The 57330-nt window shown below is 67.2% G+C and carries 52 protein-coding genes, 3 tRNA genes and 1 pseudogene; 18 read left to right on the forward strand and 38 right to left on the reverse strand.

What is annotated here, in order from left to right; all coding sequences use genetic code 11:
• Both H261_RS23860 and bioB read right to left on the reverse strand, forming a co-directional pair.
• Window positions 1-347 (reverse strand): annotated as a pseudogene (locus tag H261_RS23860) (endonuclease domain-containing protein); the annotation flags it as partial.
• Window positions 348-414: 67 nt separating this feature from the next.
• Window positions 415-1371, reverse strand: a complete 957-nt coding sequence (gene bioB, locus H261_RS11005; RefSeq protein ID WP_008617434.1) for a biotin synthase BioB — start codon at window positions 1369-1371, stop codon at window positions 415-417.
• Between the two features lie 121 nt (window positions 1372-1492).
• Between bioB and H261_RS11010 the strand changes: the two genes are divergently transcribed.
• From H261_RS11010 to H261_RS11045, 8 genes are read left to right on the forward strand one after another with little or no spacing between them, the layout of a single operon-like run.
• On the forward strand, window positions 1493-2671 hold the full coding sequence (locus H261_RS11010) for an aminotransferase class I/II-fold pyridoxal phosphate-dependent enzyme (protein ID WP_008617435.1): 1179 nt from the start codon (window positions 1493-1495) through the stop codon (window positions 2669-2671).
• Complete coding sequence (locus H261_RS11015) at window positions 2668-3306, forward strand: alpha/beta fold hydrolase (protein WP_008617436.1); 639 nt, start codon at window positions 2668-2670, stop codon at window positions 3304-3306. The genes H261_RS11010 and H261_RS11015 overlap by 4 nt, the downstream gene beginning before the upstream one ends.
• Window positions 3303-4049 (forward strand): methyltransferase domain-containing protein, encoded by a 747-nt coding sequence (locus H261_RS11020; RefSeq protein WP_008617437.1) that lies wholly within the window; start codon window positions 3303-3305, stop codon window positions 4047-4049. The genes H261_RS11015 and H261_RS11020 overlap by 4 nt, the downstream gene beginning before the upstream one ends.
• Complete coding sequence (gene bioD, locus H261_RS11025; RefSeq protein WP_008617438.1) at window positions 4046-4666, forward strand: dethiobiotin synthase; 621 nt, start codon at window positions 4046-4048, stop codon at window positions 4664-4666. The genes H261_RS11020 and bioD overlap by 4 nt, the downstream gene beginning before the upstream one ends.
• Entirely contained in the window at window positions 4663-5982 is a 1320-nt protein-coding gene (gene bioA / locus H261_RS11030; RefSeq protein ID WP_008617447.1) for an adenosylmethionine--8-amino-7-oxononanoate transaminase, read from the forward strand. Before bioD ends, bioA begins: the two co-directional genes overlap by 4 nt.
• A 26-nt stretch (window positions 5983-6008) precedes the next feature.
• Window positions 6009-7016 (forward strand): efflux RND transporter periplasmic adaptor subunit, encoded by a 1008-nt coding sequence (locus tag H261_RS11035; RefSeq protein WP_008617449.1) that lies wholly within the window; start codon window positions 6009-6011, stop codon window positions 7014-7016.
• Between the two features lie 13 nt (window positions 7017-7029).
• Window positions 7030-8277: an ABC transporter permease gene (locus H261_RS11040; protein WP_008617451.1), complete on the forward strand. Its 1248-nt coding sequence runs from the start codon at window positions 7030-7032 to the stop codon at window positions 8275-8277.
• Complete coding sequence (locus H261_RS11045; protein ID WP_008617453.1) at window positions 8274-8951, forward strand: ABC transporter ATP-binding protein; 678 nt, start codon at window positions 8274-8276, stop codon at window positions 8949-8951. The genes H261_RS11040 and H261_RS11045 overlap by 4 nt, the downstream gene beginning before the upstream one ends.
• Window positions 8952-9142: 191 nt before the next feature.
• Here the strand turns inward: H261_RS11045 and H261_RS11050 are convergent, their stop codons facing one another.
• From H261_RS11050 to H261_RS11195, 30 genes are all read right to left on the reverse strand, one after another.
• On the reverse strand, window positions 9143-9778 hold the full coding sequence (locus tag H261_RS11050; RefSeq protein WP_008617456.1) for a response regulator: 636 nt from the start codon (window positions 9776-9778) through the stop codon (window positions 9143-9145).
• 419 nt (window positions 9779-10197) lie between these two features.
• Complete coding sequence (gene mobB / locus H261_RS11055) at window positions 10198-10689, reverse strand: molybdopterin-guanine dinucleotide biosynthesis protein B (protein ID WP_008617457.1); 492 nt, start codon at window positions 10687-10689, stop codon at window positions 10198-10200.
• A 39-nt stretch (window positions 10690-10728) separates the two neighbouring features.
• Complete coding sequence (locus tag H261_RS11060; RefSeq protein ID WP_008617458.1) at window positions 10729-12786, reverse strand: methyl-accepting chemotaxis protein; 2058 nt, start codon at window positions 12784-12786, stop codon at window positions 10729-10731.
• 90 nt (window positions 12787-12876) lie between these two features.
• Window positions 12877-13245 carry a DUF2023 family protein gene (locus tag H261_RS11065; protein WP_052004229.1) on the reverse strand — a complete coding sequence of 123 codons (369 nt, stop codon included), beginning with the start codon at window positions 13243-13245 and terminating at the stop codon, window positions 12877-12879.
• Entirely contained in the window at window positions 13242-13724 is a 483-nt protein-coding gene (gene fldA, locus H261_RS11070) for a flavodoxin FldA (RefSeq protein ID WP_008617460.1), read from the reverse strand. The genes H261_RS11065 and fldA overlap by 4 nt, the downstream gene beginning before the upstream one ends.
• Window positions 13725-13837: 113 nt before the next feature.
• A complete protein-coding gene (locus H261_RS11075) occupies window positions 13838-15487 on the reverse strand; it encodes a ribonuclease J (RefSeq protein ID WP_008617461.1) in 1650 nt (549 codons plus the stop codon).
• Window positions 15484-16266: a type III pantothenate kinase gene (locus tag H261_RS11080; protein ID WP_008617462.1), complete on the reverse strand. Its 783-nt coding sequence runs from the start codon at window positions 16264-16266 to the stop codon at window positions 15484-15486. The genes H261_RS11075 and H261_RS11080 overlap by 4 nt, the downstream gene beginning before the upstream one ends.
• A gap of 12 nt (window positions 16267-16278) precedes the next feature.
• Window positions 16279-17025: a biotin--[acetyl-CoA-carboxylase] ligase gene (locus H261_RS11085; protein WP_008617463.1), complete on the reverse strand. Its 747-nt coding sequence runs from the start codon at window positions 17023-17025 to the stop codon at window positions 16279-16281.
• Window positions 17022-18485: an NADH-quinone oxidoreductase subunit NuoN gene (gene nuoN / locus H261_RS11090; RefSeq protein ID WP_008617464.1), complete on the reverse strand. Its 1464-nt coding sequence runs from the start codon at window positions 18483-18485 to the stop codon at window positions 17022-17024. Before nuoN ends, H261_RS11085 begins: the two co-directional genes overlap by 4 nt.
• A gap of 13 nt (window positions 18486-18498) precedes the next feature.
• On the reverse strand, window positions 18499-20013 hold the full coding sequence (locus H261_RS11095; RefSeq protein WP_008617474.1) for an NADH-quinone oxidoreductase subunit M: 1515 nt from the start codon (window positions 20011-20013) through the stop codon (window positions 18499-18501).
• Window positions 20014-20031: 18 nt separating this feature from the next.
• Complete coding sequence (gene nuoL / locus H261_RS11100) at window positions 20032-21960, reverse strand: NADH-quinone oxidoreductase subunit L (RefSeq protein WP_008617483.1); 1929 nt, start codon at window positions 21958-21960, stop codon at window positions 20032-20034.
• Between the two features lie 5 nt (window positions 21961-21965).
• A complete protein-coding gene (nuoK, locus tag H261_RS11105; RefSeq protein WP_008617493.1) occupies window positions 21966-22277 on the reverse strand; it encodes an NADH-quinone oxidoreductase subunit NuoK in 312 nt (103 codons plus the stop codon).
• Window positions 22277-22885: an NADH-quinone oxidoreductase subunit J gene (locus H261_RS11110; protein ID WP_008617494.1), complete on the reverse strand. Its 609-nt coding sequence runs from the start codon at window positions 22883-22885 to the stop codon at window positions 22277-22279. The genes nuoK and H261_RS11110 overlap by 1 nt, the downstream gene beginning before the upstream one ends.
• A 13-nt stretch (window positions 22886-22898) precedes the next feature.
• Window positions 22899-23387 (reverse strand): NADH-quinone oxidoreductase subunit NuoI, encoded by a 489-nt coding sequence (gene nuoI, locus H261_RS11115; protein ID WP_008617495.1) that lies wholly within the window; start codon window positions 23385-23387, stop codon window positions 22899-22901.
• A gap of 13 nt (window positions 23388-23400) precedes the next feature.
• Complete coding sequence (gene nuoH / locus H261_RS11120; RefSeq protein ID WP_008617496.1) at window positions 23401-24426, reverse strand: NADH-quinone oxidoreductase subunit NuoH; 1026 nt, start codon at window positions 24424-24426, stop codon at window positions 23401-23403.
• On the reverse strand, window positions 24419-26491 hold the full coding sequence (gene nuoG, locus H261_RS11125; RefSeq protein ID WP_008617497.1) for an NADH-quinone oxidoreductase subunit NuoG: 2073 nt from the start codon (window positions 26489-26491) through the stop codon (window positions 24419-24421). Before nuoG ends, nuoH begins: the two co-directional genes overlap by 8 nt.
• A gap of 16 nt (window positions 26492-26507) precedes the next feature.
• Window positions 26508-27791 carry an NADH-quinone oxidoreductase subunit NuoF gene (nuoF, locus tag H261_RS11130; protein WP_008617498.1) on the reverse strand — a complete coding sequence of 428 codons (1284 nt, stop codon included), beginning with the start codon at window positions 27789-27791 and terminating at the stop codon, window positions 26508-26510.
• Entirely contained in the window at window positions 27791-28399 is a 609-nt protein-coding gene (gene nuoE, locus H261_RS11135; protein WP_008617499.1) for an NADH-quinone oxidoreductase subunit NuoE, read from the reverse strand. The genes nuoF and nuoE overlap by 1 nt, the downstream gene beginning before the upstream one ends.
• Window positions 28396-29574, reverse strand: coding sequence for an NADH-quinone oxidoreductase subunit D (locus H261_RS11140; RefSeq protein ID WP_008617501.1), 1179 nt, complete (start codon window positions 29572-29574; stop codon window positions 28396-28398). The genes nuoE and H261_RS11140 overlap by 4 nt, the downstream gene beginning before the upstream one ends.
• A 1-nt stretch (window position 29575) precedes the next feature.
• The gene (locus tag H261_RS11145) at window positions 29576-30175 is read right to left on the reverse strand and encodes an NADH-quinone oxidoreductase subunit C (protein WP_008617502.1); all 600 of its coding nucleotides are present in this window, start codon (window positions 30173-30175) and stop codon (window positions 29576-29578) included.
• Window positions 30176-30196: 21 nt separating this feature from the next.
• Window positions 30197-30763: a NuoB/complex I 20 kDa subunit family protein gene (locus tag H261_RS11150; RefSeq protein WP_008617503.1), complete on the reverse strand. Its 567-nt coding sequence runs from the start codon at window positions 30761-30763 to the stop codon at window positions 30197-30199.
• Window positions 30754-31119 (reverse strand): NADH-quinone oxidoreductase subunit A, encoded by a 366-nt coding sequence (locus tag H261_RS11155; RefSeq protein WP_008617504.1) that lies wholly within the window; start codon window positions 31117-31119, stop codon window positions 30754-30756. The genes H261_RS11150 and H261_RS11155 overlap by 10 nt, the downstream gene beginning before the upstream one ends.
• Before the next feature lie 244 nt (window positions 31120-31363).
• Window positions 31364-31440, reverse strand: a tRNA-Asp gene (locus H261_RS11160).
• Between the two features lie 278 nt (window positions 31441-31718).
• Window positions 31719-31794: transfer RNA gene (locus tag H261_RS11165), tRNA-Val, on the reverse strand.
• A gap of 102 nt (window positions 31795-31896) precedes the next feature.
• Window positions 31897-32169 (reverse strand): HU family DNA-binding protein, encoded by a 273-nt coding sequence (locus H261_RS11170; RefSeq protein ID WP_008617506.1) that lies wholly within the window; start codon window positions 32167-32169, stop codon window positions 31897-31899.
• 227 nt (window positions 32170-32396) lie between these two features.
• Complete coding sequence (gene lon / locus H261_RS11175) at window positions 32397-34808, reverse strand: endopeptidase La (RefSeq protein WP_008617507.1); 2412 nt, start codon at window positions 34806-34808, stop codon at window positions 32397-32399.
• Window positions 34809-35044: 236 nt separating this feature from the next.
• The gene (clpX, locus tag H261_RS11180; RefSeq protein WP_008617508.1) at window positions 35045-36310 is read right to left on the reverse strand and encodes an ATP-dependent Clp protease ATP-binding subunit ClpX; all 1266 of its coding nucleotides are present in this window, start codon (window positions 36308-36310) and stop codon (window positions 35045-35047) included.
• 161 nt (window positions 36311-36471) lie between these two features.
• Complete coding sequence (clpP, locus tag H261_RS11185) at window positions 36472-37113, reverse strand: ATP-dependent Clp endopeptidase proteolytic subunit ClpP (protein ID WP_008617509.1); 642 nt, start codon at window positions 37111-37113, stop codon at window positions 36472-36474.
• A 105-nt stretch (window positions 37114-37218) separates the two neighbouring features.
• Window positions 37219-38604, reverse strand: coding sequence for a trigger factor (tig, locus tag H261_RS11190; RefSeq protein ID WP_008617510.1), 1386 nt, complete (start codon window positions 38602-38604; stop codon window positions 37219-37221).
• A gap of 87 nt (window positions 38605-38691) precedes the next feature.
• Window positions 38692-38776 (reverse strand) — tRNA-Leu (locus H261_RS11195).
• A gap of 252 nt (window positions 38777-39028) precedes the next feature.
• On the opposite strand from H261_RS11195, the gene H261_RS11200 reads away from it, so the two are divergent.
• On the forward strand, window positions 39029-40360 hold the full coding sequence (locus H261_RS11200) for a globin-coupled sensor protein (RefSeq protein ID WP_008617511.1): 1332 nt from the start codon (window positions 39029-39031) through the stop codon (window positions 40358-40360).
• A gap of 36 nt (window positions 40361-40396) precedes the next feature.
• On the opposite strand, the gene H261_RS11205 is transcribed toward H261_RS11200, so the two are convergent.
• Together H261_RS11205 and H261_RS11210 are read right to left on the reverse strand one after the other, a co-directional pair.
• A complete protein-coding gene (locus tag H261_RS11205; protein ID WP_008617512.1) occupies window positions 40397-41812 on the reverse strand; it encodes a malonyl-CoA decarboxylase in 1416 nt (471 codons plus the stop codon).
• Complete coding sequence (locus tag H261_RS11210; protein ID WP_008617514.1) at window positions 41809-43257, reverse strand: bifunctional ADP-dependent NAD(P)H-hydrate dehydratase/NAD(P)H-hydrate epimerase; 1449 nt, start codon at window positions 43255-43257, stop codon at window positions 41809-41811. The genes H261_RS11205 and H261_RS11210 overlap by 4 nt, the downstream gene beginning before the upstream one ends.
• A gap of 49 nt (window positions 43258-43306) precedes the next feature.
• Here H261_RS11210 and H261_RS11215 point away from each other — a divergent pair, with 49 nt between their 5' ends.
• The 3 genes from H261_RS11215 (at window position 43307) to H261_RS11225 (ending at window position 46883) form a co-directional block, all read left to right on the forward strand.
• Entirely contained in the window at window positions 43307-44605 is a 1299-nt protein-coding gene (locus H261_RS11215) for a D-amino acid dehydrogenase (protein WP_152426830.1), read from the forward strand.
• Between the two features lie 39 nt (window positions 44606-44644).
• Window positions 44645-45082, forward strand: coding sequence for a bacteriohemerythrin (locus tag H261_RS11220; protein ID WP_008617517.1), 438 nt, complete (start codon window positions 44645-44647; stop codon window positions 45080-45082).
• Window positions 45083-45164: 82 nt separating this feature from the next.
• Window positions 45165-46883, forward strand: a complete 1719-nt coding sequence (locus H261_RS11225; protein ID WP_081608908.1) for a sensor histidine kinase — start codon at window positions 45165-45167, stop codon at window positions 46881-46883.
• Here H261_RS11225 and H261_RS11230 read toward each other — a convergent pair.
• Entirely contained in the window at window positions 46880-49063 is a 2184-nt protein-coding gene (locus H261_RS11230; RefSeq protein ID WP_008617529.1) for a ComEC/Rec2 family competence protein, read from the reverse strand. The genes H261_RS11225 and H261_RS11230 overlap by 4 nt on opposite strands.
• A 133-nt stretch (window positions 49064-49196) precedes the next feature.
• Here H261_RS11230 and gltX point away from each other — a divergent pair, with 133 nt between their 5' ends.
• The 3 genes from gltX (at window position 49197) to H261_RS11245 (ending at window position 52564) form a co-directional block, all read left to right on the forward strand.
• Window positions 49197-50630 (forward strand): glutamate--tRNA ligase, encoded by a 1434-nt coding sequence (gltX, locus tag H261_RS11235; RefSeq protein ID WP_008617531.1) that lies wholly within the window; start codon window positions 49197-49199, stop codon window positions 50628-50630.
• A 48-nt stretch (window positions 50631-50678) separates the two neighbouring features.
• A complete protein-coding gene (gene gltA, locus H261_RS11240; RefSeq protein ID WP_008617533.1) occupies window positions 50679-51995 on the forward strand; it encodes a citrate synthase in 1317 nt (438 codons plus the stop codon).
• Between the two features lie 197 nt (window positions 51996-52192).
• The gene (locus H261_RS11245) at window positions 52193-52564 is read left to right on the forward strand and encodes a cyclic nucleotide-binding domain-containing protein (protein ID WP_008617535.1); all 372 of its coding nucleotides are present in this window, start codon (window positions 52193-52195) and stop codon (window positions 52562-52564) included.
• Here H261_RS11245 and rpoH read toward each other — a convergent pair.
• The gene (gene rpoH, locus H261_RS11250; RefSeq protein WP_008617538.1) at window positions 52561-53448 is read right to left on the reverse strand and encodes an RNA polymerase sigma factor RpoH; all 888 of its coding nucleotides are present in this window, start codon (window positions 53446-53448) and stop codon (window positions 52561-52563) included. The genes H261_RS11245 and rpoH overlap by 4 nt on opposite strands.
• 530 nt (window positions 53449-53978) lie before the next feature.
• Window positions 53979-54866 carry a DMT family transporter gene (locus tag H261_RS11255; protein ID WP_008617540.1) on the reverse strand — a complete coding sequence of 296 codons (888 nt, stop codon included), beginning with the start codon at window positions 54864-54866 and terminating at the stop codon, window positions 53979-53981.
• A 103-nt stretch (window positions 54867-54969) separates the two neighbouring features.
• Here H261_RS11255 and H261_RS11260 point away from each other — a divergent pair, with 103 nt between their 5' ends.
• From H261_RS11260 to H261_RS11270, 3 genes are all read left to right on the forward strand, one after another.
• Window positions 54970-55431: an SRPBCC family protein gene (locus tag H261_RS11260; protein WP_008617543.1), complete on the forward strand. Its 462-nt coding sequence runs from the start codon at window positions 54970-54972 to the stop codon at window positions 55429-55431.
• A gap of 60 nt (window positions 55432-55491) precedes the next feature.
• Complete coding sequence (locus H261_RS11265) at window positions 55492-56196, forward strand: TetR/AcrR family transcriptional regulator (protein WP_008617544.1); 705 nt, start codon at window positions 55492-55494, stop codon at window positions 56194-56196.
• Window positions 56197-56265: 69 nt separating this feature from the next.
• Entirely contained in the window at window positions 56266-56550 is a 285-nt protein-coding gene (locus tag H261_RS11270) for a flagellar basal body L-ring protein FlgH (RefSeq protein WP_008617546.1), read from the forward strand.
• Window positions 56551-56611: 61 nt separating this feature from the next.
• On the opposite strand, the gene H261_RS11275 is transcribed toward H261_RS11270, so the two are convergent.
• Window positions 56612-57330 (reverse strand): Tim44 domain-containing protein (locus H261_RS11275; RefSeq protein WP_008617548.1); only part of this gene is annotated, 719 nt, incomplete at its 5' end.

The following is a 57330-nucleotide window of genomic DNA, read 5'->3' on the forward strand; positions in this document are numbered from 1 at the left end:
CATCGCTCCCGCAATACCTCGAGAATCCGTCCGAGAACACCTTCTTCGTTTTCGAAAATCTCGTTGTTCCAGAAACGCAGCACCCGCCATCCCGCCTATTCGAGAAAAGCATCACGCTCGCGGTCGTGAAGACTGCCGCAGTGCTGGCCGCCATCGGCCTCCACCACCAGACGGGCCGCCACGCAGGCGAAATCCAGGATATACGGCGCAACCGGGTGCTGGCGGCGGAAGCGGAACCCTCCCAGGGCGTCGCGCCGCAGCAGGCGCCACAGACGCTTCTCGGCCTCGGTAGGTTCGGAGCGCAAGACGCGGGCCCGCTTGCGCAGGCCGGGTGACAATCTCGCCATGGAATTGCCCCCTCCCCAACCCTCCCCCGGCAAGCCGGGGGAGGGAGTTGCCCTGTCCTCCCCATCCCTACATGGGCTTGAGACCCAGCTTGCCGAACAGGCTCTTGTCCTGACCCGGCGCGGCGTTCTTGGCGGTCAGCAGCTTCTGGCCGCAGAACACCGAATTGGCCCCGGCCAGGAAGCACAGGGACTGCATCTCCTCGCTCATGCCTTCCCGGCCGGCCGACAGGCGGACGAAGGATTTCGGCATGGTGATGCGCGCCACGGCGATGGTGCGGATGAAGTCGAAGGAATCGGGACGGGCGGCATCGGCCAGGGGGGTGCCCTGGATGGGGATCAGCAGGTTGATCGGCACGCTGTCGGGATGCCTGGGCATGTTGGCCAGGGTCTGGATCATGCGGGCGCGGTCGGTGCGCGTCTCGCCCAGGCCGACGATGCCGCCCGAGCAGACGTGCAGCCCGGCGTCCCTAACCACGTCCAAGGTATCCAGACGGTCCTGGAAGGTCCGGGTGGTGATCACCTCGGAATAGTGCTCGGGGCTGGTGTCGATGTTGTGGTTGTAGTAGTCGAGGCCGGCCTCCTTCAGGCGCTGGGCCTGCCACTTGTCCAGCAGGCCGAAGGTGGCGCAGGTTTCCATGCCCAGCGCCTTGACGCCCTCGATCATGGCCACCGCCACCTCGAAATCATCGCCCTTGGGGCCGCGCCAGGCGGCACCCATGCAGAAGCGCGAGGCGCCCTCCTCCTTGGCCTGGCGGGCGGATTCGACCACCTCCTCCACGGCCAGCAGCTTTTCCTTTTCCAGGCCGGTGGCGTAATGGGCGCTCTGCGGACAGTAGGAGCAATCCTCGGGGCAGGCGCCGGTCTTGATGGAGATCAGGCGCGACACCTGGACGCGGTTGGCGTCGAAATGGGCGCGATGGACCTTCTGCGCCTCGAACATCAGGTCGTTGAAGGGAAGCGCGAACAGCACCTCGATCTCCTCGGTGCTCCAGTCGTGCCGGAGCCCGTCGTCCTTCGCCGTCATTTCCACTGCTGCCTGAGCCGTCACCGCCGTGTCCTCTTATGATGCGTCGCGGGGGCCGCAATGTAGTCCCCCGCATGCGCCCTTTGCAACAGGAGCGAAAACCCTCTATCAAGTCGCGGTGATGATGGGCTTGGACGACAGCATCGGAACCTTCCTCGACGGCCTGGACCAGGCCGGGCGGCGGCGGGTCCTGCGCCCGGTGGACCCTTTGCCGGCCGGACGCGTCCGGGTGGGCGGGCGCGAACTCATCAACTTCTCGTCCAACGACTATCTGGGCCTGTCCCGCCACCCCGAGGTGGTCGAGCGCTCGCGGCGCTGGCTGAACGAATACGGCGCCGGCTCGGGCGCCTCGCGCCTGGTCACCGGCCACCTCGCCGCCGTCGAGGCGCTGGAGGCCAAGATCGCGCGGGCCAAGCAGACCGAGGCCGCCCTGATCCTGGCCAGCGGCTGGCAGTGCAACGCCTCGGTCCTGCCCGCCCTGCTGGACAAGGCCCTGTGGGGCGCCGAGCCGGTGGTGTTCGCCGACAAGCTGGTCCATGCCAGCCTGCATGCCGGACTGGAACTGTCGGGGGTGCGGCGCCACCGCTACCGCCACGACGACCTCGGCCACCTGGAAAGCCTGCTCAAGGCCCATGCCGGCAAGCCGGGACCACGCTTCATCGTCACCGAGACGGTGTTCTCCATGGACGGCGACGTCAGCGACATGAAGGCCCTCGCCGCCCTGGCCCAGCGCTGGAACGCCTTTCTCTACGTGGACGAGGCCCACGCCACCGGCGTGCTGGGGCCCCAGGGCTTCGGCCTGTCGCCCGGCATGGGGGCCGACATCGCCATGGGCACCTTCTCCAAGGGTATGGGCAGCTTCGGCGCCTATGTGGCCTGCTCGGCCCGGCTGCGCCACTACCTGATCAACCGCGCCTCGGGCCTGATCTACGCCACCGGCCTGCCACCTGCCGTGCTGGGCGCCATCGACGCCGCCATGGACCTGGTGCCGCGCATGGAAGGCGAGCGTACCCGGCTGCAGCTGATGGCGCGCCACCTGCGCGACGGAATGCGGGCGGCGGGGCTGGATACCGGCCCCTCGGCCTGCCAGATCGTACCGCTGATCCTCGGCGACGAGCGGCGCACCCTGGACCTCGCCAAGGCGCTGGAGGACCGGGGCCTGCTGGGCATCGCCATCCGTCCGCCCACCGTGCCGCCCGGCACCAGCCGTATCCGCTTCGCCCTGTCGGCGGTCCATACCGATGCCGACATCGAGCGGCTGCTGGCCGCCATCCTGGACAGCGTGGAGGCCGCCAAGTGACGGCGCCGCTGCTGGCCGTGCACGGCTGGGGCTTCAACGCCGGGTTCTGGATGCCAGTGCTGGACCGCCTGCCCGATTTTCGCGGCGATTGCATCGACATGGGCTTTTACGGCACGCCGAAGCGGCCCAAGGTGCCGCGCCCGCTGGTCCTCGCCCATTCCATGGGGCTGGCCTGGGCGCTGGCCAACATTCCCCGGCCCTGGGCGGGAGTGCTGGCGGTCAACGCCTTTCCCCGCTTCACCCGCTCGCCCACCTTCGTGGACGGCGTGCCGCCCCGTCTGGTGGAACGCATGCTGGCCCGCTGCGACGAGGCTCCCCAGCAAGTCGCCGCCGATTTCCTGGCGCGCTGCGGCGTCGAATCCCCCGATACCTCGGGCATCGATGCCGCGCCCCTGAAGGATGAACTGGCCTGGCTGGCCAAGTGCGACGAACGCACCGCGCTGAGGATGCTGCCCTGCCCGGTTCTCGCCCTGGCGGGGACCAACGACCCCATCGTGCCCCAGGCCATGAGCCTGGCCAGTTTCGCCCCCGAGACCCTGACCCTGGTGGAAGGCGCCGGGCATCTGCTGCCGCTCACCCATCCCGACTGGCTGGCGACCCAGGTGCGCCTGTTCGCGGCGAGGCTGGAGGCATGAGCCGCAAGAAGACCATCGCCGGCGCCTTCTCGGCCGCCGCCGCCACCTATGAAAGCGCCGCCCGCGCCCAGGTCTGGGCCGCCGATTGCCTGGTGGAGCGGCTGGGAACCGTCGCCGTTCCGCCGCGGGTGCTGGAACTGGGCTGCGGCACCGGGCTGCTGACCCGCCGGCTGGCCGCCGCCCTGCCCGCCGGGTCCGCCATCCTCGCCACCGACCTCAGCCCGGCGATGGTCGCGGCGGCCGGCGCCGCCCTGCCCGCCATCTCCTGCGCGGTGATGGACGCCGAAGCGCCGGACGTGGCGGGGCCGTTCGACCTGATCGCCTCGTCGCTGGCGGCGCAATGGTTCACCGACCTGCCCGGCACCCTGGCCCGGCTGGCGGGATTGCTGGCTCCCGGCGGGCGGCTGCTGCTCACCACCCTGGGCGCCGCCACCTTCGCCCAGTGGAAGGACGCCCATCGGGCGCTGGGCCTGGAATCCGGCGTGCCCGATTATCCCGAGGCGGAAGCGCTGGCCGCCCTGCTGCCCGGCGCCGAGGTAGACGCCCGCCCCCTGACCCTGCATTACAGGGACGCCCGCACCTTCCTGCTGTCCCTGCAGGCCCTGGGCGCCCAGACCCCCAAACCCGGCCATACCCCGTTGTCACCGGGCGAGGTCCGGCGCATCATCAAGGACATGGGGAGCCCCTGCGCCATCACCTGGGACATTCTGCTGCTGGATTACCGTCGCGAGGATGGGGCATGAGAGGCGTCTTCGTCACCGGCACCGATACCGACGTGGGCAAGACCCTGGTGTCGGCCTGGCTGGCCCAGCATTGGCGAGCCGATTACTGGAAGCCAATCCAGACCGGTTCGGAGCAGGGCACCGATTTCGACTCCGTGGCCCGCCTCGCCCCCGCCGCCCGCATCCTTCCCTCGGCGGTGGTGCTGCCCGCCCCGCTGTCGCCCCACGAGGCGGCGCAGCGCGAAAAGACGCGCATCGATCTCTCCGCCCTCCTCCCGCCGCCGGCCAGCGGACGCCCCCTGGTGGTCGAAGGGGCCGGCGGCGTGATGGTGCCCATCAACGAGACGGCGCTGATGATCGACCTGATGGAGCGCCTCGCCTTGCCGGTTCTGGTGGTGGCGCGGTCCGGCCTGGGCACCATCAACCATACCCTGATGACGCTCGAGATGCTGCGCCGCCGCGAGATTTCCATCCTGGGCGTGGTGATGAACGGCCAGGAGAACCCCGCCAACCGCCAGGCCATCGAGCATTTCGGCAGCGTGCGGGTCCTGGCCGCGATCCAGCCCCTGCCCGCCGTCACCGCCGCCGCCATCGCCGGCCTGCCCCCGCCCACTTTCAGCTGTCCGGGTGAACCATGACCCTGTCCTATGACGATCTTCGGGCTCTCGACGCCCGCCATGTCTGGCATCCCTTCACCCAGGCGGGCACCGCCCGGCCGGCCATCCTGGCGCTGGGCGCCCGGGGCGCCACCATCTTCGCCGCCGACGGGCGCGAGTACCTGGACATGGTGTCGTCGTGGTGGGTCAACCTGCACGGCCACGCCCACCCGGCCATCGTCCAGGCGGTGGCCGACCAGACCGGACGGCTGGAACAGGTGATCTTCGCCGACTTCACCCACGAGCCCGCCGCCCGCCTGGCCCACCGGGTGTGCAAGCGCCTGCCCGGCGATCTCAACCGGGTGTTCTATTCCGACGACGGCTCCACCGCCGTGGAGGTAGCGCTGAAGCTGGCGCACCAGTACTGGCGCAACCAGGGCCAGCACCGCTCCACCTACATCGCCTTCGAGGGCGGCTATCACGGCGACACGGCGGGCGCCATGTCGGCGGGGCATTCCTCGGGCTATTTCAGCGCCTGGAAGGACATGCTGTTCCCGGTGCAGACGGTACCCTTCCCCGAGACCTGGGACGGCGATACCGGGGTGGAGGACAAGGAGCAGGCGGCGCTGGACGCCATCGACATGGTGTTCGCCACCAATCCCGACCGCGTCTCGGCGGTGATCATCGAACCGCTGATCCAGGGCGCCAGCGGCATGCGCATGTGCCGCCCCGAATTCCTGAGGATGCTGGAGGCCAAGGTGCGCGACGCCGGCTCGCTCCTGATCCTCGACGAGGTGATGACCGGCTTCGGGCGCACCGGCGACATCTTCGCCTGCGCCAAGGCGGGGATCACCCCGGACCTGATCTGCCTGTCCAAGGGGTTGACCGGCGGCTTCCTGCCGCTGTCCATGACCGTGGCCCGCGACGGCATCTTCGAGGCCTTCCTGGGCCAGGACCTGTCGCGCGCCTTCCTGCACGGCCATTCCTACACCGCCAATCCCATCGGCTGCGCCGCCGGCCTGGCTTCGCTGGACCTGCTGGAAGGCCCGGCCTGCCAGGAGCGCATCAAGGCCATCGAGGCCATCCACCGCAGCCGCCTCGACGGACTCAAATCCCTGCCCAACGTCGCCCATGCCCGCCTGACCGGCACCGTCGCGGCGCTGGACGTCATCGGAGGCGGCAAGGGCTACGAGGCCGGCATCGGCCCCAAGATGAAGGCCGCCTTCCTGGAGCGCGGCCTGCTGCTGCGCCCCTTGGGCAACGTGCTCTACCTGCTGCCGCCCTACTGCATCACCGACGCCGAGCTGGGACGGGCCTGGGATGCGGTGGACGAGGTGCTGCGCCAATTGGTCAAATAGCCCTCTTCGCGTATGATGGCGGTCCCATGCCGAAGCGCCTTATCCGCCAACTCCCCCTGCTGCTGATCCTGCTCGGTCTCGCCATCGGCGGCGGCTGGTGGTGGTGGCGCATGGCCGCCCCCGAGGTCGACCTGATTCCGCCCCGGCGCGGCCCGGCGGTGGAGGCCATCTACGCCACCGGCACGGTGGAGGCCGAGAAGTGGGCCCGCATCGCCCCGGTGGTGCCGGGGCGTATCGCCGAGATCCTGGCCTTCGAAGGCGACATGGTAAAGGAGGGCCAGCCCCTGGCCCGCCTGGACGACCGCGAGGCGCGGGCCAAAATCAGCGAACTGGAGGCCAAGGCCGCCTATTGGCGGGAAGAGATGAACCGCTCGGCCACGCTGACCGAACGCGGCTACCGCTCCACCGAGGCCACCCAGAAGGCCCGCAGCGAATACAATCAGGTCACCGCCGCCATCGATGCCGCCCGGCAGAAACGCAGCGACCTGCTGGTCGCCTCGCCCATGGACGGCATGGTTCTCAAGCGCGACGGCGAAATCGGCGAACTGGCCGAAGTCAAGGATACCCTGTTCTGGGTCGGCGCGCCGCGTCCCTTGCGTATCACCGCCGAGGTGGACGAGGAGGACATCGCCCGGGTGAAAACCGGCCAGAAGGTGCTGATCAAGGCCGACGCCTTCGCCCAGAAGGTGCTGGAGGCCAAAGTGGACCGCATCACGCCCAAGGGCGATCCGGTCAACAAGACCTTCCGCGTCCGGGTGGTGCTGCCCGACGACACGCCGCTGCTGGTGGGGATGACCACCGAGATCAACATCATCACCGCCGAGCATGCCGATGCCCTGCTGGTCCCCGTCACCGCGCTCAGGGATAACACGGTGCTGGCGGTGAAGGACGGGCGCGCCGTCCCCCTGGCGCTCGAGACCGGCATCCGTGGCCGCACCCAGGTGGAGATCACCGGCGGGCTGGAACCGGGACAGCCCATCATCGCCTCGCCCCCCGCCGGGCTGAAGGCCGGCGACCGCGTCCGGGCGAAATAGGGAGGGTCCGCCGGTGCTGCCGCTCGGCCTGTCCATCGCGCTCCAGCACCTGCGCCACCGGCGGCGCCAGACCCTGGTCTCGCTGCTGGGCGTCGCGCTGGGCGTCGCCTTCTTCATCGGCATCTCGGCCATGATGCAGGGCTTCCAGCGTGACTTCATCGCGCGCATCATCGACGTGCAGCCCCACGTCATCGTCAAGGACGAGGTGCGCGCCGCCCCCAGGCAGGCGGTGGAGCGGGCCTATCCCTTTGGTGCCGTGAGCTTGCGCGGCCTCAAGCCCCGCGAGGAGGTGCGCGGCATCAGGGGCGCCCGCAACATGCTGGCCACCCTGGAGGAAATGCCGGGAATCCACGTGGCCCCGGCGCTCTCGGGCAACCTGCTGCTGCGCTTCGGCGGCAAGGACGTGTCGGTCAACGTCACCGGCATCCAGCCCGAGCGCGAGCGCCACGTCACCCATCTGGAAAAGGACCTGCTGTCGGGTTCGCTGGACGCGCTCTACACCACGTCCAACGCCATCATCATCGGCGAGGGCATCGCCGGCAAGGCGGGCATCCGCAAGGACGACCTGATCTCCGCCGTCTCGCCGGTGGGCGTGGTGCTGAAGATGAAGGTGGTGGGAATCTTCCGCAGCAACATCACCCTGATGGACAATTTCGAGACCTATACCCTGCTGAAGAAGGCGCAGGTGCTGCAGAACCGCCCCAACGTCATCAACCGCCTCAACGTGCGGCTCGACGACGTGGAGCAGGCCGGCCCCCTGGCCGCCGCCATCGAACGCCAGTTCGGCTACCGTTCCGAGCCCTGGATGGAGCAGTCGCGCAACGTGCTCGGCATCTTCGTCATCCAGAACGCCATCATGTATTCCACGGTCAGCGCCATCCTGATCGTCGCCTGCTTCGGCATCTTCAACGTGATCTCCACCGTGGTGTTCGAGAAGACCAGGGATATCGGCATCCTGAAATCCATGGGCTTCCGGGACAAGGACATCCGCCGCATCTTCGTCATGGAAGGGCTCATCGTCGGCATGATCGGCACGGTGATTGGCTGGCTGATGGGCTGGGGGCTGATCGAGTTCATGGCCTCGCTGGACTTCCAGATGGAAGGCTTCGTCAAGGCCCAGGGCTTCGTGCTCTACCGCACGCCCAAGCACTACGCCATCAGCGCCGCCATGGCCATCGCCTCGGCCACCCTGGCCGCCTGGGTGCCGGCGCGCCGCGCCTCGCGCCTCAATCCGGTGGACATCGTCAGGGGGGCGGGATGACGGAGACGGCCATCCAGGCCCGCAACGTCACCCGCGAACTGCCCGGCCCGGTGCCGGTCACCCTGGTGCGCGACATCGACCTGACCGTCAACCGGGGCGAGTTCGTGGCGGTGACCGGGCCGTCGGGCTCGGGCAAGTCGTCGCTGCTCTATCTGCTGGGGTTGCTCGACGTGCCGACCTGCGGCTCGGTATGGCTGCAGGGCCGGGATACCGCCGGCCTGTCGCCCGACGCCATGGCGGAACTGCGACTGGCCTCCATCGGCTTCGTCTTCCAGTTCCACTTCCTGCTGCCGGAATTCACCTGCCAGGCCAATGTGGAGATTCCCATCCGCCGCCTGGGAGCCTTGAGCGATTCACAGGCACGCAAGCGGGCCGCCGAACTGCTGGACTCGCTGGAACTGGCCGACCACCGGCGCAAGTACCCCGACCAGCTGTCGGGCGGCCAGCGGCAGCGGGTGGCCATCGCCCGGGCATTGGCCAACGACCCGCCGCTGGTCCTGGCCGACGAACCCACCGGCAATCTGGACACCCGCACCGCCCATCTGGTGTTCGAGCTGTTCCGCGACCTCGCCCACCGCCAGAACCGTACCGTGGTGGTCGTCACCCACGACGCGGAGCTGGCGCGGACCGCCGACCGCCGCATCCATCTGGTGGACGGGCGGATCGTCGATTAAAGCGTGATGCCTTAAATGTGCATCACGCTTTAGCTTTATTTGTTTTGCCCTCGCCGGGCGGGCGCCTCCGCGCCCTTGGCCGCTCGCTCAATGCTCGCATGAGCACCGCGCCTCAAATATGAGGCTCAGCGCTCTAGCTAGGTCTGTCCGGGGTGAGCGGGCCTTCTGCCCGCTATCGGCCGAGAAAGGGGTCAGACCCCCATCTTGGCGGCGAGGATGGCCGCCTGGGTGCGGTTCTCGCAGCCCAAGGCCCGCAGGATGGCGGTGACGTGCAGCTTCACCGTGATCTCGGCCAGATTGAGATCGCGGGCGATTTCCTTGTTGGACTTGCCCTGGCGCAGCATGGCCAGCACATCGCGCTGACGCGGCGTCAACAAGGAGTGCAACTGCTCGCCATTGATATCGCCGGCCGCCGGAGCGGGGGAATCGGGAACCACGATATGGGGGCTGACGAAGGTGTCGCCCTCCAGCACCGAGCGGATGCCGGCCATCATGGAGGCGCTGCCCGCCGACTTGCAGATATAGCCGTGGGCGCCGCTATCCAGCGCCTTTCTGACCGTCTGCGGCTCCTCCGAGGCGGAGACCACCACCAGGTAGACGTCGGGAGCCGAGCGCCGTACGGCACCGATGGCGGAAAAGCCATCCATTCCCGGCATGGCGAGGTCCAGCAGCGCCACGTCGAAATCGCCGCCGCCACGCACCAGGCTGAGCACCTGGGTGAAGTCGCTGGCCTCGATGATGTCGAGAGGCTCGTTGGACAGACTTTCCAGAACCATGCGCACGCCTTCGCGGAACAACGCATGATCGTCGGCAAGAAGAACCTTCATTGCGCAAAATCCCCAAAAAATTCAGCCGCCCGGCTCAGCCGAACCCCTCGGCCGAACCACGCGGGAGTTGCGCCGCACAGTTGGCGCGAACCACATTTTCCCTCCGGTCACCGTGCCGCCCCCAAGGCGAACCCGGCCCACCGGCAAACCCCAAAACCCGTAATACTTTAATCATGCTTTGATCCAGGGAGCAACGGCGGATATGCAAGAGCATGACAGATATTCGCCAATATAAAATACCACTCCTGGGCATAAATCATATTTATCAGCATAAGTTGAATCTGTCGGAATGCATAGGCGCCCGCCATCGGGCGGACACCCTATTGCAATAGGATGTTGCCATATCTTTTCCGGTAGTTTCTTCAGATAAGCTTATTATGCTAACGGTTAGGTCTTTGACCTTGGCCGATGATCTCGGATCAAATCCGGCAATACTGGCAAATATAGGCGGCAATGCCTGCGATATCGTCGCGATGAAATTGCGGCAACGCGACGGTGGCCACCGGCTGGTCGGAGGCCAGGGCGACGATGCTGGATTCGGCGGGGGCCAGCATGGACTTGCCCAGCGACGGGTTCCACACTTCCAGCTTGGGGTGGGACGCCCATTTGTAGCCCTCGATGAGCAGCAGGTCGATGCCGGCGAAGCGTCCCATCAGCCAGTCGAGGGGCGGTTCGGCGTCATCCAGGTGTATCTCGTGGACCAGGGCGAAGCGGCGAGGCGAGGCCACCACGCATTCCATCGCCCCGGCCCGGGCCAGCGCCCGGCATTCCTCGTCACCGACGGCGGGGTCGTGATGGGTGTGCTTGACCGTGGCGACCCTGATGCCGGCCTGGACCAGCGCCGGGATCAGCCGGGTCAGCAGGGTGGTCTTGCCGCTACCGCTCCAGCCGGCGATTCCGAAGACTTTCATGGCGGCCAGCCTATCAAACCGGCCGCCATGGGCAAGTGTCTATCGTCTGACCGTGGCCAGGAAGGCATCCACCTCGTGGTTCAGGGCGGTGGCCGGGCGGGACAGGTCCTTGGCCGCCCAGATCACCCGGACGGCCGCCCCGCAATAGCGCACCGCCGCCTGGGTCACCGAGACGACGCCGTCGCCCACCACGGCGGCATCGCCGTCCATCTCCTCGACGCAGCGTTCGATCCGGCCGGTCAGCTGGCGCTGGCGGGCCGCCGCGTCCGCCATCTCGGCGGCGATGCGGTCCAGGCTCAGGATGGCCTCGCCGATATCGTCGATGGCCGAGGCGGTGTCGGCGGTGGCGCCCTGGATCTCGGCCACCTGGGAGGCGATCTCGCGGGTCGAGCGGGCCGTCTGGTGGGCGAGATGCTTGACCTCGCCCGCCACCACGGCGAAGCCCTTGCCCGCCTCGCCGGCCCGCTGGGCCTCGATGGTGGCGTTGAGCGCCAGCATGTTGGTGCGCTGGGCGATCTCCTCGATCATGGTCACCACCCGACCGATCTGCCCGGCCACCTGGGACAGGCTCCCGATCCGCCCGGTGGTGGAGGCCAGGCGGGCGACCGCATCCTGGGCGAGGGCCGCCGCCCCCTCGGCGCCGGCGGAAATCTCGCGCACCGAACCGCCCAGTTCGCCGGTGGCCTCGGCCACCGCGCGGACCGTGGCGCGGCACTGGCGGGCCGCCTCGGCCACCGCCAGGGCGCTGTTGCGGCCACTGCCGGAGCCCGAGGTCATGCGCTCGGCGGTGTCGCGGATACCCACCGCGTTGGAGGCAACCAGACCGGCGGTGCTCTTCACCGCCTGCTCGAAGCCCTCGGCCAGGGCCAGCAGATGGGCGCGGTTGGCGGCATCGGCCTGGGCGCGGATGGAGTGCTGCTCCGCCTGCAGCCGGACCATGGCGATGGCGTTTTCCTTGAACACCCCCACGGCGCGCGCCATGTCGCCGATCTCGTCCCGGCGCCCGGTGCCCGGTACCGCCACCGCGTGATCGCCGTGGGACAGGCGCTCCATGGCCGTCTGGATCAGCCGCACCGGCCGGGTGATGGAATGGGCGATGACCAGACAGGCGGCCAGGAACGACAGCCCGGCCAGCAGGCCCACCAGGGCCACCTGCCGTCCGGTGGCGCGGCGCTCGGCCTCCTGGGCGGCGATGGCCTCGGCCATGCCCTCGCGGGCGAAGGCCAGCACCCGCTGCATCACCGGCTGCAGGGCCTGGAACCCGGCGCGCACTTCGGCCAGTTCCCGCCGGACCGCCTGGGTCCCGGTGGCGAAGGCCTCCAGTTCGTCGCCATAGTCGGCGGTCAGACGGCGCAGGTCGTCGCGGGTGGAATTGGGCAGCGCCGAGGAATCCAAGGCGATGTCCAGCTGCCCGGCGGCGGCCCGGTGGCGGCCCAGGGCGCCGTCCTGGCCGTCCAGCATGAAGTCGCGCTCGGCAAGCCGCATCCTGGTCATGGCCAGCGACAGCGGCGCCGAGGCCGGCCACATGGCCAGCTCCCGCTCCACCGCACGTGTCGATTCGTCGAGGCGGGCCCGCAGCCCGGACTGGGGCGACAGGCCGAGATGGGTCATCTCGCCTTCCAGCCGGGCGAAGGACAGGGCGATGGCCTCGACCCCCACCTGGGCCTCGCCCACCGCCTGGGCCATGGGACCGCCCGCCGACAATTCGGCCACCGCGTCCAGCCGCTCGCGGATCTGCCCCAGGTCGCGGTTGAGCGCCTCGGCCACCCCGGCCTCGTGCTCGCGGCTGAATATTTCCATCAGGTTCTGGGCCGCCGCCGAACGGGCCCGCACGTCGCCGGCCAGATCGTTGAGGCGGCGGTAGGAATCCTGAGCCTGCAACATGGCCTCGATGCGCTGGCCGGCGGCCAGATACACGCTGCCGAACACCACCGAGGCGACCAGGGCCAGGATCACCAGCAGGACGAAACGGCCCCGGATGGGCAGATCGGCCAGGAAGGGCAGTTCCCCGCTGGCCCAGCCTTCCCTCAACCCGCCCCGGACCTGGAAACCAATCCCCGGGGTATCGACGGTCGCGGCATCCTGATTCACGGTCATGTCCTTCGGTCTGTGATCCCCCTTCCCCCGGGCGGGATCATAAGGACCAAGCGGGACTCTTCCGTGTCAGCACGATGACGGTTTGATGACTCAGGCCCGTGCCGCCCGCCCCTCGGCCATCCCCCGCCCCCCCTTCGTCATGGACAGGAACCGCTGGCATTGCTGTTCACGGTCATAGCCCAGCAGGGTACCCAGGATGAAATCCTCCTCGGGCGTCAGGCGGCACAGCGGCTTGGTGACCATGTGGCGCACCAGTTCGACGCAGGCCCCCCGGCCGAAGAAGACGTTGACCTTCCGCGGACTGACCGGCTGGGCGTGGTGTTCGATGGTTTCCGTCCGCAGCCGCGTGACGACCGCGGCCGCCTCCTGGGCGGTCATGGTCATCATGAACAGCTGGCGGACGCCCTTGCGGTACTCGTAAAGCCTGTGGACGAGGTCGCCCATGACCTGAGATTTCATCGCAATTGCCCCAGCCAGTCGTCGATACGGGCGCTGGTCAGATGGGACTGGGTGTCCTCGTCCAGGGCAAGGCCGACGAAACGGCCGCCTCTCAGGGCGGTGGAACCGGTGAAGTCATAGCCCACCGTGTCGGTGAAGCCGACCACCTCGGCGCCTTGGGACACCACCTTGTCGTACAGGATGCCCATGGCGTCGACGAAGCTGTCGGGATAGGTCATCTGGTCACCGGTGCCGAACAGGGCCACCTTGCGGGCCGAAAGGTCCGCTCCCTCCAACTGGCTGAGATGGAGGTCCCAGTCAGTCTGCAATTCCCCCATGCCATAGGTCGGGCTGCCGAGGATCAGCAGGTCGCAGCCCTCGTAATCGGCGGTCCGCGCCTCCTGGACGTCGAGGAGGCGCGCCCCCGTCTTCTTGGCGATCGTGGCGGCCACCGCCTTGGTGACTCCCGAATCGGAACCAAATATCACGGTCACATTCATATCCCGGCTCCCGGCCTGTCATAATCGGGAGAGGATAGCGCAATTGATAATCAGTCGCAATGCCATCAGATCAACGGCCGCTCCTCGCGAGCGGCGCTGACCGTCCGTCCGCGTCAGACCCGGACGAGATGCACGTCGGTGATGGGCTTCTTGCCGTGGCTGTCCCTGAGCGAGCGGCGCACCGCCAGCCGGGCGGCTTCACGCACCACGCCGTCGTCGCGGCGCGCCTTGAGCGGCAATTCCTCGATGGCGTCGCGAACCGCCTCGACCACCGTGTCGTGCTCCTCGGCCTCGTGGCCGGAATCGAGCAGGCCGAGCGCCGTCAACTGCGGATCGCCCAGCAGCTTGCCGGCCTTGTCGAGCACCACGGTGACCACGGCCGAGCCGTTGAACACCATGCGGCGGCGGTTGCGCAGGATTTCGGAATCGAGGCGAACGATGCGCGGCCCGTCGACGCACAGCTTGCCGGTCGGTACATGGTCGACTACCTCCACCGGGCCGGGAGCGAGGCGCAGCATGGCGCCGTTGGCGGTCTCCACCGCCTCCTCCACCCCGCAGGCCCGCGCCAGCCTGGCGTGCTCCTGCAGGTGGCGGGCCTCGCCGTGCACCGGCACGGCGATGCGGGGCCGCAGCAGGCGGTACAGTTCCTCCATCTCCTCGCGGGCCGGATGGCCGGAGACGTGGACGAACTCGTCCTTCTCGGTCACCACCTCGACGCCCAGGCGGACCAGATCGTTCTGGAGCTTGAAGATTTCCTTCTCGTTGCCGGGAATGATGCGCGACGAGAAGATGCAGACATCGCCCTTGCCCAAGTTGACGTGGGGATGGTCGCCCGAGGCGATGCGGGCCAGGGCGGCACGCGGCTCGCCCTGGCTGCCGGTGCAGATGTAGACCACCTTGTCCTTGGGCAGGTAGGCGGCGTCGTGCTCGGTGAGGAAGGGCGGCAGGTCGGCGAGATAGCCGTTCTCGCGCGCCGCCTTGTCGATGCGCCACAGGCTCCGGCCGACCAGGGCGACGTTGCGGTCGTTGGCCATGGCCGCCACGGTGATGCTTTCCAGCCGCGCCACGTTGGTGGCGAAGCACGACACGGCGATGCGGCCCGGAAAGCGGCCCAGCAGCTCGATCAGGCTGCCGCGCACCTGGGATTCCGAGCCGGAATGGCCCTTGGTGAAGACGTTGGTGGAATCGCCGATCAGGGCCAGGACGCCTTCCTTGCCCACCCGGCGCAGCGCCTCGGCATCCACCGGCAGGCCGAGCAGCGGGTCGGGATCGAACTTCCAGTCGCCGGTATGGACGATGGTCCCCAAGGGCGTGCGGATGGCCAGCAGGTTCGGCTCGGGGATGGAATGAGTCATGGAGATCATTTCGATCTCGAACGGGCCCACCGGGAAGCGCGAGCCCAACTCAACTACGTTGAGAGGCACCTGGGCATGCAGGCCGGTCTCGTGCAGCTTGGCCTTGAGGATCGAGGCCGAGAACGGCGTCGCCCACACCGGGCAGCGCAACCGGTCCCACAGATACTGGATGGCGCCCAGATGGTCCTCGTGCCCGTGGGTCACCACGATGCCCGCCAGTTTGTCGCGGCGCTCCTCGATCCAGGCGGGATCGGCCATCACCACGTCGACCATGGGCATGGTCTCGTCGCCGAAGGATACCCCGCAATCGACCATCAGCCACTGGCCGCCGTAGCCGTACAGCGCCAGGTTCATGCCGATCTCGCCGACGCCCCCCAGCGGCAGGAAGATGAGTTCGCCCTGGCTCATCCCCGCACCGGGGCGGTATTGCGGCGGTTGATCTCCAAAAGGCCGCGCAGCGTCAAATCGGCGTCCAGCGCGTTGATCACCTTGGTGGCCTCGGCGAACAGCGGCGCCAGGCCGCCGGTGGCCACCACCAGCATGTCCGAGCCGAACTCTTCCTTGATACGCTTCACCAATCCCTCGATCAGGCCGACATAGCCCCAGAAGATCCCCGATTGCATGGCCGGCACGGTGGCCCGGCCGATCACTTGGCGCGGTCGGCCGATGGCGACGCGCGGCAGCTTGGCGGCGGCCATGTGCAGCGCCTCCAGCGACAGGTTGATACCCGGCGAAATGGCCCCACCGCAGTAATTGCCCTCCGCGTCCACCACGTCGAAGGTGGTGGCGGTGCCGAAATCGATGACGATCAGCGGCCCCTTGTAGTATTTGTGCGCCGCCACGGCGTTGACCAGGCGGTCGGCGCCCACTTCCTCGGGGCGGTCCAGCAGGATCGAGAGGCCGAGATCGACGCCCTCGTCGCCCACCACCAGCGGCTCGCACTTGAAGTAGCGGCGGCACAGGGTCTTCAGCCCGAACACCATGGCCGGCACCACGCTGGCGATGATCGCCGACGAGATGTCCAGGCGGTTCAGCCCCTCGATGGTCAGCAATTGGGTGAGCCACACGCCCAGCTCGTCGGCGGTGCGCTCGGAATCCGTCGAGGCGCGCCACTCGCCGCGCAGGGTGTCGCCGTCATAGACGGCGAAGACGATATTGGTGTTGCCCGAGTCGATGGCCAACAGCATGGCTAAGCTCCGTCACAATCCCGGAAAGAACACATCGCCGGCCAGTATCCGGCGGATACCGGCGGCGCCCTGGTCGAGCAGCAGGCCGCCCTCCTCGTCGAGGCCGGCGAACACCCCCGACAGCGTCTCGGCCTCGAGGCGGACCAGCGCCGCCTCGCCCAGGCCCCGCGCCCGGCCCAGCCAGGCGGCGCGGATGGGCGCGAAACCCTCGTCCCGCCAGCGCGCCAGCCAGGGGCCGAAAGACCGGCAGAGCGCATTCAGCACCCCGGCAGTATCGCCGCCATAGCCCAGTTCCACCAGCGCGATAGCCGCATACAAGGCTTCCGCCGGAGCCGGGCGGCATTCCACGTCGACGCCGATGCCCAGCACCAGCCAGCCGTCCCCGGCGCTCTCCAGCAGCATGCCCGCCACCTTGCGCCCGTCGGCCAGCACATCGTTGGGCCACTTGCAGCGCACATCGTGACCCGGGGCCAGTTCGTCAAGGGCCTCGGCCAGGGCCAGGGCCGCCACGAAGCCGATCTGCGCCGCCTGGGCCAGCGGGCGCTCGATACGAAGGACGAAGGAGGCGTGCAGATTGCCCTCGGGGCTTTCCCACACCCGGCCGCGGCGGCCGCGGCCCGCCGTCTGGCGGCGCGCCGTCACCACCAAAAGATCGGCGGCGGAGCCGTCCTCGACCCGCCGCCGCGCCTCGTCGTTGGTGCTGCCGACGCTGTTCAGCCCCAGATGGCTGAACGGCGCCGGCAGTTCGAAGGAGGTCATCCCGCCGCCGGGAACAGCACCTGGGCCGCCGCCTTGGCGCTGGTGACCAGCGGCGCCGGGATCAGGGTGAAGGCCAGGATGACGATGGTGGACACCGCCATCACCAGGGACATGGAGGCGCCCACCGGCTTATCGAAGGCCTCGACCGGCTCGTCGAAGTACATGACCTTGATGATGCGCAGGTAGTAGTAGGCGCTCACCACCGAGGACAGCAGGCCGATAATGGCCAGGGTGAACTGGCCCGCCTCGACGGCGGCCATGAACACGTAGAACTTGCCCCAGAACCCGGCCAGCGGCGGCACGCCCGCCATGGAGAACATCAGCACCGCCATGACGAAGGCCATCATGGGATGGGTCTTGGACAGGCCGGCCAGATCGTCGATGCCCTCCACCAGGCGGCCCTTCTGCCGCATGGACAGGACCACCGCGAAGACGCCGACATTCATGAACAGGTAGATGGCCAGATAGATCAGCACGCCCTGGATGCCCAGCGTCGAGCCGGCGGCGATGCCGACCAGCACGAAGCCCACATGGCCGATGGAGGAATAGGCCATCAGGCGCTTGATGTTGGTCTGGACCACGGCGGCGAAGGCGCCGACGAACATGGAGCCGATGGCGATGAAGGTCACCACTTGGCGCCACTGCTCCACCAGATCGGCGAAGGGGCCGGTCATGACGCGGGTCAGCAGGCAGAGCGCGGCGATCTTGGGAGCCACGGCGAAGAACGAGGTCACCGGGGTGGGGGCGCCCTCGTAGACGTCGGGGGCCCACATGTGGAACGGCACCGCCGAAACCTTGAACGACAGACCGGCCAGCACGAAGACCAGACCGGCGATGACGCCCATGTTGGGCTTCACCGGGTGCTCGTGGCCGCCGGCGAACAGGTTGGCCAGGCCCTCGAACGAGGTGGTGCCGGCGAAGCCGTACAGCAGCGAGATGCCGTAGAGCAGCAGGCCCGAGGCCAGGGAACCCAGCACGAAGTACTTGAGGCCGGCTTCGGTGGCCTTGGCGTTGTCGCGGTTATAGGCGGCCAGCACGTAGAGCGACAGGCTCTGCAGCTCGAGGCCCAGGTACAGCGCGATGAAGTCGTTGGCCGAGATCATCATCATCATGCCCAGCGTGGCGAACAGCACCAGCACCGGATATTCGAAGCGGCCGATCTTCTCGCGCTCCAGATAGGGCAGCGACATGGCCAGGGCGATGGCCGAGGCCACCAGCACCAGCCCCTTGGCGAAGCCGGCGAAGCGGTCGGCGACGAACAGGCCGTTGAAGGCCGTCAGCCGCTCGGCCCCCAGGGACGACACCAGGACCATGGCGGCGCCAAAGGCCAGGATCACCAGGACGGACACCGACTTGGTGCTGTCCTCCTTGCGGAACACGCCGAGCATCAGCAGGGCCAGACCGGCCAGTGCGATGAAGATTTCCGGCAGCACCGGGACGAGGTCGGAAGTCTGGATCACGTCAGGGTCCCCCTCAACGGGCCGCCAGCGTCAGGCCGTCATGGGCGGCCCGGGCAAGCTCGTAATTTTGGATCAGCTTGGATACCGACGCATGCATCGGCTCGAGGAAGGTGCCGGGAGCGACACCCATCCAGATGGTCATGACCACCAGCGGCGCGAACACCGCGATCTCGCGCGGGCTCATGTCGAGGATGCCCTTCAAGTCCTCACGGGTCAGGCGGCCGAACACCACCCGGCGGTAGAGGTACAGCATGTAGGCGGCGCCCAGGACCAGGCCGGTGGCGGCGAAGAACGCCACCCAGGTGTTGACCTGGAACACGCCCATCAGCACCAGGAACTCGCCGACGAAGCCGGCGGTGCCCGGCAGGCCGACCGAGGCCATGGTGAACAGCATGAATACCGCGGCATACTTGGGCATGCGGGTGGCGAGGCCGCCGTAGCGGGAGATCTCGCGGGTGTGCATGCGGTCGTAGATCACGCCGACGCACAGGAACAGGGCGCCCGACACGATGCCGTGGGACAGCATCTGGAACAGCGCGCCCTCGACCCCCTGGGTGGTCATGGCGAAGATGCCGATGGTGACGTAGCCCATATGCGCCACCGAGGAATAGGCGATCAGCTTCTTCATGTCCTCCTGCACCAGGGCCACCAGCGAGGTGTAGATCACCGCGACGATGGACAGGGTGTAGATCAGCGGCGTGAAGTACACCGAGGCGTCCGGCAGCATGGGGATGGAGAAGCGGATGAAGCCGTAGGCGCCCATCTTCAGCAGCACGCCGGCCAGGATCACCGAACCGCCGGTGGGCGCCTCGACGTGGGCGTCGGGCAGCCAGGTGTGCACCGGCCACATGGGGACCTTCACCGCGAACGAGGCGAAGAAGGCCAGCCACAGCCACAACTGCATCTTGAAGGGGAACGAATGGGCCATCAGCGACGGGATGTCGGTGGTGTGGGCATCGAAATACATGGCCAGCATGGCGACCAGCATCAGCACCGAGCCCAGCAGGGTGTACAGGAAGAACTTGAATGCCGCGTACACCCGGCGCGCCCCGCCCCACACGCCGATGATGATGAACATCGGGATCAGGACGGCCTCGAAGAAGATGTAGAACAGCACCAGATCCAGCGCGCAGAACATGCCGATCATCATGGTCTCGAGGATCATGAAGGCCACCATGTACTCCTTGACCCGCTTCTCCACGCTGCCGAAGGCGGCCAGGATGCAGATGGGGCACAGGAAGGTGGACAGCAGCACGAACCACACCGAGATGCCGTCGACGCCCATGGAATAGGCGATGGTGGTCCCGGGGAACCACAGCGCGGTTTCCTTGAGCTGGAAGTCCGGCGAGGCGCCGTTGAACTTCGCCAGGATGAACAGCGACACCACGAAGGTGGCGATGGAGGTGAGCAGCGCCACGTTACGGGCGTTGCGCGCCACCACCTCGGTTTCGCCGCGGATGGTGAGGATGAACAGCGCTCCCAGCAAAGGCAGGAACGTGGTCAGCGAGAGAAGGGGCCAGTCGTTCATGGGGCGTCTTCCTCGTCCTCAGCGCGCGTTGAAAATGTACCAGGTGACGAACGCCGCCACGCCGATCAGCATGGCGTAGGCGTAGTGGTAGAGGTAGCCGCTCTGCATGCGGGCCACCTTCTGGGCGACCACACGGGTCGCCGCCGCCACGCCGTCCGGACCGACGCCGTCGATCAGCGCGCCGTCGCCACCCTGCCACAGACCGCGGCCGAGCTTGAAGGCGGGCTTCACGAAGAGCCAGTCGTACAGCTCGTCGAAATACCACTTGTTCAGCAGGAACTGGTGAACACCCTTGAAGGTGTTGGCCAGCGCCACCGGAAGACCCGGAGCGAACACATAGAACAGATAGGCCAGGGCGATGCCCGACACCGCCACCACCGTGGGCAGCAGGGCCACCCAGGAGGGGACGTGATGGGCGTTCTCCAGCGACGGATGGGCCGCGGTCACCAGGATCGAGCTGCGCCAGAAATCCTGGTTGTGGTGGCCGACGAACGCCTCGTAGCCCGCCCAGCCGGCGAACAGGGCGCCACCGGCCAGGAACAGCAGCGGAATCAGCATCACCGCCGGGCTCTCGTGGACATGGGCCATCACATGCTCGTCGGCGCGCGGCCGGCCGTGGAAGGTGAGCAGCAGCAGGCGCCACGAGTAGAAGGCGGTCAGGAAGGCGGCGGTGCAGCCCAGCCAGTAGGCACCCTGGCCGGCCAGGGTATGGGACGCCCAGGCGGCCTCCAGGATGGTATCCTTGGAGTAGTAGCCGGCGAAGAACGGGATGCCGGCCAGCGCCAGCGAACCGATCCACATCAGGACCCAGGTGACCTTGACGTGCTTCCAGATGCCGCCCATGCGGCGGATGTCCTGCTCATCGCTCATGGCGTGGATCACCGAGCCGGCGCCCAGGAACAGCAGGGCCTTGAAGAAGGCATGGGTCATCAGGTGGAAGATGGCGGCCTGGTAGGCCGACACGCCGATGGCGAAGAACATGTAGCCCAGCTGCGAGCAGGTGGAATAGGCGATCACCCGCTTGATGTCGTTCTGCACGCAGCCCACCGTCGCCGCGAAGATGGCGGTGGCGGCGCCGACCACGGTCACCACGGTCAGCGCGGTGTCCGAGAATTCGAACAGCGGGCTCATGCGGGCGACCATGAAGACGCCGGCGGTGACCATGGTGGCGGCATGGATCAGGGCCGACACCGGGGTCGGGCCCTCCATGGCGTCGGGCAGCCAGGTGTGCAGACCCAACTGAGCCGACTTGCCCATGGCGCCGACGAACAGCAGCAGGCAGCAGATGGTGATGGCGTGCCACTCGACGCCGAAGAAGTTGATGCTGGCGGCGGCCTTGTCCGGAGCGGCGGCGAAGATGGCGTCGAAGCCCACCGAACCGAACAGCACGTAGACGCCGAAGATGCCGAGCGCGAAGCCGAAATCGCCGACGCGGTTGACCACGAAGGCCTTGATGGCGGCGGCCGAGGCCGAGGGCTTCTCGTACCAGAAGCCGATCAGCAGATAGGAGGCGACGCCGACGCCTTCCCAGCCGAAGAACATCTGCACCAGATTGTCCGAGGTCACCAGCATCAGCATGGCGAAGGTGAACAGCGACAGATAGCTCTGGAAGCGCCAGATGGAGGGGTCATGGCTCATATAGCCGACCGAATAGACGTGCACGGCCGCCGACACCCAGGTGACGACGATCAGCATCACGGCGGTCAGCGTATCGACCTTCAGCGACCAGTTGACCGCCATGGTGCCGGAGCGGATCCACTCGGCGATCACCACGGTCTGGGCCTCGCCGCCCAGCGCGACCTTCTGGAAGATCAGCCCGGCCATCACGGCGGAGGCGATCAGCAGGGTGCAGGTGACGATCTGCGCGGCCCGGTCGCCGATGAAGCGGCCGAACAGGCCGGCGACGACGGCGCCAAGGAGCGGCAGGAATACGGTTGCAGTGATCATCCCGCTTACCCCTTGAGCTGGCTGATTTCTTCCACCGCGATGGACCCGCGGTTACGGAAGAAGACGACGACGATGGCCAGGCCGATGGCGGCTTCCGCCGCGGCGACGGTCAGGATGAACATGGTGAACACCTGTCCGACCAGATCGTTCAGATAGGACGAGAACGCCACGAAGTTGATGTTGACGGCCAGCAGCATCAGCTCGATGGACATCATGATGATGATGACGTTCTTGCGGTTCAGGAAGATGCCCATCACGCCCAGCGTGAACAGGATGGCGGCCACCGCCAGGTAGTGGGACAGACCGATCTCGAACATCAGATGCCCCTCCCCGACTGGACCTTCTTGAGTTCGACCGAATCGCGCGAGCGGCCGACCTGATCGGCGATCACCTGCTTGCGGACCCCGGTCCGCTTGCGGTGGGTCAGCAGGATAGTGCCGATCATGGCGACCAGCAGCACCAGACCCGACGCCTGGAACAGGTAGACGTAGTTGGTGTAGATCAGCTTGCCCAGCGCCACGGTGTTGGACGCCTGCTCCAGCGTCGGCGTCGGCGCCTTGACCATGGCCTCGACGTCGGGCGCGAAGGCCCAGCCGCCGAACATGGCCAGCAGTTCGACCAGCAGCACCACGCCGATCAGGGCGCCGGTGGGCAGGTACTGCAGGAAGCCTTCCTTCATCTCCACCATGTTGATGTCGAGCATCATCACGACGAACAGGAACAGCACCGCGACGGCGCCCACATAGACCACAACCAGCACCATGGCCAGGAACTCGGCGCCCAGCAGCAGGAACAGGCCCGCCGCGTTGAAGAACGCCAGGATCAGCCAGAGCACCGAATGCACCGGATTGCGCGATGAGATCACCATCACGCCGCTCGCCACCGCGATGGCGGCGAACATGTAGAAGATCAGAGCCGTGAACATGGATGGTCTCCCGTCACCGGTAGGGCGCGTCGGCGGCGATGCGGAAGGCCAGCTCGGCCTCCCAGCGGTCGCCGTTGGCGAGCAACTTGGACTTGTTGTACATGAGTTCCGCCCGGGTCTCGGTGGCGTATTCGAAGTTCGGACCCTCGACGATGGCGTCCACCGGGCAGGCCTCCTGGCACAGGCCGCAATAGATGCACTTGGTCATGTCGAGGTCGTAGCGCCGGGCCCGGCGCGACCCGTCGTCGCGGGGCTCGGGTTCGATGGTGATCGCCTGGGCGGGGCAGATGGCCTCGCACAGCTTGCAGGCGATGCAGCGCTCTTCCCCGTTGGGATAACGGCGAAGGGCGTGCTCGCCGCGGAAGCGCACCGACAACGGACCCTTTTCATAGGGGTAGTTGATGGTCACCTTGGGCTTGAACATGTAGCGCAGCGTCAGCGCCAAACCCTGGACGAGTTCGGTCAGCAGAAAGGCGCGCGCGGTGCGGTCGAGGAACGACATCGCTTTTCTCTCCTTAACCCTGGTTCGGCAGCCAGCCGAAAGCGGTCAGAACGCTTGCGGTCAGCACCAGCCAGAACAGCGAGAACGGCAGGAACACCTTCCAACCCAGACGCATCAGCTGGTCGTAGCGATAGCGCGGGAAGGTGGCACGCACCCACAGGAAGACGAACATCACCAGGCAGATCTTGATGACGAACCAGATCACGCCGGGGATGGGCAACCAGCCCAGGAACGGCGGAGCCATCCAGCCGCCCAGGAACAGGATGGAGGTCATCGCCCCCATCATCAGCATGTTGGCATACTCGCCCAGGAAGAACAGGGCGAAGGTCATGGCCGAGTATTCGACGTTGTAGCCGGCCACCAGCTCCGCTTCCGCCTCGGGAAGGTCGAAGGGGGCGCGGTTGGTCTCGGCCAGACCGGAAATGATGAACAGGATGAACATGGGGAAGTGCGGCACGATGAACCAGAGCTTGGTCTGGGCCGTCACCACGTCCGACAGGTTCAGCGAACCGACGGTCAGCAGCACCGAGATCAGGATGAAGCCGATGGAGACTTCATAGGACACCATCTGCGCCGCCGAGCGCAGGCCGCCCAGGAAGGCGTATTTCGAGTTGGACGCCCAGCCCGCCATGATGATGCCGTAGACGCCGAGCGACGAGATGGCGAACAGGTACAGCACGCCGACATTGATGTCGGCCAGCACCCAGCCCTTGTCGAAGGGGATCACCGCCCAGGCCACCAGGGCCAGGAAGAAGGTCAGCATCGGCGCGCCGATGAACACCACCCGGTTGGCGCGGGTCGGCAGCACCGTCTCCTTGACGAACAGCTTCAGGCCGTCGGCCATGGGCTGCAGCAGGCCGAAGGGACCGACCACGTTGGGTCCCTTGCGCATCTGCATGGCGCCGATCACCTTGCGCTCGGCATAGGTGAGGTAGGCCACCGCGATCAGCAGCGGCAGGACGATGGCGACGATCTGCAGAACGATGATCAGCAGACGCCACACGAAGGGGGGCAGCAGCCCGGTCAGAAGGTCAACCATGGGTCCCCGTCTTCTTGTGCTTGTGGTTGCAACCACCGCCGAAGGCTGCCGTGCATTCCGCCATGGTCTTGGAGGCGCGGCTGATCGGGTCGGTCTGATAGAAATTGTCGACGTTGCTCACCAGGGCGCCGTCGCCCAGGCTGCCCTCGGCGCCGAAGGCGGCGCCCCAGGCGGCCGGAACGACCTGGCCGATGGCGGCGAACACCGGGCTGGCCTTGGCCAGGCGCTCGCGCACCGCCTTCAGGCTGTCATAGGGCAGCGGCTTGCCCAGCGCCTCGGACAGGGCGCGGACGATGCGCCAGTCCTCCTTGGCCTCGCCGGGCGGGAACACCGCCAGACGGGTCTGCTGGGCGCGGCCCTCCAGGTTGACGAAGGTGGCGCTCTTCTCCGTGTAGGCGGCGCCCGGCAGGATCACGTCGGCGCGGTGCGCCCCGGCGTCGCCGTGGCTGCCCTGGTAGACCACGAAGGCCTCGCCCAGGGCCTTCATGTCCACTTCGTCGGCGCCGATCAGGAACAGCACCTGAATGTCGCCCTTGTGGGCGCCATCGACGATGTGGTCCACGTCGCGCCAGCCCTGACCCGGCACGAAGCCCAGGTCCAGGCCGCCGACACGGGCGGCGGCGGTGTGCAGCACGTTGAAGCCGTTCCAGCCGTCACGCACCAGACCGGCGGCGTCGGCCAGCTTGCGGGCCAGACCCAGCAGCACGGCGCCGTCGGCGCGGGACAGAGCCCCCTGGCCGATGATCAGGGCCGGCTTCTTGGCGTTCTTCAGCACCTCGAAGAAGGGATGCTTGCCCTCGGCCACGGCCTTGAGGATGGAAGCGTCGTCGCCCAGATGCTCGTACTTGTAGGTCAGGTCGCCCTTGTGGCCGATGCGGGCCACCTTGAAGCCGCCCTTCTGCCAGCGCTTGCGGATGCGGGCGTTGAGGACCGGATTTTCCTTGCGCGGATTGGAGCCGACGATCAGCAGGGCGTCGGCCTCTTCGATGCCGGCGGCGGTACTGTTGAACAGGTAGGAGGCGCGTACCGAGGCGTCCAGCTTGGCGCCGTCCTGGCGGCAATCCACGGCCTGCGACCCCAGGGCGGCCAGCAGATCCTTGTAGGCCACCATGGTCTCGGCATCGGCCTGATCGCCGGCGATGGCGGCGACCTTGGTCCCGGCGGCCTTCACCTTGGCGGCGATGGCGGCGAACGCCTCGTTCCAGGTGGCGGGGACCAGCTTGCCGTCCTTGCGGACATAGGGCTTGTCGAGGCGCTGGCGCTTCAGGCCGTCGCAGGCGAAGCGCGAGCGGTCGGACAGCCATTCCTCGTTCACGTCCTCGGCGACGCGGGGCAGGATGCGGATGACCTCGTTGCCGCGGGTGTCGACCCGGATGGCCGAGCCCAGCGCGTCCATGGCGTCGACGCTCTCGGTCTTCTTCAGTTCCCACGCGCGGTAGGTGTAGCTGGCCGGCTTGTTGGTCAGCGCCCCCACCGGGCAGAGATCGATCAGGTTGCCCGACAGCTCGGACGACACCGCCGCGTTGACGTAACGGCTGATCTCCAGGTGTTCGCCCCGGCCCAGGCCGCCCAGCACCGGGGTGCCGGCGATCTCGGAGATGAAACGGACGCAGCGGGTGCACTGGATGCAGCGCGTCATCATGGTCTGGACCAGCGGGCCGTAATCCTTGTCCGGCACGGCGCGCTTGCCTTCCTGGCAGCGGTTCTTGTCGGAGCCGTAGGCCATGGCCTGGTCCTGCAGGTCGCACTCGCCGCCCTGGTCGCAGATGGGACAATCCAGCGGGTGGTTGAGCAGCAGGAACTCCATCACGCCCTGGCGCGCCTTGCGCACCGCCGGGGTATTGGTCTTCACCACCATGCCTTCGCCCACCGGCATGGCGCACGACGCCGCCGGCTTGGGCATCTTTTCCACTTCGACCAAGCACATGCGGCAATTGCCGGCGATGGCCAGACGCTCGTGGTAGCAGAAACGGGGAATCTCGATACCGAGCAGATCGGCGGCCTGGATGATGGTCGTCCCGGCCTCGACTTCGATTTCCCTGCCGTCAATGGTCAGCTTGGGCATTGGGTCTTCTCTCTTCTCAGGCCGCTTGGGTCTTGGCTTGGCGATCCAGGATCCGCCGCTCCATCTCGGGACGGAAGGCGCGGATCAGGCCCTGGATCGGCCAGGCGGCCGCATCGCCCAGGGCGCAGATGGTGTGGCCCTCGATCTGGCGGGAAATCTCTTCCAGCAGATCGATTTCCGACAATTCGGCGTCGCCGGTGACCATGCGGCCCATCATGCGGCTCATCCAGCCGGTGCCTTCGCGGCACGGCGTGCACTGGCCGCAGCTCTCGTGCCAGTAGAAGCGCGACAGACGGTGGATGGCGCGCACCAGATCGGTGGACTTGTCCATGACCATCACGGCGGCGGTCCCCAGGCCCGAGCGCATGGCGCGCAGGGCGTCGAAGTCCATGGTGACTTCCTCGCATTGCTGCTTGGTCAGCATGGGAACCGACGAACCGCCGGGGATGACGGCCAGCAGGTTGTCCCAGCCGCCGCGCACGCCGCCGGCATGCTTCTCGATGAGTTCCTTCAGCGGAATGCCCATCTCCTCTTCCACGTTGCACGGCGTGTTGACGTGGCCGGAGATGCAGAACACCTTGGTGCCGGTGTTGTTGGGCTTGCCCAGGCCGGCGAACCACGCGGCGCCGCGGCGCAGGATGGTGGGCGCCACGGCGATGGATTCCACGTTGTTCACCGTGGTCGGGCAGCCATAGAGGCCGACGCCGGCCGGGAACGGCGGCTTGAGGCGGGGCTGGCCCTTCTTGCCTTCCAGGCTTTCGATCAGCGCCGATTCCTCGCCGCAGATATAGGCACCGGCGCCACGATGGACGTAGACCTCGCAATCCCAGCCCGAACCGCAGGCGTTGGGACCGAGCAGGCCGGCGGCGCGCGCCTCGTCGATGGCGATATTGAGATGCTCGGCCTCGCGCACGAACTCGCCGCGGATGTAGATGTAGGCGGCATGCGCCCCGATGGCGAAACAGGCGATCAGCGCGCCCTCGATCAGCTTGTGCGGATCAAAGCGCATCATTTCCCGGTCCTTGCAGGTGCCGGGCTCGCCTTCGTCGGCGTTGATGACCAGATAGTGGGGACGCGGCCCCTCGGTCTTGGGCATGAACGACCACTTGACGCCGGTGGGGAAGCCGGCGCCGCCACGGCCGCGCAGACCGGAATTCTTCATCTCCTCGATGATCCAGTCGCGGCCCTTGGCCAGAATATCCTTGGTGCCGTTCCAGTCGCCACGGGCCATGGCGCCCTTCAGGTGCCAGTCGTGGAAACCGTAGAGGTTGGTGAAAATCCTGTCGGAGTCGCGCAGCATCAGGCCTTCCCCCCCTCGAACTTCAACTCGGTGAGAGCGGTCGGGCCGCCCGCCGGGCACGAGAACTGACGACCGTTCTGGGGACCGGGCTTCGGCGTCTCGCCGCGCTTGAAGGCCTCCAGTACCGCCTTGGTGCTCTCCGCGGTCAGATCCTCGTAGTAATCGTCGTTGATCTGCATCATCGGCGCGTTGACGCAGGCGCCCAGACATTCCACCTCGGACAGGGTGAACTTGCCGTCGCCGGTCATGTCGCCGAACTCGACGCCCAGCGTCGCCTTGGCGGCGGCCACCACGTCGTCCGAGCCGCGCAGCATGCAGGGCAGGTTGGTGCAGACCTGGACGTGGAAAGTGCCCACCGGCTTGCGGTTGTACATGGTGTAGAAGGTCGCCACCTCCTCCACCCGGATGGGGGCCATGTCGAGCATCTCGGCGATGACTTCCATGGCGGCGCGGCTGACCCAGCCTTCCTGGCGCTGGGCCAGGTCGAGCAGCGGCATCACCGCGCTCTGCTGGCGGCCGGCGGGATACTTGGCGATGAAGGCCTTGGCCTTCTCCAGGTATTCGGGGGTGAAAGCGAAGCTTTCCGGTTCGTAGGAATGATTGCTCATCGGTCGATCTCGCCGAAAACGATGTCGATGGAGCCGATATTGGACACCACGTCGGCCAGCATGTGTCCCTTGGACATCATGTCGAGCGCCTGCAGGTGAACGTATCCCGGCGGACGGATCTTGCAGCGGTAGGGCTTGCCGGTGCCGTCGGCGATCAGGTAGACGGCGAACTCTCCCTTGGGGGCCTCGATGGCCGCGTACACTTCGCCGGCCGGGACCCGGAAGCCCTCGGTGAACAGCTTGAAGTGATGGATCAGCGATTCCATGGAGGTCTTCATCTCGGACCGCCGGGGCGGCGTGATCTTGTTATCCTCGACCTTGACCGGCCCATTGGGCATCTTGGCGATGCACTGCTTCATGATCTTGACGGATTCGCGCATTTCCAGCACGCGGACCAGATAACGGTCATAGCCGTCGCCGTTCTTGCCCACCGGAATGTCGAAATCCATCTGGTCGTAGACGTCGTAGGGCTGGGCCTTGCGCAGATCCCAGGCGATGCCCGAGGCGCGCAGGTTGGGACCGGTGAAGCCCCAATCCAGGGCCTGATCCGCCGTCACCACGCCGATATCGACGACGCGCTGCTTGAAGATGCGGTTGTCGGTGGCCAGGGTCTCGATGTCGTCCAAGACCTTGGGGAAGGTCTCGCACCACGCGGCGATGTCTTCCAGCAGGCCGGCCGGCAGGTCGGCGGCGACGCCGCCCGGGCGGTAGTAATTGGCGTGCAGGCGGGCGCCGCAGACGCGCTCGTAGAACTCCATCAGCTTCTCGCGCTCTTCGAAGCCGTAGAGCAACGGAGTCATGCCGCCCACGTCGAAGATGAACGCGGTGACATTGAGCAGATGGTTCAGGATGCGGCCGATCTCATCGTAGAGCGTCCGGATGAACTTGGCGCGGATCGGAATGTCGATGCCCAGCAGCTTCTCCGTGGCCAGCACGAAGGCATGTTCCTGGTTCATGGTGCCGACATAGTCCAGGCGGTCGAAATAAGGCGTCGCCTGGAGATAGGTCTTGTGCTCGATCAGCTTCTCGGTGCCGCGATGCAGCAGGCCCACATGGGGGTCGGCGCGGTCGACGACCTCGCCCGACATCTCGAGGATCAGGCGCAGCACGCCGTGCGCCGCCGGATGCTGCGGGCCGAAGTTGATGGTGTAGCTCTGGATCTGGGATTCGGCCATGTCAGTTCGCCTTCTCATCGCCGGGCAGCATCCCCGGCCCTTCCCAGGGCGACAGGAAATCGAAGCTGCGGAAATCCTGGGTCAGCTTCACCGGCTCGTAGATCACGCGCTTGGTCTCGTCGTCGTAGCGCATCTCCACATAGCCGGTCAGCGGGAAGTCCTTCCTGAGCGGATGGCCCTCGAAACCGTAATCGGTGAGGATGCGGCGCAGATCGGGATGGTCCGAGAACAGCACGCCGAACATGTCCCAGGTCTCGCGCTCGAACCAGCCGGCCGAATTGAACACGCCGGTAACGGACGGAACGGCGGTCTCCTCGTCGGTGGCGACCTTCACGCGGACCCGCTGGTTATGCTTCATGGACAGCAGGTGATAGACCACGTCGAAGCGCTGCTCGCGCCCCGGCCAGTCCACGCCGCAGACATCCACCAGTTGCTTGAACAGGCAGCCGGAATCGTCCTTGAGGAAGCTCAGGACCTTGACGATGGAGGCGGCCTTGACGGTGAGCGACAGCTCGCCCACGCGGTTGACCTCGGTTCCCAGCACATCCTGGGGCAGGGCTTGGGCGATGTACTCACCCAGATCCTTCAGCGCTTGCGTCATCTTGAGGGTTCCCCTAGGGCGCTATCGGAGGATGGAGCCGGTGCGGCGGATCTTCTTCTGCAGCTGCAGGATGCCGTACATCAGCGCTTCCGCCGAGGGCGGGCAGCCCGGCACATAGATGTCCACCGGCACGATGCGGTCGCAACCGCGCACCACCGAGTAGGAATAGTGATAATAGCCGCCGCCATTGGCGCACGAGCCCATGGAGATCACCCAGCGCGGCTCGGCCATCTGGTCGTAGACGCGGCGCAGCGCCGGGGCCATCTTGTTGGTCAGCGTGCCGGCGACGATCATCAGGTCCGACTGGCGCGGGCTGGGACGGAAGACCACGCCGAAGCGGTCCATGTCGTAGCGCGAACAGCCGGCATGCATCATTTCCACGGCGCAGCAGGCCAGACCGAAGGTCATGGGCCACAAGGAGCCGGTGCGGGCCCAGTTGACCACGGCGTCGACGCTGGCCAGCACGAAGCCCTTGTCGGAAATCTCGGTGGTGACGGCCTTGAGCAGCGCGTCCTGGGCCGGGCCAGGGGGCAGCGCCGCCGCATGGTCGGGCGACAGGATGCCGCCGGTTCCGGGGTTCACTCCCATTCCAGGGCTCCCTTTCGCCATTCGTAGATGAAGCCGATGGTCAGCACGCCGAGGAACACCATCATGGACCAGAAGCCGAACATGCCGATCTTGCCCAGGGTCACCGCCCACGGGAACAGGAAGGCCACTTCCAGGTCGAAGATGATGAACAGGATGGCGACGAGGTAGAACCGGACCTCGAACTTGGAACGGGCGTCGCCGAAGGCGTCAAAGCCGCATTCGTAGGCCGTGGCCTTTTCCGTGTCGGGTTTCTGGCGCGCCACGATCCATGAGGCCCCCACGCAGATCGCCGAAATCACGATGGCGATGCCGAGGAAAATCAGGATCGGCAGATATTCGAGCAGCCAAGCTTCCATCGTCCCTGCCCTACCAAGAGGTGTCCGATCGGAGGAAGCCCCGGCGTTTCGTGTCGTCGCACGTCCGTCACCGGCCGGTGTCTGTGCTGCAAAGCGAAGAGATCGACCTATAGGGATCGGACGGATGGACGACTTTGGCGAACGCGCCGAACGGGTACCCCCTCCTGCAACATACCAAAAGACTGCGGACAACCCCGCCCGCGACCAGCCAAGCCCCTCGCTCGGCGATCGATATCAGGCGGGATGGCGGGAGTGACGGGGCTCGAACCCGCGACCTCCGGCGTGACAGGCCGGCGCTCTAACCAACTGAGCTACACCCCCTCCGCAGCCACCCGCGTGGGTAGGCGTGGTGTAATCCACCCCCCATGGGCTGTCAAGCAAACAAGGCCGCGCCGCAGCGAAATTTGCCCCTTGCGCCGATCCGGGAATCAGGCATCCCGGCCACGGCGCGAATCCTCCTCCCGCCGGAAGGGCGCAACCGCGGGGGCCGCGGAGCGCCGCCCGCAGCGGCCGTCGCCCGGCTCCGGAACGCGAGCCGCCTTTATCGATGGAGAGTTTTGCAAGAGAGCGCCCCGGCGGCCCAAGGCCCTGTGAAGGCGTGGTGGGCGGTGACGGGTTCGAACCGCCGACATCCTGCGTGTAAAGCAGGCGCTCTACCGGCTGAGCTAACCGCCCGGTAGGCAGGTTCTAGGATGCCGCCGCATTTTCGGCAAGCCCCCAAAACAAAACCGGCCGCCCATTGGGCGGCCGGCACATCACTCTTTGAGGGAGGCATCCTTACTGGATGCCGTCCTTCAGGCCCTTGCCGGCCTTGAACTTCGGCTGCTTGGAGGCCGGAATCTTGATCTTCTCGCCGGTGCGGGGATTGCGGCCCTCGGACGCCGCGCGCGACGCGACGGCGAAAGTGCCGAAACCGACCAGGCGAACCTCGTCGCCGCCCTTGAGCGCGGAGGTAATGGCTTCGAAAACACCGTCCACGGCCTTAGCCGCATCGGCCTTGGACAGACCAGCGGCGCCAGCCACGGCCGTCACGAGATCGTTCTTGTTCACCTGAGGACCCCCTTCGTTATACCGACATTGATAGCCGACGATACCGCCTATCGAATTAGACGGGGCCAGTCTAATTCAGCCTGTCGGACAGCGTCAATGTGCAATCCGCAAGAAATGGCGGATTTGCTGGCATCCACGCCCTTCTCTCCGGCCCGTCCGCCAATGCAAAATCGGCGGCTCCCATGGGGAACCGCCGATTTCAGCTAAGGAAATACCCTTATCCCGCCTCAGTGGGTGACCAGACCGCCGGCCGCCGCCTCGCCGTCCTTGGCCGGCTTGGCCTCGGCCACGTCCACCGGCTCTTCCCACTCGATGGCCACCGGCTTGCGGGTCAGCGCCAGGGCCAGCACCTCATCGGCGGTGGAGACCGGGATGATGTCCAGGCCCTTCTTGACGTTGTCGGGGATCTCGGCCAGGTCCTTCTCGTTCTCCTTGGGGATGAGAACGGTCTTGATGCCGCCCCTGAGCGCCGCCAGCAGCTTTTCCTTCAGCCCGCCGATGGGCAGCACCCGGCCGCGGAGCGTGATCTCGCCGGTCATGGCCACGTCCTTGCGCACCGGAATGCCGGTCAGCACCGAGACGATGGTGGTGCACATGGCGACGCCGGCCGACGGGCCGTCCTTGGGCGTGGCGCCCTCGGGGACGTGGACGTGGATGTCGCGCTTCTCGAACACCGTCGGCTTGATCCCCAAGCTGACCGAGCGCGAGCGCACGTAGGAGCGGGCCGCCTGCACGGATTCCTGCATGACGTCGCCCAGCTTGCCGGTATGGCTGAAGGTGCCCTTGCCCGGCATGCTGACCGCCTCGATGGTCAGCAGCTCGCCGCCGACCTCGGTCCAGGCCAGACCGGTAACCACGCCGACCAGATCCTGCTCCTCCACCTCGCCGAAGCGATAGCGGTGGATGCCGGCGTACTTTTCCAGGTTGCGCGGGGTGACGGCGACCTTGACCTTACTGGTCGAGACGATCTCCTTGACCGCCTTGCGGGCCAGATTGGCCAGCTCGCGCTCCATGTTGCGCACCCCCGCCTCGCGGGTGTAGTAGCGCACGATATGGCGGAGCGCCTCGTCGCTGATCGACCACTCGCCCTTCTTCAGGCCGGCGGCCTTGATCACCTTGGGCAGCAGGTGGCGCTTGGAGATTTCCACCTTCTCGTCCTCGGTGTAGCCGGACAGGCGGATGAGCTCCATGCGGTCCAGCAGCGGCTGGGGCATGCGCATGGTGTTGGCGGTGGTGACGAACATCACGTCGGAGAGGTCGTAATCCACCTCCAGGTAATGGTCGTTGAAGGTGGCGTTCTGCTCGGGGTCCAGCACCTCCAGCAGGGCCGAGGCGGGATCGCCGCGCCAGTCGGCGCCCAGCTTGTCGATCTCGTCGAGCAGGAACAGCGGATTGGAGCTCTTGGCCTTCTTCATGCCCTGGACGATCTTGCCGGGCATGGAGCCGATATAGGTGCGGCGGTGGCCGCGCACCTCGGCCTCGTCGCGGACTCCGCCCAGGCTCATGCGCACGAAGTTGCGGCCCGTCGCCTTGGCGATGGACTTGCCCAGCGAGGTCTTGCCGACGCCGGGCGGCCCCACCAGGCACAGGATGGGACCGCGCACCTTGTCGGTGCGGATCTGCACGGCGAGATACTCGAGGATGCGTTCCTTGACCTTCTCCAGGCCGTAATGGTCGGAATTGAGCACCGTCTCGGCCAGCTTGACGTCTTTCTTGACCTTGGTGCGCTTCTTCCACGGAATGGTCAGCAGCCAATCCAGATAATTGCGCACCACGGTGGCCTCGGCCGACATGGGGCTCATGGACTTGAGCTTCTTCAGCTCGGCCAGGGCCTTCTCGCGCGCCTCGACGGTCAGCTTGGTCTTGGCGATGCGCTCTTCCAGCTCGGCGGTCTCGTCCTTGCCGTCGTCGCCTTCGCCCAGTTCCTTCTGGATGGCCTTCAGCTGCTCGTTCAGATAGTACTCGCGCTGGGTCTTCTCCATCTGCCGCTTGACGCGGTTGCGGATCTTCTTCTCCACCTGCAGGACGCCGATCTCGCCCTCCATGTAGGAGTAGACCCGCTCCAGACGCTCGGAGACCACCTCGATCTCCAGAAGCTCCTGCTTCTCGGCGATCTTCAGCGCCAGATGCGAGGCAACGGTGTCGGCCAGCTTGGCCGAATCCTCGATCTGGTTGACCGAAACCAGCACCTCGGGCGGAATCTTCTTGTTGAGCTTGATGTACTGCTCGAACTGGCTGACCACCGAGCGCGACAACGCCTCCAGCTCCTGCTGGTCGCCTTCGCGCTCGTCCACCACCTCGGCGGTGGCCTGGAAGAAATTCTCGTTGTCGGTGAAGCCGGTGATCCTGGCGCGCTTGCCGCCCTCGACCAGCACCTTGACGGTGCCGTCGGGCAGCTTCAGCAGCTGCAGCACGGTCGACACGGTGCCCACCGCGTAGATGTCCTCGGTGGTGGGGTCGTCCTGGGCAGCGTTCTTCTGGGCGACCAGCAGGATCTGCTTGTCTTCCCGCATCACGTCTTCCAGGGCCCGCACCGACTTCTCCCGGCCGACGAACAGCGGGACGATCATGTGGGGGAAGACGACGATGTCCCGAAGCGGAAGGACCGGGAAAACGTCGCCAGAAGGAGTATCGACCATGCTGCCTCATTCACGCCGGCGGTGGCCGAAACGGCTCACCGACTTGGACTTTGATGACTTGTCTTGAGCAAAGCTGGGGCGGATTCCCCCTGTCGTCAAGCCATGCCCAATGATTCTAGTGTGTTGTCGGGTGTGTCCGCAATGCAGATTTTGGCCCTGGGCCGAAGCGGGACACTAGGAATTGTGGGAAAAGGGACGAACGGGCCCCGCATAAGGAGCCCGTCCCGTGATGCCCCTTAAGCGCTGGACCCCACGTCCTCACGCCGTTCGGAGTAGATGTAGAGCGGCTTGGCGCGGCCCTCCACCACTTCCTTGTTGATCACCACCTCGTCCACGGCGTCGAGGCCGGGCAGGTCGAACATGGTGTCGAGCAGGATGGATTCCATGATGGAGCGCAGGCCGCGCGCGCCGGTCTTGCGCGCGATGGCCTTCTCGGCGATGGACTTCAGCGCGTCGTCGGAGAAGGCCAGACGGGTGTCCTCCATCTCGAACAGGCGCTGATACTGCTTGACCAGGGCGTTCTTCGGCTTGGACAGGATGTCGATCAGGGCGTCGACATCCAGGTCCTCCAGGGTCGCCAGCACCGGCAGGCGGCCGACGAACTCGGGGATCAGGCCGAACTTCAGCAGGTCCTCGGGCTCGACCTCGCGCAGGATTTCGCCGGTGCGGCGCTCGTCCGGACCGCGCACGTCGGCGCCGAAGCCGATGGAGGTGCCCCGCCCGCGCGAACCGATGATCTTTTCCAGGCCGGCGAAGGCGCCGCCGCAGATGAACAGGATGTTGGTGGTGTCCACCTGCAGGAATTCCTGCTGCGGATGCTTGCGCCCGCCCTGGGGCGGCACCGAGGCGACGGTGCCTTCCATGATCTTCAGCAGGGCCTGCTGCACGCCCTCGCCCGACACGTCGCGGGTGATGGAGGGGTTGTCGGACTTGCGGCTGATCTTGTCCACTTCGTCGATGTAGACGATGCCGCGCTGGGCCCGCTCCACATTGTACTCGGCGGCCTGCAGCAGCTTGAGGATGATGTTCTCCACATCCTCGCCCACATAGCCGGCTTCGGTCAGGGTGGTGGCGTCGGCCATGGTGAACGGCACGTCGAGGATGCGGGCCAGCGTCTGGGCCAGCAGGGTCTTGCCGCAGCCGGTGGGGCCGATCAGCAGGATGTTGGACTTGGCCAGCTCGACTTCGTTGTTCTTGCCGCCGTGCTGCAGCCGCTTGTAGTGGTTGTGGACGGCGACCGACAGCACCTTCTTGGCATGGCCCTGGCCGATGACGTAGTCATCGAGCACGGCGCAGATGTCCTTGGGGGTCGGCACGCCATCGCGCGAGCGGACCAGGTGGGTCTTGTGCTCTTCGCGGATGATGTCCATGCACAGCTCGACGCATTCATCACAGATGAACACGGTCGGCCCGGCGATAAGCTTCCTCACCTCGTGCTGGCTCTTTCCGCAGAACGAGCAGTACAGAGTATTCTTGGAATCGCCGCTAGAGGACTTGGTCATCGAAACTCCATTGGATCAAGGCGGCCGCATCGCACCCGCGAAGTCATGTTAGACACAGCCCGCCACGCCAGACAACGACAATTCTGTCATGCGCGCATACACAAACGGCCGGACCATTCCCCTTTGGGGAACCGGCCCGGCCGCTGGCGCCTGAACAGACTTTACGAAGCGCTGTCGCCCTCGGCGGCGGGACGCTTGTTCACCACCTCGTCGATCAGGCCGAATTCCTTGGCCTCCTCGGCGGTCATGAACTTGTCGCGCTCCATCACCTTCTCGATCACTTCCAGCGGCTGGCCGGTATGCTCCACATAGATGTTGTTGAGCCGCGCCCTGAGCGCAAGGATCTCGCGCGCCTGGATTTCGATGTCGGTGGCCTGGCCCTGGGCGCCGCCCGAGGGCTGGTGCACCATGATGCGGGAATTGGGCAGCGAGAAGCGCTTGCCCTTCTCGCCGGCGGTCATCAGCAGCGAACCCATGGAGGCCGCCTGGCCGATGCACACCGTGGAGACGGCGGGGCGGACGTACTGCATGGTGTCGTAGATGGCTAGGCCCGACGTCACCACGCCGCCCGGCGAGTTGATGTAGAAGGCGATGTCCTTGCTGGGATTCTCGGATTCCAGGAACAACAGCTGGGCGCAGATCAGGCTGGCGACCTCGTCGTAGACCTGTCCGGTCAGGAAGATGATCCGCTCCTTCAGCAGGCGCGAATAGATGTCGTAGGACCGCTCGCCCCGGTTGGTCTGCTCGACCACCATGGGAACCAGGGTGTTCATGTAGAGGTCGATCGGATCTCTTTCGCGCATGTTCCGTCCTTTGTGGATTTGACAACGGCGGGGGCGGACGCCGAGGAGGATTGGCCGCCCGCGACATTCATATGGTGAACATCGCGGGCTTTGCACGTCGAGGACCTATTCGGCCGCCTTCTTCTTGGCGGCGGCCTTCTTCTTCGGCTTGGCCTCGGCCTCGCCTTCGGAAGCGGCCTCGTCGGGGTCCTTGCGCAGATCTTCGACCGACACTTCCTTGTCGGTGATCTTGGCCAGCTCCAGGATGAAATCGACCACCTTCTCCTCGTAGAGGGGAGCGCGCAGCGATTCCAGGGCTTCCTGGTTCTTCTGGTAGTACTGCAGCACCAGGTGCTCCTGGCCGGGGTAGCGGCGGGCTTCCATCATGATGCCGCGGTTCAGGTCTTCCTGGGTCACGTTGATCTCGTTGACCCGGCCGACCTCGGCCAGCAGCAGGCCCAGGCGCACGCGGCGCTCGGCCAGGGCGCGGTACTCGACCTTCAACTCGTCTTCGGACTTGGCCGCGTCGGCGGGGTCGAGACGGCCGGCTTCCTTGTCGGTCTCCACCTGCTTCCAGATGGCCTCGAACTCGGCGTCGAGCATGCCCGGGGGAACCGGGAAGTCGTGACCGGCCGACAGGGCGTCGAGCAGGGCGCGCTTCAGCTTCATGCGCGACACGCCGTCCAGCTCGCGCGCGATCTCGTCCTTGATGGCGGTCTTGAGCGCGTCGAGGTTTTCCAGGCCGACCGACTTGGCCAGCTCGTCATCGATTGCGGCGGCCTTGGGGGCGCGCACTTCCTTGACCTTGACCTCGAACACCGCCGGCTTGCCGGCCAGGGCTTCGTTGCCGTAACCCTCGGGGAAGGTCACGTTGACCTCGGCGTCGGTGTCGGCCTTCTTGCCGACCAACTGGTCCTCGAAGCCCGGGATGAAGGTGTTGGAGCCCAGCTTCAGCGAGTAGCCCTCGGCGGTGCCGCCGGGGAAGGCCACGCCGTCCAGCTTGCCCACGAAGTCGATGACCACCACGTCGCCCGACTTGGCGGCGCGCTTGACCGGCTCGGAGCTTTCGTTGCGCTCGGCGATCTTGGCCAGGGCGTCGTCCACCTCGGCATCCGGCACCACGGCCTTGTCGCGCACCAGATTGACGGTGCCGAAATCCATGGTCTTGATCTCGGGCAGCACTTCCACCGCCACGGTGAATTCCAGGTCCGAGCCTTCCTCGTACTTGGTGATCTCGATCTTGGGCTGCATGGCCGGGCGCAGGCTGCCGTCGGTGATGGCCTTGCCGGCGCCGTCGTTCACGGCGTTCTCCAGGATCTCGCCCATCACCGCGCCGCCGTACTTCTTGCGCACGATGGTCATGGGCACCTTGCCGGGGCGGAAGCCGGGCATGGCCACGGTGCGGGCGATCTCCGCCAGCTTGTCCTGCATCCGGGTTTCCAGCTGCTGGGCGGGAACGACGACCTTGAATTCGTGCTTCAGGCCTTCGGCATTGATCTCGGTTACCTGCATCAGTCTATCGCCAATCGAATCGAGTGAGTTGAAATCGCTGCTCCCGCCGGTCGGCATGCGCCAGGGTCCAGGGCCGGCTTTGGTGAATGGTGCGGGCGAAGGGACTTGAACCCCCATGGCTTGCGCCGCTGGAACCTAAATCCAGTGTGTCTACCAATTCCACCACGCCCGCTTTTCGACCGTGCACGCCGGCGAACCCACGCGCGCAAACATGCGCACCCTGGGGCCGCCCCGTCGGGAGGGTCCTGTCTATAGCATGTTCGTTTCCAGGGAAACAGGGAAAAGCCGCATGGCCGTCCGAGGGAACTTTTGCCCCATGACTTCACGAATGGCAATTGTGGCGCCATGGTCTAATTCGATTTGAAACGACTCCAGTACTGGCCCATACTCGGCGCCGACATACTATTGGGGATCAGGTGGCAAAATGGATCTCGACCGCACCTCAAGCATCGCCTTCCTGCAGATCGACGAAGACACCAAGCGCGCATTGCGTGAATTCCGCGATATCCTTGCCCGCCATATCGACGGGATTCTCGAAACCTTCTACCGCCATGTCAGCAACAATCCGGCGACGGCGAAGATGTTCGCCACTCCCGAGCGGATGGCCCATGCGCGGGCCATGCAGAAGAAGCATTGGATGGAAAGCGTGTTCCTCGGCCAGTTCGACGACCGCTACTTCGCCCAGGTCACCGAGATCGGCAAGGTCCACCAGCGCATCGGCCTGGAGCCCAAGTGGTACACCGCCGGCTATTGCTTCGTGCTGAACATGGTCACCGGGGTGGCGGTCGAGCACTACCGCAAGGACCCGCGCCGCCTGACCCAGGTGCTGAACGCCGTCAACAAGGCGGCCTTCCTCGACATGGACCTGGCCACCTCGGTCTATATCGAGACCAATACCGCCGCCATCATCGCCCGCGAGCTGGGCGCCAAGGCCGACGTCTTCGAGCGTGAGGTCAAGGGCCTGGTGGCCTCGGTGGCGTCGTCGGCCGGCCAGATGGAGACCACCGCCAAGTCCATGACCGCCACCGCCGAGGAAACCTCGCGCCAGTCCACCACCGTGGCGGCGGCGGCCGAGGAAGCCACCGTCAACATCCAGACCGTGGCGGCGGCGGCCGAGGAGCTTTCCGCCTCCATCACCGAGATCAGCCGGCAGGTGGCCCAGTCGGCCCAGATCGCCGCCAACGCCATGGTCGAGGCCGACCGCACCAACCAGATGGTGCAGAGCCTGGCCGAGGCGGCCAGCAAGATCGGCCAGGTGGTCAAGCTGATCAACGACATCGCCTCGCAGACCAACCTGCTGGCCTTGAACGCCACCATCGAGGCGGCCAGGGCCGGCGATGCCGGCAAGGGCTTCGCCGTGGTGGCCAACGAGGTGAAGAGCCTGGCCAACCAGACCGGCAAGGCCACCGAGGAGATCGCCGCCCAGATCTCAGCGGTGCAATCGGCCACCCGCGACGCGGTGACCGCCATCGGCGGCATCGCCACCACCATCGGCCAGATCAACCACATCTCGGGGTCCATCGCCGCGGCGGTGGAGGAACAGGGCGCCGCCACCGGCGAAATCGCCCGCAACGTCCAGCAGGCGGCCCAGGGCACCTCGGAAGTCACCGAGACCATCACCCGGGTCAACACCGCCGCCGCCGAAACCGGTACGGCCGCCCGTCTGGTCCTGGACGCCGCCTCGACCCTGTCGCGCGATTCCACCCAGCTGGAGACCCAGGTGGACCGCTTTGTCTCGCAGATCAGGGCCGGTTGACAAACATCAGGGGGAGCCTATTGCGCTCCCCCTCCCCTATCCCTTCGCCAGCGCCTTGACCCGTCCCGACGCCGCCACCTTGCCGCTGGCCGAATAGGCCTCGTGGTTGGCGTCGATGTCGCCCAAGTCATAGAGATAGTTGACCATCAGCCCCGCCGACTGGTTGAGGCCGTTGGCCGACATGTCGGCCATCCAGTTGATCCGTTCGACCCGCGCTCCGTTCGACAGGTGGAAATGGGCCACCGGGTCGAGCGCCGCCACGCCGTCGGGACGCTTCTCGCGGGTCAGGTAGCGAGCGGCCAGACGGGTCAGCGGCCCCTCCAGCGCCTCGGCCAGCAGCGGCTCCGCCGTCCAGTCGGGCTCGGCCAGCAGGGCCTTGAGGCTGCCCTTGGCCCCCATGCCGCCCACCCGGGTCAGGGCCTTGTGCTCGGCCGGCGTCAGCAGCCCCGGCTCGCCCTCGGTCAGACGGCCCTCCAGCCAGCGGCGGAAGCCGGGGATGGGCGACAGGGTGGCGAAGGCCCTGATCTGCTTGAACTCGCGCGACAGGTCGTCCACCACCCGCTTGATCAGGAAGTTGCCGAAACTGATCCCCGCCAGGCCGCGCTGGGCGTTGTTGATGGAATAGAAGATGGCGGTGTCGGCCTTGTCGACGTCGCCCAGCGGCGCGGTGGGGTCCAGCAGGTCCTGGACGTTGCCGGCCATGTCCCGGACCAGGGCCACCTCGACGAAGATCAGCGGCTCGTCGCGCATGCGCGGATGGAAGAAGGCATAGAGCCGCCGGTCGGAATCCAGGCGGTTCTTGAGATCGGCCCAGCCCTGGATGGCGTGCACCGCCTCGTATTCCATGATCTTTTCCAGCACGGCGGCCGGCGAGCGCCAGGTGATGCGCTCCAGCACCAGGAAACCCACGTCGAACCACGAGGCCAGCAGCCCCTTCAGATCGGCCTCCAGCGGCCCCAGGCCGGGATGCTCGCGGCTCAGGCCCATCAGCTCGGCCCGCATGTCCACCAGGAACTTGACGCCCTCGGGCAGGGCGTTGAACTGGGTCAGCAGCTTTACCCGCGGCGGTTCCAGCGCCTGGCGCAGCTCCATCTCGGCGCGGCTGCGGGCCGCGTCGCCCTCCGCCGAGGCCAGGGCCACCGCCGCCGCGTCCACCGCGCCGCGATCCGGCCCGAACCCGCCGGCCAGCAAGTCCAGGAAGCGCACCCGCCCCTCGGCCGACAGCGACAGATAGGCGCGGCCGAGAGCCGCCGCCCGGGCGCGGGCCGACACCTCGCCGCCCTTGGCCGACAGGCAGGCCTCCATCTGGGCGCGCAGCCGCTCCAGGTCGGAAGCGGGCAGGCCGGGCGCCAGGGCCGGCACCTTGCCCGCCCCGTCCGATCCGGCGATGTCGCGCCATACTCCCTTCAGCCGGGACAGCAGGGTGGCGGCCGTGGTCTGGACTTCATTCATGGGCGTCTCCCCATCTCGGCCAGGATTGCAGGAAGCGCCTCGGGCAGATCCTCGGCGATCAGTCCGGGGCCGATGATGGTTGCCGCCCGCCCGTGCAGCCAGGCGGCGGCCGAGGCCGCCTGGAAGGGCTCCATCCCTTGGGCCAGCAGCCCGGCGATCAGCCCGGCCAGCACGTCGCCCGAGCCGGCGGTGGCCAGGGTGGGCGGCGCGTCGGTGGTGATGGCGGCCCGCCCGTCGGGATGGGCCACCACGGTGTCCGGCCCCTTGAGCAGCACCACCGCCCCCGAAACCCGCGCGGCGTGCCGCGCCCGCTCCAGCCGGCTGCCCGCCACCGCGCCGAACAGCCGGCGGAACTCGCCGTCATGGGGGGTGAGCACCACCCGGTCCGACAGATGCCGGAACAGATCGTCGCCCCGCCCCTCGAAGCTGGTCAGGGCGTCGGCGTCCAGCACGCAGGCACGCCCGGTGGCCAGGGCGGCCAGCACCTTGCCCGCCAGGACCTCGCCCACCCCGCCGCCCGGCCCCAGCAGCAGGGCGTTGCGCCGTCCGTCGGCCAGCAGGGCCGCGAAGGGTTCGGACGGAACCACCAGCAGGCCGGGGTCGCCGGCGCGGTAGATGCCCAGCGCCTCGGGCGGCGCCGCCACGGTGACCAGCCCGGCCCCGGCCCGGCGGGCGGCGCGGGCCGCCAGCCGGGCGGCGCCGGTCATCTCCGCCCCGCCCAGGATCAGGGCATGGCCACGGGAATACTTGTACCCGCCGGGCTCGATGCCGGGCAGCGCCCAGGCCCCCGGCCCGTTGCGGCGGAGGCTGGGGGCGATGTCGTCCAGCACCGAATCGGGAATGCCGATGTCGGCCACCACCAGTTCGCCGCATTTGAGCCGCCCGGGCAGCAGGCAATGACCGGGCTTGGGGCGGAAGAAGGTCACGGTGGCGACGCAGTCCGGCGCAAGGCCCTGCACCGCGCCGCTGTCGCCGTGCACGCCGGAGGGAACATCGACGGCCACCACCGGCAGGTTGCGCCGGGCGATTTCCACGATCACCGCGCGGGCGGCGCCCTCCGGCGGCCGGGACAGGCCGGCGCCGAACAGGGCGTCGATCACCCCCACGCAGCCGTCGAGGAGGGCGGGGCCCAGGGGCTCGACCGGCCCGGTCCACCGCCCGGCCATGCGGGCGGCATCGCCTCCGAGGACGTCCACCCCACCCAGCAGGCCGAGACGCACCGCCCAGCCCTGGCGGCGCAGCAGCCGCGCCGCCACGAAGCCGTCGCCGCCGTTGTTGCCCGGACCGCACAGGATGGCGATGCGGCCCCGCGGCAGCAGGCGCCGCGCCGTGGCGGCCACCGCCCGGCCGGCGGCCTCCATCAGCCGCTCGCCCCCGATTCCGGCCGCCATGGCGAGGCGGTCGGCCCGGTACATCTGCTCGACACTGAGGATTTCGTCGTTCATTCCACAAGGGTAATGCGCAACTGCCCATTTGCCAACGCGGAGCGGCTGGATTAAGTGTTCAGGGCTCGCAGGGAGGACGCAAGTGAAGGTCGTCGTCATCGGGGCCGGGGTGGTCGGCACCGCCAGCGCCTGGTATCTCGCCAAGGCCGGTCACGAGGTGACCGTGGTCGACCGGCGCGAGGGCGCCGGGCTGGAAACCAGCTTCGCCAACGGCGGCCAGATCTCGCCCTGCCATGCCGAGCCGTGGGCCAACCCCTCCGTCCTGCCCAAGGTGCTGAAATGGCTGGGCCGCGAGGACGCCCCGCTGCTGTTCCGCTGGAACCGCTGGGACCCGGCGCTGTGGGCCTGGGGGCTGCGCTTCCTGGCCAACTGTCCCCGTTCGCACGCCGAGATCAACACCGAACGCACCCTGCGGGTCGCCCTTTACTCCCGCGCCTGCCTGGGCGAATTGCGGGCCGAGACCGGCATCGACTACGACCAGCAGGTCCGGGGCATCCTCCACGTCTACCGCGACGGCGCCGAGTTCGAGCACGCCTGCCGCGCCGCCGAGGTGATGATCCGCCACGGGCTGCGCCGCCAGCCCAGGACTCCCGACGAATGCGTGACCATCGAGCCCGCCCTGGCCGCCGTGCGGGGGGAACTGGCCGGCGGCATCCACACCCCCGACGACGAAAGCGGCGACGCCCACAAGTTCACCCGCGGGCTGGCGGCGCTGGCCGAGGCCAGGGGCGTCGAGTTCCGCTGGTCCGTGCCGATCGAGGGGCTGGTCCGCGACGGCGACCGGGTGAGCGGCCTCGCCACGGCCCAGGGGCTCATCGCCGGCGATTCCTACGTCCTGGCCGCCGGCTGCGACAGCCCGCTGTTGGCCCGCCCCCTGGGACTCAGGCTGCCCATCGTCCCGGCCAAGGGCTATTCGGTGACCGTGCCGGTGGCCAACCATGCCGGCGCCCCCTTCGTCTCCATCACCGACGACGAGCACAAGATGGTCTATTCCCGCCTGGGCGACCGCCTGCGCGCCGCCGGCACCGCCGAGATGACCGGCTACGACCGCTCGCTCAACCCGGTCCGCGCCCGCCTGATCCTCGACAACGCCCGCCGGCTGTTCCCCGACGGCGGCGATTTCGAACGGGCCGAACCCTGGGCCGGCCTGCGCCCGGTCACCCCGGACAGCGTGCCGCTGCTGGGCGCCACGCCGTTCCGCAACCTGTGGCTGAACACCGGGCACGGCACCCTGGGCTGGACCATGTCCTGCGGTTCGGGCCGGGTCATCGCCGACCTTGTGTCGGGGCTGCAACCCGACATCGGTATGGATGGGCTGGGCATGGAACGGTTCGCATCCTATTTCTAACCCAGGGCATGGGCGTGACCGTCACGCTCGGAGGCAGTGATGTTGGTGTGGCGCGAGGCGATGAGTACCGGGCATGCCGAGATCGACAAGGCCCAGAAGCAGTTCATCGCCCATATCAACCAGTTCGAGACCGCGCTCCGCCAGTCGGGGCCAGACACCGCCATCGGACTGTTCCTGACCGGCCTCTACGATCAGGCCGCCATCAATTTCAGCCGCGAGGAAAAGGTCCAGCGCGAATCCTCGTTCCCCTTCCTCGACGCCCATCACCGTGAACACCGCGTGCTGCTCGACCGGCTGGCCGGCATCCAGAACCAGTATCAGGCCATGCCCCACAAGGCCGATCACGGGCAGCTGCTCCAGGACCTGGCCGGGCTGATCAAGGACTGGGTGTCGCACCACATGGTCCAGAGCGACGTCATGCTGCGCCGCTACATGCCACACCATCCGCCGCACCAGCCGGCCCGGGCTCGCCCGTGACAGGGGAAGAATTCCGCGATAAGCTCAGGCCCCCGCCACGTCCGTGGCGTCACCCCCCGCCATCGCCACAGGCAGACCATCGTTGTTCCAGATCTTCCGCGGCAATCACGAGGCAGGGCAGGCCGAGGGGGAAAAGCCTCGCGGCATAAGGTTGCGCCCGGTGGGAATCGTCGTCGCCACCCTGGCGGCGATCGGCGCCTATACCGGCGTGATCCTCAACAATATCAGTGAACTGGAGCGCGAGCGCCACGACTTCGCCGAATTGCAGGCGCGCAAGATCCTGCTGTCCTTCGAGACCCACACCATTCGCCTGTTCGACCTGGCCGACCTTTACCTGCGCTCGGCCCGCCACTTCGTCGAACAGGAAGGCGGCGATCATCTCGGCCGCTTCCTCGACCGGATCGCGCCGCCCCGGTCGGGGCTCTATTCCAGCACCCTGACCGTCCTCGACCGGCGCGGGCGGGTGACGTTCAGCAGCAATCCCGCCCTGATCCGGGGCGCCGATCTGTCCGACCAGCCGGTGTTCCTCCACTTCCGCAATGCCGCCCGCGATGATCTCCTGATCGGCGCGGCCAATCACAGCACGGTGGGCGACCAGCAATACTTCCACGTGGCCCGGCCGCTGCTGAACGGCAAGGAACTGGCCGGAATCGTCATGCTCGACGTCCATTCCAGCCAGATCGCCGCCTTCTACCGGGACATGACCCTGGGACCGAACTCGTCCGCCGCCATCTTCAGCCTGGACCGCAAGCTGATCGCCCGCCAGCCGCCACCGGTGGCCGACGCGGCCCCCATGGGGTCGCTGCAGATCTGGAGCGACGCCGAGGCCCGGGCGGAAGGCCGGTTCCGCAAGCGCTCGCTGCTGGACGGCGTCGAGCGCACCTTCCTGTACAAGCGCCTGGCCGATCACCCCCTGGTGGTGGTGATCGGTTTCGCCGATTCCGACCTTGCCGCCGGGCTGGATGGCGCCAAGCGCTCCGAGATCGTCGAAACCACCCTGTTCACCCTGACCGCCCTGGCCTTCGCCTTTCTCGTGCTGGTGATGGAGGGGCGCAACCGCCGCCTGGCCGAGGCCGAGCGGGCCAGCCGCGCCACCGCCGAACTGCTGGAACGCTCCAATGCCGACCTGGAGCGTTTCGCCTATGTGGCGTCCCACGACCTGAAGACGCCGCTGCGGGTCATCACCGGCTATGCCCAGATGCTGGACCGCCGCTACCGCGACAAGCTGGACGAGGAGGCCAACGAGTACATTGCCTTCCTCACCGCCGGCACCAAGCGCATGTACCGGCTGATCACCGACCTGCTGCACTACTCGCGCATCAACAGCCAGGCCAAGCCGCTGCAGCCGGTTTCGGCGGCGCGCGCCGCCGACATCGCCGTCAGCAATCTCAAGGCGGTGATCGAGGAAAGCGGCGCCACCGTCACGGTCGGCGGCCTGCCGACCATCCTGGCCGACGAGAGCCAGCTGTCCAGCCTGTTCCAGAACCTGCTGGGCAACGCGATCAAATACCGCCACCCCGAGCGCAAGCCGGATATCCGCATCGAGGCGGTCCGGCTGTCCGGCACCATCTGGCGCATGGCGGTCAAGGACAACGGCATCGGCCTCGAGCCCGAGCATTTCGAGCGCATCTTCGTCATCTTCCAGCGCCTGCACGCCGATTCCGCCTATGAGGGCACCGGCATCGGCCTGGCGCTCTGCCAGCGCATCGTCACCCGCCTGGGCGGCCGCATCTGGGTCGAATCCAAGCCGGGCGAAGGCTCCACCTTCTTCTTCACCGCCCGCGACGCCAGCGGGGATTAATCCTCCTCCTCGTCCTTCCGTTCCTCCGGCCCGCGCGGGGCGGTCTGCGGCAAGGCCTTGGCCTTCCTGCGGGGATGGGGACGCCAGGACCAGGGGCGGTCGCCCTGCCAGCCGGCCACGGTCTCCACCCGCACCCCGCCCGGCTCCAGCCACAGGACATACGGCCCGCGCCGCCACAGGTCGAAACGGTCGATCAGCACCCTGGCCCCCCGGCAGGTGCCGCGCAGCGGCACGCTGCTCACCACGATGTCGGCCCCGGCGCAGGCCTTCTCGGGGTTGTCCTCGTCCCTGACCAGGGCCACCACCCTTCCGTCCGCCCGCCACAAACACCCCGATTCATCGCAGCGCAGCCGTCCGTCCCGCGACGAACTTTTCTTCGGCCAGCGCTCCGCCGCCTCCGGCCCGGCGCGGCGGCTCCAGGTGTCCTTGAGAATCCGCCCGCCCTTGCCGTTGAGCAGCAACGCCCCCTCGGCCGTACGCAACGCCATCCCCTCGCCGCGCCCGTCCACCAGCAGGTCGGGCGGGCGGGCGAAAGCCATGGAGGCCAGGGCCACCGCCATGGGCAGTACCCCCCACCACCGCCACGTCCCCCGCCACAGGCACAGCCAGCACCCGCCCAGGGTGAACGCCACCATGGCCCACAGCGGCAGAATGGGCAGCGTCACCGCCGAACTGGGCCACGACGCCACCCACGCCGCCACCCGGTTGACGCCCTCGACGCCCCAGCCCATGGGCACCAGGGCCAGCGCCTCCAGGCCAAAGGGCAGCAGCAGGAACATGGCCAGCGCCCAGGGCATCACCCAGAAGCCGGTCAGCGGCACGGCGATCATGTTGGCGGCCACCGACCACACGGCGAAGCGGTTGAAGTGGAAGATGCCGTAGACCGCCGTGGCGAAGCCGGCGATCAGGGTGGACAGCACCACGCCCAGGAGATAGAGGCCGATGGCGGGGAGAGGGCCGGGATGTTCGGCCCGCCACGCCCCCTGCCTGGGCGTCAGGGTCTCGTAGGCGGCGATCATGGCCACCACGGCGGCGAAGGACATCTGGAAGCTGGGGCCGATCACCTCTTCCGGCGCCCACAGCATGATCACCAGGGCCGCCCAGGCCACCAGCCGCATGGACAGCGCCATGCGGTCCAGCAACACCGCCACCAGCACCAGCCCGGTCATGAAGAACGAGCGCTGGGCCGGCACCGGCGCCCCGGCCAGCAGGGTGTAGAAGCCGGCGCACAGGATGGCCAGGGCCGCCGCCCACTTCTTGATGGGATAGCGCAGCGCCACCGCCGGAAACAGGGCCAGCAGGGCGCGCAGGCCGACGAAGACCAGTCCGGCCGCCATGGTGATGTGCAGGCCGGAGATGGACAGGATGTGAGCCAGCCCGGAATCGCGGTAGGCCTGCATCATGGGGGCCGAGATGGGCATCTGGTCGCCGGTGACCAGCGCCGCCGCCACCGCCCCCCGGTCGCCCGGCAGAGCCTCGAGGATGCGCGAGGACAGCGCCTGACGGATCGCGTTGATGGCGACGGCAAGACCCGAGCGCCAACCGCCGGCCGCGTCGGGTTCGATCACCGCCACCGGGCCGAGGGCGGTGCCCATGGCTCCCAATTGCCGGAACCAGGCGAAGCGGGCGAAGTCGAAGGCGCCGGGCATGGCGGGCTGGGGCGGCGGCATCAGCATGGCGCGCACCCGCACCCGGTCGCCCACACTCGCCGAGGAAAGACCGGCCCTGGCCTTGATGCGGGCCTTAAGCGGCACCGCCACGTCGTCGCGGTCGTGCGCCACCCGGTCCAGTGTCAGGCGGCTGCCGCCGTCGGGCAGGGCTTCCACCTCCACCACCACGCCGTCGAGCATCAGGGCGCCGGTGGGCCGCTCCACCACCGGGGCGGCCAGACGCAGCGAACGTCCCTGGGTCACGGCGAAGCCCAAGGCCACGGCCAGCAGGCACGCGGCGGCCATCAGCAACGGCAGCGAACGCCGCCGCGCCAGGACCAGCCCCGCCCCGGCCGCCGCCACGCCCCCCGCCCCCCAGAATACCGGGGGTTCGGCGGGGAGGGCGAAGTAGAGGCCGATGCCCATTCCCAGGAAAACCGGCAGCCAAAGGGGCCAGCGCCCGCGCTCGGCCAGCAGGCGTTCTCCCATCGCGCGCAGGAAATCCGCCGCCGCGTCCGATCCGGAGCGCACGGTCGGGAAAACCCCTATCCAATCGGGCGGGTTTTTTGCCATCCACCCCCAACACCGGGCTGTCAGGGGCATAAAGATATGCTACACAGGCAGCCTTGTCCCCCTCGGCATAAAGGACGCCGAAAGCACCGTCATGACCGTCGTCACCCGCTTCGCCCCCTCGCCCACCGGCTTCCTCCACATTGGCGGAGGGCGCACCGCCCTGTTCAACTGGCTGTTCGCCCGTCACTTCGGCGGCAAGTTCCTGCTGCGCATCGAGGATACCGACCGCGCCCGCTCGACCGAGGCGGCGGTGGAAGCCATCTTCGACGGCATCCGGTGGCTGGGTCTCGACTGGGACGGCGAGGCGGTGATGCAGTTCGCCCGCGCCGGCCGCCACGCCGAGGTGGCGCGGCGATTGCTGGACGAGGGCAAGGCCTATCGCTGCTATTGCAGCCAGGACGAACTGACCGCCATCCGCGAGGACCAGCGCGCCAAGGGCCTGCCCATGCGCTATCCCGGCATCTGGCGCGACCGCGCCGCCTCCGAGGCGCCCGAGGGCGTCCCCTTCGTGGTGCGCCTCAAGGCCCCGAACGAGGGCGAGACCATCATCGCCGACCTGGTCCAGGGCGACGTGCGCGTCGCCAACGACCAGTTGGACGACATGGTGCTGCTGCGCGCCGACGGCACGCCGACCTACATGCTGTCGGTGGTGGTGGACGACCACGACATGGGCATCACCCACGTCATCCGCGGCGACGACCACCTGACCAACGCCTTCCGCCAGTACCAGCTGTACAAGGCCTGCGGCTGGGAGGTTCCCACCTTCGCCCACATCCCGCTGATCCACGGCGCGGACGGCGCCAAGCTGTCCAAGCGCCACGGCGCGCTGGGCGTGGACGCCTACCGCGACATGGGCTTCCTGCCCGAGGCCATGCGCAACTACCTGCTGCGCCTGGGCTGGAGCCACGGCGACGACGAGATCATCTCCACCGGGCAGGCCATCGAGTGGTTCAACCTGGACTCGGTGGGCCGCTCGCCGTCGCGCTTCGACTTCGTCAAGCTGACCAACCTCAACGGCCATTATATGCGCGACGCCGATGACGGCCGCCTGACCGGGTTGCTGGTCCCCCTGCTGGAGGCCAAGACCGGCACGGTGCTGAGCGGCAAGGCCGTCGCCCGCCTGCGCACCGGCATGACCGGGCTGAAGGAGCGGGCCAAGACCATGCTGGAACTGGCCGATTCGGCCCTGTTCTACGTCGCCGGGCGCCCGCTTGCCCTGGACGAGAAGGCCGCCAGGACCATGGCGGACGAAACCGCGATCGCCGATCTCGCCGCCTACAGGACCGAAGTCAAAGGACTGGAATCCTGGACGCGCGACACTCTCGAGGACGCCGCGCGCCGCCTCGCCGAGGCGCGCGGGCAGAAGCTCGGCAAGATCGCCCAGCCCTTGCGGGCGGCGCTTGCCGGTTCCTCGGTCTCGCCGCCCATCTTCGAGGTGATGGAGGTGCTGGGCCGCGAGGAATCGCTGGGCCGCATCGAGGACGCCCTCGGCGGGACCCGGCCCACGGAATCATCGGCGGCCTGAGGTCGCCGGAAGGTTTAAACAGTGAAGTAGACCACGGGGTATGAAGACATGACGAACGAGAACAAGGCTCCCAAGGAATCCGTCACGCTGATCAACAACAGCACCGGCAAGACCACGGAATTCCCGCTGCTGTCCGGCTCAATCGGCCCCAAGGTGGCGGATATCCGCTCCCTTTACGCCAGCCAGGACATCTTCACCTATGACCCCGGCTACATGTCCACCGGCTCGTGCAAATCGGCCATCACCTATATCGACGGCGACGCCGGCGTGCTGCTGCACCGCGGCTTCGCCATCGCCGATCTGGCCGAGAATTGCTCGTTCCTGGAAGTGGCCTATCTGATCCTCAAGGGCGAACTGCCCAACGCCGAGCAGAAGACCAAGTTCGAGTTCGACATCGCCCACCATTCCATGGTGCACGAGCAGATCAACTTCTTCTTCCGCGGCTTCCGCCGCGACTCGCACCCCATGGCCGTGCTGTGCGGCGTGGTCGGCGCCATGGCCGCCTTCTACCACGATTCCATCGACATCAACGATCCGCACCACCGCATGGTGGCCAGCTACCGCCTGGTGGCCAAGATGCCGACCATCGTCGCCTGGGCCTACAAGTACGCCCAGGGCCAGCCCTTCATGTTCCCGCAGAACAAGCTCTCCTACGCCGAGAACTTCCTGCACATGATGTACGCGACGCCCTGCGAGGAATACAAGGTCAGCCCGGTCCTGGCCCGCGCCATGGACCGCATCCTGATCCTGCACGCCGACCACGAGCAGAACGCCTCGACCTCCACCGTCCGTCTGGCCGGTTCGTCGGGCGCCAACCCCTTCGCCTGCATCGCCGCCGGCATCGCCTCGCTGTGGGGTCCCGCCCATGGCGGCGCCAACGAGGCCGTGCTGCAGATGCTGCACGAAATCGGCTCGGTGGACCGCATCCCCGAGTTCATCAAGAAGGCCAAGGACAAGGACGATCCCTTCCGCCTGATGGGCTTCGGCCACCGGGTCTACAAGAACTACGACCCGCGCGCCAAGATCATGCAGAAGACCTGCCACGAGGTGCTGAGCGAGCTGGGCGTCCATGACGAGCCGCTGCTGAAGCTGGCCATGGAGCTGGAGCGCATCGCCCTGGAGGACGATTACTTCGTCAGCCGCAAGCTGTTCCCGAACGTGGACTTCTATTCGGGCATCATCTTCCGCGCCATGGGCATCCCCACCCAGGTGTTCACCTGCCTGTTCGCCCTGGCCCGTACCGTGGGCTGGATCGCCCAGTGGAACGAGATGCTGACCGATCCCGACCAGAAGATCGGCCGGCCGCGCCAGCTGTACATCGGCGCGCCGCAGCGGGATTTCATCCCGCTGCACAAGCGTGGCTGAGACAGGGCCGAAACATTCCGAGGGGCGGCGCAGCAAGGCGCCGCCCCAAAGGATTCCACGCCCCGCCAACGACAATCTTCACCCCGACGCCCGCCGGCGCCTGCTGATGGCGGCGGCGGCCCTGGTCATCTCCGCCCTGGCGCTCCTCGTCGTAAGTATGTCAGGCTGGCGGTAGGCCAGATTCAGGAACCGCCGCCATGATGAACTTCCTCGACCGCCGCGTGGTCCACCCGGGCAGCTTCGTCTTCAAGGAAGGCGACAGCGGCGACCAGGCCTTCATCATCCAGACCGGCGCGGTGGAACTGCTGAGGGGCGAGACGGTGATCGCCGAACTGAGCGCCAACACCATCTTCGGCGAAATGGCCCTGATCGACGGGGCGCCGCGCATGGCCTCGGCGCGGGCCAGGACCGAGACGACGCTGATCGTCATCCCCCGCGCCATGGTCGACGCCAAGCTGAAGGGCGTCGATCCCTTCGTGATCAAGCTGCTGGGAATCCTGGTCCAGAACGTCCGGTCCATGGCCGGCAAGCTGGGGGAATCCAAACCGGACTCCCCCGCCGCGAATTAAGCCCGCACCGCCGCCATCGGCGCCGGCAGGAAGCCGGCCTGCACCAGATCGCGCACCTTCTCGAAGGCCTTGACCTCGATCTGGCGGATCCGCTCGCGCGAGACGCCGTAGCGGCCGCCCAGTTCCTCCAGGGTCAACGGCTCGTCGCGCAGGCGGCGTTCGATGAACACCTCGCGCTCGCGCTCGGTCAGCGTATCCAGCGCCCGGGCGATCAGCACCCGGCCCTTGGACAGTTCCTCGTGCTTGGCCAGGGCGGTTTCCTGATTGTCGGCCTCGTCGGCCATCAGGTCCTGAATCTCGGTTCCCCCCTCGCCGACGGGGGTGTTGAGCGAGGAATCGCGCCCCGCCATGCGGCGGTTCATGGCGATGACGTCGCGCTCGTCCACGTCCAGTTCGCGGGCGATGCCGGCCACATGCTCGGGCGGCAGGTCGCCCGCCTCCAGCAGCCGCAGCCGCGACTTGATGCGCCGCAGGTTGAAGAACAGCTTCTTCTGGGCCGCCAGAGTGCCGATCTTGACCATGGACCACGAGTTCAGCACGAACTCGTTGAGCGAGGCCTTGATCCACCACATGGCGTAGGTGGCCAGACGGAAGCCGCGGTCGGGCTCGAATTTCTTGACCGCCCGCATCAGGCCGATATTGCCCTCGCTGATCAGGTCGGCCACCGGCAGACCGTAATGGCGATAGCCCAGCGCGATCTTGGCGACCAGGCGCAGATGGCTGGTCACCAGGCGGTGGGCGGCGTCCGTGTCGCCGTAATCCGCCAGACGCTTGGCCAGCATGAATTCCTCCTCGGGCGCGAGGACGGGGAATTCCTTGATGTCCCTGAGGTATTTGGCAAGGCCGTCGTCACCGGCGACGACCGGAAATTTGGCTACCGACATGATCTGATCCCTCCAGTTGGTGTTTTCCTGGCGTCCAACGCGCCGGGAAACGTTCGAGAACCGGAAAAGACCGCTAGTCGAAGCACTGCATCTCGATACGCATCGTCATATCCTCCTCTGAGCAACATGACCCGGAGCCCGTCCTGGCGACAGCACCCCGATCCGGTGATCGCTTCGGCCCCATTCGGGCACCGACCGATTCCACCGTCACCATTATGGCGACAAGGCCCGGCTGAAATCAAGGGGCGGGAAACCGCCCCGCCGCTGCTCACCGGAACAGCTAAGCAGCCGATCATGGCGTGATTGTGGCGGTCTTCGCCGGCTGCATGGCGGCCATTCCGAACCGGCGAATCCATTCGGCGGAAATTGAGTCATGATGGACTCCTCCCTCGGCGAAGAGGCCTCCCCCTCCCGCCTCGGACGAACAAAAGGCAAGGCTCCCGCCCTCCCCCTCTGGATGGCGGGAGTATACGGACCCCGCCCCGCCCTCCCTGCCGGGGCGGGGTTGTCCGTTTCAGGCCATGTCCGCCTCAGTTGGGGGGGCGACGCTCCCGCGCCCCGGCCACGGCGACCACCGCCACCCCGCCGATGATCAGGGCCAGCCCGCCGAGATTGGCCGGCGACATCCCCTCGCCCAGCACCAGTGCCGAAATCACCAGCCCGAAGGCCGGCACCCCGAGAAAGCCGAGGGACACCGTCAGCGCCGGCAGGAGCCGGTTGACCGTCACCGCCGCCCAGAAGGCGAAGGCGGTGGCCAGGATACCGTTATAGCCCAGGGTCCAGGCCAGTTCGAAACTGCCGTCGGGCCGGGGCGCCCCCTCGAAGACCGCCGCCGCCGCCGCCAACGGCACCAGTCCGATCAGCATCTGCCAGGGGGCGAGCTCCAGGGGCGGCGCGCACCAGCGATGGCCGCGCACGTGCAGGATGGCCGCCGCCCAGATCAGGGCCGCCGCCAGCAGCATCAGGTTGCCGGTCACCGCCTCGCGGTCGCTCCAGTCGAAGGAAAGCGGATTGAACAGCACCACGATGCCGCCCAGGCCGAGCAGCAGCCCGGCCAGACGCCCGCGCGTCAGCCTCTCCCCCAGGAACAGGGCGGCGCCCGGCGCCACCCACAGGGGCGTGGTATAGGCGAGGATGGCCGAGCGCCCGGCCGGCACCACCAGCAGGGCCAGGTTGGTCAGCACCATGAACAGCGCCATGCTGAGCAGGCCCAGCGAAAAGAGGACCGGCCAATCCCCCCGGGGCGGCGGCCGCAGCCGGCCCATGGGCACCAGGATGGCCACCATGCAGGCCAGCCCCAGGGCAAGGCGGAAGGTGCAGAACCACAGGGGCTGGATATGGGTCAGCCCCATCTTCATGATCGGCCAGTTGCCGCCCCATACCAGAACCAGCAGGACCATCAGGATAGCCGCGCGCATCTTCCGGTCCTACCCGTTTTCCGGACCCAATTCTCCGGGCGCAGACTTTGCCACGCCGTCCATGGCATGATCCACCACTTCCGACCCCCAGAGGAGAAAGCCCGTGGATTTCGATGGAGAGCACCGCATCGAGGCGCCCCGCGCCCGGGTCTGGCAGGCCCTCAACGATCCGGCCCTGCTGGCCGCCTGCATTCCGGGCTGCGAGAAGCTGGACGCCACCGGGCCGGGACTCTACGCCGCCACCGTGGCGTTCAAGGTCGGCGCCCTGGCCGCCCGCTTTTCCGGTCTCCTGACCCTGGCCGACGTGGTCGAGGCTCGGTCCTATACCCTGAAAGGCCAGGGACAGGGCGGCATCGCCGGCTTCGTCTCCGGCTCGGCCCATGTTCTCCTGGACGACGACGGTACGGCCACCCTGCTGCGCTGGAAGGCGGCGGGCGAGATCGGCGGGCGGCTCGCCTCGGTGGGGGGAAGGCTGCTGCATGGCTTCGCCGTGAAGACCGCCAACGAGTTTTTTTTGCGGTTGAATACTAAACTCGGGTCGCAACCCGATTGCGGTTCAGAGTAGGGATCGCTACGTAATACATTCTGTCACAATACGTCATGACTTGACGTAGAGGGGGGTGGGATGATGGATAGCAGCGCTGCCGGCCTTGCTCCGGCCTTTAACCGGGAACGCCCCCATCCAATCCCTTCCGACGACAGGGTCCGCCGCCGCCTGCCCCGCAAGGAGCGGGAAAAGCTGATCATCGCGGAAGCCATCCGCTTTTTCGCCGAGGTGGGGTTCGAGGGGCAGACCCGCGCCCTGGCCGACCGCCTGGGAGTCACCCAGCCGCTGCTCTATCGCTATTTCCCCGACAAGGACGCCCTGATCGAGCGGGTCTACAAGGAAGTCTTCCTCAACGCCTGGGAGCCCGCCTGGCTGGAGACGCTCCAGGACCGCTCGCGCCCCCTGGTGGACCGGCTGACCGATTTCTACCTGGCCTATACCAGGGCCAATTTCAGCTACGAGCGGGTGCGGCTGTTCATGTTCGCCGGCCTCAAGGACGGCTCCATCGCCAGCCGCTACATGCTGCATGTGCGCGACCAGCTGTTCGTGCCGCTGTGCCGGGAATTGCGGGCCGAACTGGGAATCGGGACCGACGCTCCGATCAGCCTCGAGGAGATCGAGATGGCGGCCGGGCTGCACGGCGCCATCGCCTATGTGGGAGTGCGCCGCTGGGTCTATCACGCCCAGACCCCGCCAGACCTGGGGCCGGTCTTCACCGAACTGGTGCGGACCTACCTGGCGGGTGTCGGCGACAGCTACCGGCGCCTCGCCCCGGCCGGATAGCGAAACCCCTTGCCAGCCGTCCCAAGGGACGCTACCTCTCGGTGGCTGTCCAAAGGGGGATTTTCGAGCATGCGCAAGGCAGTTCTGGCCGTTACCGTGACCCTGGCCCTGGGGGCCTGCTCCAGCACGCCCAAGCCGCTGGTGCCCGACACGCCCGAGGGACCGGCCAGCTATGTCTGCTACAGCACCTGGCTGTCCGAGCCGGAAGAGGTCCGCGCCATCGCCGACCGCCAGTGCCGCCGCGCCGGCATGGAAGTGCGCGGCCTGCTGGGCCAGAGCTGGTCGCCCATGAAATGCGGCCTGATCACGCCGGAAGTGGCGGCCTTCCGCTGCGGCCGCGGCTACGGATACTGAGCCGGAACGAAAAAAGCCCCCGGCCGCGAGGCCGGGGGCTTTCTCATTCCCGCGTCAGAACCTACTGCACCTGCTGCACCGCCGACAGCAGCCAGCGGCCGCCGTTGGAGCTGCGCACGAAGGTCCAGGCCTCGGTGTGGGTCACCACGGAATCCGGCTTGCCGTCGGCCAGCGCGCCGGTGTCCAGGCGCACCATGTAGTCGTTGCACGAGAAGGTCAGGATGGCGGTCAGGTAGTCGAAACCGCCCTCGCTCCACGACTCGCTGACATCGCCCTTCAGCAGGGTGACGTTCTCCACCTTGTTGGCCAGACCCTCGCTGGCGTTGCGGCTCAAATCCTCGGACAGGAACGACACCACCTCGGGGGTGGCGAAGCGCTTCAGCTGCATCAGGTTGCCGTCGCTCCACGCCTGCTGCACGCCGAGCAGGATTTCCGTGAAGGCGTCCTGGTCGTTGCCCGAGGGGTCAAATTCCCGCTCGATGCGCGGCTGGGCCGGGGCGGCGGCCAGCACGGGCTCCACATGCTGGTCGGGCATGGTGCGGGCCATGTAGGGGTTGCCCTGGGCGGCCGGACCGGCGGCGGCGGCGGCACGGCCGCGGAACAGCCGGATGGCCAGCCAGACCAGCCCGCCGATGATCGCCAGTTGGAGCAGCAGTCCCATCATGCTGGCGCCCGGCGAAGCGTCGGAGGCGGCGGCCAGGGCCGGCGAATGGCCGAACAGCATGGAGCCGATGCCGGCGCCGAGCAGGCCGCCGGCCAGACCGGCCATCATGGGATTGC

The sequence above is a fragment of the Paramagnetospirillum caucaseum genome (genome assembly GCF_000342045.1).
In the GTDB taxonomy this organism is placed as follows: Bacteria; Pseudomonadota; Alphaproteobacteria; order Rhodospirillales; family Magnetospirillaceae; genus Phaeospirillum; species Phaeospirillum caucaseum.

Coding starts and splice junctions, on each gene's coding strand:
- bioB (WP_008617434.1), bottom strand. CDS start 1,371: ATGACGGCGAAGGACGACGGGCTCCGGCACGACTGGAGCACCGAGGAG.
- H261_RS11010 (WP_008617435.1), top strand. CDS start 1,493: ATGATGGGCTTGGACGACAGCATCGGAACCTTCCTCGACGGCCTGGAC.
- H261_RS11020 (WP_008617437.1), top strand. CDS start 3,303: ATGAGCCGCAAGAAGACCATCGCCGGCGCCTTCTCGGCCGCCGCCGCC.
- bioD (WP_008617438.1), top strand. CDS start 4,046: ATGAGAGGCGTCTTCGTCACCGGCACCGATACCGACGTGGGCAAGACC.
- bioA (WP_008617447.1), top strand. CDS start 4,663: ATGACCCTGTCCTATGACGATCTTCGGGCTCTCGACGCCCGCCATGTC.
- H261_RS11035 (WP_008617449.1), top strand. CDS start 6,009: ATGCCGAAGCGCCTTATCCGCCAACTCCCCCTGCTGCTGATCCTGCTC.
- H261_RS11045 (WP_008617453.1), top strand. CDS start 8,274: ATGACGGAGACGGCCATCCAGGCCCGCAACGTCACCCGCGAACTGCCC.
- H261_RS11050 (WP_008617456.1), bottom strand. CDS start 9,778: ATGAAGGTTCTTCTTGCCGACGATCATGCGTTGTTCCGCGAAGGCGTG.
- mobB (WP_008617457.1), bottom strand. CDS start 10,689: ATGAAAGTCTTCGGAATCGCCGGCTGGAGCGGTAGCGGCAAGACCACC.
- H261_RS11060 (WP_008617458.1), bottom strand. CDS start 12,786: ATGACCGTGAATCAGGATGCCGCGACCGTCGATACCCCGGGGATTGGT.
- H261_RS11065 (WP_052004229.1), bottom strand. CDS start 13,245: ATGAAATCTCAGGTCATGGGCGACCTCGTCCACAGGCTTTACGAGTAC.
- fldA (WP_008617460.1), bottom strand. CDS start 13,724: ATGAATGTGACCGTGATATTTGGTTCCGATTCGGGAGTCACCAAGGCG.
- H261_RS11075 (WP_008617461.1), bottom strand. CDS start 15,487: ATGAGCCAGGGCGAACTCATCTTCCTGCCGCTGGGGGGCGTCGGCGAG.
- H261_RS11080 (WP_008617462.1), bottom strand. CDS start 16,266: ATGCTGTTGGCCATCGACTCGGGCAACACCAATATCGTCTTCGCCGTC.
- H261_RS11085 (WP_008617463.1), bottom strand. CDS start 17,025: ATGACCTCCTTCGAACTGCCGGCGCCGTTCAGCCATCTGGGGCTGAAC.
- H261_RS11095 (WP_008617474.1), bottom strand. CDS start 20,013: ATGAACGACTGGCCCCTTCTCTCGCTGACCACGTTCCTGCCTTTGCTG.
- nuoL (WP_008617483.1), bottom strand. CDS start 21,960: ATGATCACTGCAACCGTATTCCTGCCGCTCCTTGGCGCCGTCGTCGCC.
- nuoK (WP_008617493.1), bottom strand. CDS start 22,277: ATGTTCGAGATCGGTCTGTCCCACTACCTGGCGGTGGCCGCCATCCTG.
- H261_RS11110 (WP_008617494.1), bottom strand. CDS start 22,885: ATGTTCACGGCTCTGATCTTCTACATGTTCGCCGCCATCGCGGTGGCG.
- nuoI (WP_008617495.1), bottom strand. CDS start 23,387: ATGTCGTTCCTCGACCGCACCGCGCGCGCCTTTCTGCTGACCGAACTC.
- nuoH (WP_008617496.1), bottom strand. CDS start 24,426: ATGGTTGACCTTCTGACCGGGCTGCTGCCCCCCTTCGTGTGGCGTCTG.
- nuoG (WP_008617497.1), bottom strand. CDS start 26,491: ATGCCCAAGCTGACCATTGACGGCAGGGAAATCGAAGTCGAGGCCGGG.
- nuoF (WP_008617498.1), bottom strand. CDS start 27,791: ATGCTGCGCGACTCCGACAGGATTTTCACCAACCTCTACGGTTTCCAC.
- nuoE (WP_008617499.1), bottom strand. CDS start 28,399: ATGAGCAATCATTCCTACGAACCGGAAAGCTTCGCTTTCACCCCCGAA.
- H261_RS11140 (WP_008617501.1), bottom strand. CDS start 29,574: ATGGCCGAATCCCAGATCCAGAGCTACACCATCAACTTCGGCCCGCAG.
- H261_RS11145 (WP_008617502.1), bottom strand. CDS start 30,175: ATGACGCAAGCGCTGAAGGATCTGGGTGAGTACATCGCCCAAGCCCTG.
- H261_RS11150 (WP_008617503.1), bottom strand. CDS start 30,763: ATGGGAGTGAACCCCGGAACCGGCGGCATCCTGTCGCCCGACCATGCG.
- H261_RS11155 (WP_008617504.1), bottom strand. CDS start 31,119: ATGGAAGCTTGGCTGCTCGAATATCTGCCGATCCTGATTTTCCTCGGC.
- lon (WP_008617507.1), bottom strand. CDS start 34,808: ATGGTCGATACTCCTTCTGGCGACGTTTTCCCGGTCCTTCCGCTTCGG.
- clpX (WP_008617508.1), bottom strand. CDS start 36,310: ATGACCAAGTCCTCTAGCGGCGATTCCAAGAATACTCTGTACTGCTCG.
- clpP (WP_008617509.1), bottom strand. CDS start 37,113: ATGCGCGAAAGAGATCCGATCGACCTCTACATGAACACCCTGGTTCCC.
- tig (WP_008617510.1), bottom strand. CDS start 38,604: ATGCAGGTAACCGAGATCAATGCCGAAGGCCTGAAGCACGAATTCAAG.
- H261_RS11200 (WP_008617511.1), top strand. CDS start 39,029: ATGGATCTCGACCGCACCTCAAGCATCGCCTTCCTGCAGATCGACGAA.
- H261_RS11205 (WP_008617512.1), bottom strand. CDS start 41,812: ATGAATGAAGTCCAGACCACGGCCGCCACCCTGCTGTCCCGGCTGAAG.
- H261_RS11210 (WP_008617514.1), bottom strand. CDS start 43,257: ATGAACGACGAAATCCTCAGTGTCGAGCAGATGTACCGGGCCGACCGC.
- H261_RS11220 (WP_008617517.1), top strand. CDS start 44,645: ATGTTGGTGTGGCGCGAGGCGATGAGTACCGGGCATGCCGAGATCGAC.
- gltX (WP_008617531.1), top strand. CDS start 49,197: ATGACCGTCGTCACCCGCTTCGCCCCCTCGCCCACCGGCTTCCTCCAC.
- gltA (WP_008617533.1), top strand. CDS start 50,679: ATGACGAACGAGAACAAGGCTCCCAAGGAATCCGTCACGCTGATCAAC.
- H261_RS11245 (WP_008617535.1), top strand. CDS start 52,193: ATGATGAACTTCCTCGACCGCCGCGTGGTCCACCCGGGCAGCTTCGTC.
- rpoH (WP_008617538.1), bottom strand. CDS start 53,448: ATGTCGGTAGCCAAATTTCCGGTCGTCGCCGGTGACGACGGCCTTGCC.
- H261_RS11255 (WP_008617540.1), bottom strand. CDS start 54,866: ATGCGCGCGGCTATCCTGATGGTCCTGCTGGTTCTGGTATGGGGCGGC.
- H261_RS11265 (WP_008617544.1), top strand. CDS start 55,492: ATGATGGATAGCAGCGCTGCCGGCCTTGCTCCGGCCTTTAACCGGGAA.
- H261_RS11270 (WP_008617546.1), top strand. CDS start 56,266: ATGCGCAAGGCAGTTCTGGCCGTTACCGTGACCCTGGCCCTGGGGGCC.